48 protein-coding genes and 1 pseudogene (2 of these 49 running past the window's edge) are annotated in these 57,671 nt (G+C 65.5%); 35 read left to right on the top strand and 14 right to left on the bottom strand.

Features of this window, described 5'->3' with window-relative positions; genetic code table 11:
• The 4 genes from M3I53_RS05180 to M3I53_RS05165 form a co-directional block, all read left to right on the top strand.
• Positions 1 to 1,035: the 3' portion of an ABC transporter substrate-binding protein gene (locus tag M3I53_RS05180; RefSeq protein ID WP_254315102.1), read on the top strand. The gene continues 231 nt to the left of window position 1, outside the view; the window shows 1,035 of its 1,266 coding nt (coding positions 232-1,266); its start codon lies beyond the left edge, outside the window; the stop codon is at positions 1,033 to 1,035.
• A gap of 90 nt (positions 1,036 to 1,125) precedes the next feature.
• Positions 1,126 to 2,001, top strand: a complete 876-nt coding sequence (locus M3I53_RS05175; RefSeq protein ID WP_254314897.1) for a branched-chain amino acid ABC transporter permease — start codon at positions 1,126 to 1,128, stop codon at positions 1,999 to 2,001.
• Between the two features lie 23 nt (positions 2,002 to 2,024).
• Positions 2,025 to 2,951 (top strand): branched-chain amino acid ABC transporter permease, encoded by a 927-nt coding sequence (locus M3I53_RS05170; protein ID WP_254314896.1) that lies wholly within the window; start codon positions 2,025 to 2,027, stop codon positions 2,949 to 2,951.
• Positions 2,948 to 4,468, top strand: a complete 1,521-nt coding sequence (locus tag M3I53_RS05165; protein ID WP_254314895.1) for an ATP-binding cassette domain-containing protein — start codon at positions 2,948 to 2,950, stop codon at positions 4,466 to 4,468. Before M3I53_RS05170 ends, M3I53_RS05165 begins: the two co-directional genes overlap by 4 nt.
• Before the next feature lie 31 nt (positions 4,469 to 4,499).
• Here the strand turns inward: M3I53_RS05165 and M3I53_RS05160 are convergent, their stop codons facing one another.
• Positions 4,500 to 6,242 carry a Na/Pi cotransporter family protein gene (locus M3I53_RS05160; RefSeq protein WP_254314894.1) on the bottom strand — a complete coding sequence of 581 codons (1,743 nt, stop codon included), beginning with the start codon at positions 6,240 to 6,242 and terminating at the stop codon, positions 4,500 to 4,502.
• Positions 6,243 to 6,281: 39 nt separating this feature from the next.
• The gene (locus M3I53_RS05155; protein WP_254314893.1) at positions 6,282 to 9,056 is read right to left on the bottom strand and encodes an HAD-IC family P-type ATPase; all 2,775 of its coding nucleotides are present in this window, start codon (positions 9,054 to 9,056) and stop codon (positions 6,282 to 6,284) included.
• Between the two features lie 113 nt (positions 9,057 to 9,169).
• Between M3I53_RS05155 and M3I53_RS38560 the strand changes: the two are divergent.
• A pseudogene (locus M3I53_RS38560) lies at positions 9,170 to 9,641 on the top strand (amidohydrolase family protein); the annotation flags it as partial.
• A gap of 179 nt (positions 9,642 to 9,820) precedes the next feature.
• Here the strand turns inward: M3I53_RS38560 and M3I53_RS05140 are convergent.
• Positions 9,821 to 10,387 (bottom strand): XRE family transcriptional regulator, encoded by a 567-nt coding sequence (locus tag M3I53_RS05140; protein WP_254314891.1) that lies wholly within the window; start codon positions 10,385 to 10,387, stop codon positions 9,821 to 9,823.
• Positions 10,388 to 10,620: 233 nt separating this feature from the next.
• Between M3I53_RS05140 and M3I53_RS05135 the strand changes: the two genes are divergently transcribed.
• The 13 genes from M3I53_RS05135 (at position 10,621) to M3I53_RS05075 (ending at position 24,853) form a co-directional block, all read left to right on the top strand.
• A complete protein-coding gene (locus M3I53_RS05135) occupies positions 10,621 to 11,994 on the top strand; it encodes an LLM class flavin-dependent oxidoreductase (RefSeq protein ID WP_254314890.1) in 1,374 nt (457 codons plus the stop codon).
• Between the two features lie 64 nt (positions 11,995 to 12,058).
• Positions 12,059 to 12,574, top strand: coding sequence for a flavin reductase (locus tag M3I53_RS05130; RefSeq protein ID WP_254314889.1), 516 nt, complete (start codon positions 12,059 to 12,061; stop codon positions 12,572 to 12,574).
• A 2-nt stretch (positions 12,575 to 12,576) separates the two neighbouring features.
• Complete coding sequence (locus M3I53_RS05125) at positions 12,577 to 13,857, top strand: MFS transporter (RefSeq protein WP_254314887.1); 1,281 nt, start codon at positions 12,577 to 12,579, stop codon at positions 13,855 to 13,857.
• A 175-nt stretch (positions 13,858 to 14,032) separates the two neighbouring features.
• A complete protein-coding gene (locus M3I53_RS05120; RefSeq protein WP_254314885.1) occupies positions 14,033 to 14,752 on the top strand; it encodes a GNAT family N-acetyltransferase in 720 nt (239 codons plus the stop codon).
• Positions 14,753 to 14,980 (top strand): hypothetical protein, encoded by a 228-nt coding sequence (locus tag M3I53_RS05115; RefSeq protein WP_254314883.1) that lies wholly within the window; start codon positions 14,753 to 14,755, stop codon positions 14,978 to 14,980. It abuts the gene before it with no gap.
• A gap of 104 nt (positions 14,981 to 15,084) precedes the next feature.
• A complete protein-coding gene (gene deoC, locus M3I53_RS05110) occupies positions 15,085 to 16,098 on the top strand; it encodes a deoxyribose-phosphate aldolase (protein ID WP_254314881.1) in 1,014 nt (337 codons plus the stop codon).
• A gap of 13 nt (positions 16,099 to 16,111) precedes the next feature.
• Complete coding sequence (locus tag M3I53_RS05105) at positions 16,112 to 18,493, top strand: aldehyde dehydrogenase family protein (protein WP_254314880.1); 2,382 nt, start codon at positions 16,112 to 16,114, stop codon at positions 18,491 to 18,493.
• 91 nt (positions 18,494 to 18,584) lie between these two features.
• Positions 18,585 to 19,064, top strand: coding sequence for an RbsD/FucU family protein (locus M3I53_RS05100; protein WP_254314879.1), 480 nt, complete (start codon positions 18,585 to 18,587; stop codon positions 19,062 to 19,064).
• On the top strand, positions 19,061 to 20,002 hold the full coding sequence (gene rbsK / locus M3I53_RS05095) for a ribokinase (protein WP_254314878.1): 942 nt from the start codon (positions 19,061 to 19,063) through the stop codon (positions 20,000 to 20,002). The genes M3I53_RS05100 and rbsK overlap by 4 nt, the downstream gene beginning before the upstream one ends.
• Before the next feature lie 39 nt (positions 20,003 to 20,041).
• A complete protein-coding gene (locus M3I53_RS05090; RefSeq protein ID WP_254314877.1) occupies positions 20,042 to 21,079 on the top strand; it encodes an ABC transporter permease in 1,038 nt (345 codons plus the stop codon).
• 102 nt (positions 21,080 to 21,181) lie between these two features.
• A complete protein-coding gene (locus M3I53_RS05085; RefSeq protein ID WP_254314876.1) occupies positions 21,182 to 22,186 on the top strand; it encodes an autoinducer 2 ABC transporter substrate-binding protein in 1,005 nt (334 codons plus the stop codon).
• A 73-nt stretch (positions 22,187 to 22,259) separates the two neighbouring features.
• Complete coding sequence (locus M3I53_RS05080; RefSeq protein WP_254314875.1) at positions 22,260 to 23,780, top strand: sugar ABC transporter ATP-binding protein; 1,521 nt, start codon at positions 22,260 to 22,262, stop codon at positions 23,778 to 23,780.
• Between the two features lie 29 nt (positions 23,781 to 23,809).
• Entirely contained in the window at positions 23,810 to 24,853 is a 1,044-nt protein-coding gene (locus M3I53_RS05075; RefSeq protein WP_254314874.1) for an ABC transporter permease, read from the top strand.
• A 46-nt stretch (positions 24,854 to 24,899) separates the two neighbouring features.
• Here M3I53_RS05075 and M3I53_RS05070 read toward each other — a convergent pair whose 3' ends face one another.
• Entirely contained in the window at positions 24,900 to 25,628 is a 729-nt protein-coding gene (locus tag M3I53_RS05070) for a DeoR/GlpR family DNA-binding transcription regulator (RefSeq protein ID WP_254314873.1), read from the bottom strand.
• Positions 25,629 to 25,878: 250 nt separating this feature from the next.
• On the opposite strand from M3I53_RS05070, the gene aldA reads away from it, so the two are divergent.
• The 4 genes from aldA to M3I53_RS05050 all read left to right on the top strand — a co-directional run bounded on the left by aldA (position 25,879) and on the right by M3I53_RS05050 (position 31,661).
• Entirely contained in the window at positions 25,879 to 27,300 is a 1,422-nt protein-coding gene (aldA, locus tag M3I53_RS05065) for an aldehyde dehydrogenase (RefSeq protein WP_254314872.1), read from the top strand.
• Positions 27,301 to 27,446: 146 nt separating this feature from the next.
• The gene (locus M3I53_RS05060) at positions 27,447 to 28,736 is read left to right on the top strand and encodes a nitrate/nitrite transporter (RefSeq protein ID WP_254315101.1); all 1,290 of its coding nucleotides are present in this window, start codon (positions 27,447 to 27,449) and stop codon (positions 28,734 to 28,736) included.
• 13 nt (positions 28,737 to 28,749) lie between these two features.
• Positions 28,750 to 29,967, top strand: a complete 1,218-nt coding sequence (locus M3I53_RS05055) for a mandelate racemase/muconate lactonizing enzyme family protein (RefSeq protein ID WP_254314870.1) — start codon at positions 28,750 to 28,752, stop codon at positions 29,965 to 29,967.
• 17 nt (positions 29,968 to 29,984) lie between these two features.
• A complete protein-coding gene (locus M3I53_RS05050) occupies positions 29,985 to 31,661 on the top strand; it encodes a GMC family oxidoreductase (protein WP_254314869.1) in 1,677 nt (558 codons plus the stop codon).
• Here M3I53_RS05050 and M3I53_RS05045 read toward each other — a convergent pair.
• The 5 genes from M3I53_RS05045 to M3I53_RS05025 form a co-directional block, all read right to left on the bottom strand.
• The gene (locus M3I53_RS05045; protein WP_254315100.1) at positions 31,634 to 32,512 is read right to left on the bottom strand and encodes a LysR substrate-binding domain-containing protein; all 879 of its coding nucleotides are present in this window, start codon (positions 32,510 to 32,512) and stop codon (positions 31,634 to 31,636) included. The two genes, M3I53_RS05050 and M3I53_RS05045, sit on opposite strands and share 28 nt — an antisense overlap.
• Before the next feature lie 90 nt (positions 32,513 to 32,602).
• Positions 32,603 to 33,775 (bottom strand): MFS transporter, encoded by a 1,173-nt coding sequence (locus M3I53_RS05040; protein WP_254314868.1) that lies wholly within the window; start codon positions 33,773 to 33,775, stop codon positions 32,603 to 32,605.
• Between the two features lie 10 nt (positions 33,776 to 33,785).
• On the bottom strand, positions 33,786 to 34,508 hold the full coding sequence (locus M3I53_RS05035) for a betaine/proline/choline family ABC transporter ATP-binding protein (RefSeq protein ID WP_254314866.1): 723 nt from the start codon (positions 34,506 to 34,508) through the stop codon (positions 33,786 to 33,788).
• A 189-nt stretch (positions 34,509 to 34,697) separates the two neighbouring features.
• Positions 34,698 to 35,663 carry a proline/glycine betaine ABC transporter permease gene (locus tag M3I53_RS05030; protein ID WP_254314865.1) on the bottom strand — a complete coding sequence of 322 codons (966 nt, stop codon included), beginning with the start codon at positions 35,661 to 35,663 and terminating at the stop codon, positions 34,698 to 34,700.
• A gap of 60 nt (positions 35,664 to 35,723) precedes the next feature.
• Positions 35,724 to 36,761, bottom strand: a complete 1,038-nt coding sequence (locus M3I53_RS05025) for an ABC transporter substrate-binding protein (RefSeq protein WP_254314864.1) — start codon at positions 36,759 to 36,761, stop codon at positions 35,724 to 35,726.
• Between the two features lie 285 nt (positions 36,762 to 37,046).
• Between M3I53_RS05025 and fae the strand changes: the two genes are divergently transcribed.
• From fae to M3I53_RS05010, 3 genes are read left to right on the top strand one after another with little or no spacing between them, the layout of a single operon-like run.
• Positions 37,047 to 37,568 carry a formaldehyde-activating enzyme gene (fae, locus tag M3I53_RS05020; RefSeq protein ID WP_254314863.1) on the top strand — a complete coding sequence of 174 codons (522 nt, stop codon included), beginning with the start codon at positions 37,047 to 37,049 and terminating at the stop codon, positions 37,566 to 37,568.
• Between the two features lie 29 nt (positions 37,569 to 37,597).
• On the top strand, positions 37,598 to 38,617 hold the full coding sequence (locus tag M3I53_RS05015; protein WP_254314862.1) for an aldo/keto reductase: 1,020 nt from the start codon (positions 37,598 to 37,600) through the stop codon (positions 38,615 to 38,617).
• Positions 38,614 to 40,068, top strand: a complete 1,455-nt coding sequence (locus tag M3I53_RS05010; RefSeq protein ID WP_254314860.1) for an NAD-dependent succinate-semialdehyde dehydrogenase — start codon at positions 38,614 to 38,616, stop codon at positions 40,066 to 40,068. Before M3I53_RS05015 ends, M3I53_RS05010 begins: the two co-directional genes overlap by 4 nt.
• A gap of 107 nt (positions 40,069 to 40,175) precedes the next feature.
• On the opposite strand, the gene M3I53_RS05005 is transcribed toward M3I53_RS05010, so the two are convergent.
• The 3 genes from M3I53_RS05005 to M3I53_RS04995 form a co-directional block, all read right to left on the bottom strand.
• On the bottom strand, positions 40,176 to 40,646 hold the full coding sequence (locus M3I53_RS05005; protein WP_254314858.1) for a GFA family protein: 471 nt from the start codon (positions 40,644 to 40,646) through the stop codon (positions 40,176 to 40,178).
• Positions 40,647 to 40,652: 6 nt separating this feature from the next.
• Positions 40,653 to 41,546 carry an alpha/beta fold hydrolase gene (locus M3I53_RS05000; RefSeq protein ID WP_254314857.1) on the bottom strand — a complete coding sequence of 298 codons (894 nt, stop codon included), beginning with the start codon at positions 41,544 to 41,546 and terminating at the stop codon, positions 40,653 to 40,655.
• Positions 41,547 to 41,635: 89 nt separating this feature from the next.
• A complete protein-coding gene (locus tag M3I53_RS04995; RefSeq protein WP_254314855.1) occupies positions 41,636 to 42,478 on the bottom strand; it encodes an EamA family transporter in 843 nt (280 codons plus the stop codon).
• A gap of 108 nt (positions 42,479 to 42,586) precedes the next feature.
• Here M3I53_RS04995 and gcvA point away from each other — a divergent pair, with 108 nt between their 5' ends.
• From gcvA to M3I53_RS04960, 7 genes are all read left to right on the top strand, one after another.
• Positions 42,587 to 43,477, top strand: coding sequence for a transcriptional regulator GcvA (gene gcvA / locus M3I53_RS04990; RefSeq protein WP_254315099.1), 891 nt, complete (start codon positions 42,587 to 42,589; stop codon positions 43,475 to 43,477).
• 471 nt (positions 43,478 to 43,948) lie between these two features.
• A complete protein-coding gene (locus tag M3I53_RS04985) occupies positions 43,949 to 44,323 on the top strand; it encodes a BON domain-containing protein (protein ID WP_254314854.1) in 375 nt (124 codons plus the stop codon).
• A 384-nt stretch (positions 44,324 to 44,707) separates the two neighbouring features.
• Positions 44,708 to 45,973, top strand: coding sequence for an MFS transporter (locus M3I53_RS04980; RefSeq protein WP_254314853.1), 1,266 nt, complete (start codon positions 44,708 to 44,710; stop codon positions 45,971 to 45,973).
• 468 nt (positions 45,974 to 46,441) lie between these two features.
• A complete protein-coding gene (locus M3I53_RS04975) occupies positions 46,442 to 46,732 on the top strand; it encodes a hypothetical protein (RefSeq protein ID WP_254314852.1) in 291 nt (96 codons plus the stop codon).
• Between the two features lie 178 nt (positions 46,733 to 46,910).
• Complete coding sequence (locus tag M3I53_RS04970; RefSeq protein ID WP_254314851.1) at positions 46,911 to 48,020, top strand: GGDEF domain-containing protein; 1,110 nt, start codon at positions 46,911 to 46,913, stop codon at positions 48,018 to 48,020.
• 148 nt (positions 48,021 to 48,168) lie between these two features.
• Positions 48,169 to 50,001 (top strand): SLC13 family permease, encoded by a 1,833-nt coding sequence (locus tag M3I53_RS04965; protein ID WP_254314850.1) that lies wholly within the window; start codon positions 48,169 to 48,171, stop codon positions 49,999 to 50,001.
• Between the two features lie 44 nt (positions 50,002 to 50,045).
• Complete coding sequence (locus tag M3I53_RS04960; protein WP_254314849.1) at positions 50,046 to 51,518, top strand: carboxylesterase; 1,473 nt, start codon at positions 50,046 to 50,048, stop codon at positions 51,516 to 51,518.
• Between the two features lie 42 nt (positions 51,519 to 51,560).
• Here M3I53_RS04960 and M3I53_RS04955 read toward each other — a convergent pair whose 3' ends face one another.
• Entirely contained in the window at positions 51,561 to 52,646 is a 1,086-nt protein-coding gene (locus M3I53_RS04955; RefSeq protein ID WP_375542466.1) for a S1C family serine protease, read from the bottom strand.
• A 310-nt stretch (positions 52,647 to 52,956) separates the two neighbouring features.
• Between M3I53_RS04955 and M3I53_RS04950 the strand changes: the two genes are divergently transcribed.
• From M3I53_RS04950 to M3I53_RS04940, 3 genes are all read left to right on the top strand, one after another.
• Positions 52,957 to 54,006 carry an AI-2E family transporter gene (locus M3I53_RS04950; protein WP_254314847.1) on the top strand — a complete coding sequence of 350 codons (1,050 nt, stop codon included), beginning with the start codon at positions 52,957 to 52,959 and terminating at the stop codon, positions 54,004 to 54,006.
• A 29-nt stretch (positions 54,007 to 54,035) separates the two neighbouring features.
• Complete coding sequence (locus tag M3I53_RS04945) at positions 54,036 to 55,505, top strand: amidohydrolase family protein (protein WP_254314846.1); 1,470 nt, start codon at positions 54,036 to 54,038, stop codon at positions 55,503 to 55,505.
• Positions 55,506 to 56,071: 566 nt separating this feature from the next.
• A complete protein-coding gene (locus M3I53_RS04940) occupies positions 56,072 to 57,223 on the top strand; it encodes a hypothetical protein (RefSeq protein ID WP_254314845.1) in 1,152 nt (383 codons plus the stop codon).
• A 50-nt stretch (positions 57,224 to 57,273) separates the two neighbouring features.
• On the opposite strand, the gene M3I53_RS04935 is transcribed toward M3I53_RS04940, so the two are convergent.
• Positions 57,274 to 57,671, bottom strand: the end of a protein-coding gene (locus M3I53_RS04935; protein ID WP_254314843.1) for a LysR substrate-binding domain-containing protein. Its footprint extends 523 nt past the window's final position; the window shows 398 of its 921 coding nt (coding positions 524-921); its start codon lies beyond the right edge, outside the window; the stop codon is at positions 57,274 to 57,276.

Here is a 57,671-nt window from a genome sequence, read left to right as displayed (position 1 = left end):
GCGTATGACGACCACTCGTCGGCCTCGGACGGCGTGCGCGCGTTCCAGCGCGCCGCGACCCAGGACAAGGTGGTCGCCGTGATCGGCAGCTATATCAGCGAAGTGGCGCTCGCCATGGAACCGTGGTCGGCGCGCCTGAAAATGCCGTTTGTTACGCCGGGCGCCGCGAGCAACGATATTTCGAAGCACGTACACGACGACTACGACCACTACAAGTACACGTTCCACGGCTGGATGACGTCGGCGTTCATCGCGCAGTCGATCTGCGATTTCTCGCACGATATCCTCGTCGGCCAGTTCAAGATGAAGTCGACGGTCGTGATGAGCGAGGACGCGGCATGGACCAAGCCGCTCGACGAGCGCTTCATGGAATGCCTGCCCAAGGCCGGTCTCAAGGTGCTGGATCACATCCGTTTCAATCCGGATACTTCGGACTTCACACCAATTTTCAATCAGATCGAGGCCAGGCACCCCGATACGATCACCACGGGCATCAGCCACGTGGGCGTGCAGCCGACGGTGCAATGGCACGATCAGCAGGTGCCGATCCCGATGTCGGGCCAAAGCTCGCAGGCCACGACCACGAGTTTCTGGAAGGACACGAACGGCGCGACGGAAGGCGTGATCACGGCTTCCGCAGCGGCGCCCGGCGTGGCGATCACGCCGAAGACGGTGCCCTTCGCGGATGCGTACCAGAAGAAGTTCGGTGTGTCGCCTGCGTATTGCGGCTTCTCGACCTATGACCTCGTGTACATCCTCGCGGATGCGATCAAGCGCAACAAGGGCTCGACCGATCCGGACCAGATGGTCGCCGCGCTCGAGAAGACGGATTACGTAGGCACGATCGGGCGTTGGCAGTTCTATGGCAAGGATGACCAGTTCACGCACGCGCTCAAGTACGGCCCCGGCTATATCACCGGCATCAACCTGCAGTGGCAGGACGGCAAGCAGATCGCGATCTGGCCAAAGTCCGTTGCGAACGGCAAGGTCAAGTTCCCGACCTTCATCAAGCTCCAGCAGGCTAGCGCGAACTAGCTTCACAGTGCGTCGCGCCGTGCGGCCCCTCGCCTTTGATGGGGCGCACGGCGCATGTTGCAACACGCCGATCCACACGAAAGGCCGGACATGCTGCTCCTGCAGATCCTCATCGACGGCTTTGCCATCAGCTCGCTCTACGCGCTCGGCGCCATCGGCTTCACGCTGATTTTCGGCGTCTCCGGCATATTGAATCTCGCGCACGGCGGCGTGATGCTCGTCGCGGCGCTGATGGGCTGGATGCTCGCGGGCGAAGCGGGCCTCGGCACCTACCTCGGCACGCTGCTTGGCGTGGTCGCCGGTCTCGTCACGGCTTATGTCACCTATCTGATGGTGGTGCGGCCTATCCAGCGTTCCGCCGCGATTCCGGGCGAAGAAAAGGAAATCTTCGTGCTCACCGGCACCTTGCTGTGGGGCATCATGATCCAGCAGGGCATGGCCTGGCTCTTCACCGACAACCCCGTGACGATGCGCCCGCTCATCAGCGGAGTGGCGATGATCGGCAGCGTGCGCGTGCCGTTCAACGAGATCATGATCGCCGTGGTCTGCTGGGCCGTGATCGGCCTCCTGTGGCTGTTCGTGAATCGCACGCGCGCGGGCAAGGCGCTGCTAGCGGCCTCGATGAATCCGCGCGGCCTCACGCTGCTCGGCTTCGAACTCTCTCGCATCTATCTGCTCGCGTGGACCATCTACGGCGTGCTGGCGGGCATTGCGGGCGTGCTGCTGGCGTCGTTCCTCGGCGTGAGTACGAACAACGCCGGGCAACTCACGGCGAGCGCGTTCTCCGTCGTCGTGCTGGGCGGGCTTGGCAGCGTTTCCGGGTCGTTGATGGCCGCGTATGTGGTCGGCTATCTGGAGACCGTCACCGCATATCTCGTTGCGCCGACGCTGCGGCCGCTTCCGGCGCTGCTGTTGCTGGTGCTCGTCGTGTATGTGCGGCCCCAGGGCTTCCTGGGCCGTCGCTAACCGAGCGAAGGGAGCACATCGACATGTCCGGTCTTCTTCGTTCGCGTGGGCTATGGGTGGCCGTGTTGCTCGCCGTCGGCGCGGCCACGCTGCCTTGGTGGATGTCGGGGTATATCCTCGGCGTGCTCACGGTCGCGTATTACTTCGGCGTATTCGCGATGTCGTGGGATCTACTGTTCGGCTTTGCCGGCGAGGTCAATTTCGGCCCGACCTTCCTGATCGGCCTCGGCGCCTATTCGGCGGCGATCATCGACGCCCATTGGGGTCTGCCGATTGCCGTCTGCGTGATCGCGGGCGGCCTCTTCGCGCTGGTGGGCGGCCTGCTGCTCGCGGTGCCCGCGCTGCGGCTGCGCGGCCCGTACTTCGGCCTCGTCACGCTCGTGGCCGTGCTGCTGCTGCAGAACGCCATCGTGATTTTCGCGGGCGTGACGGGCGGCGAGATCGGCATGATGGTGCCCGACGTGATGTCCATCGACGCCAACCATAACTACTGGATCGCGCTGGCTTTTCTGGTGGTTTGCGCAATCCTGCTGTTCGGCCTCTCGCGCTCGGCGATCGGCCTCATCTTGCAGGCCAGCGGCCAGGATGCCACCGGCGCGCAGGCGCTCGGCTTCAACGTCACGCGGCACAAGCTCGTGGCCTTTTGCATCAGCGCCGTGTTTTCGGGCGTGGCGGGGGCGATGCTGGTGTTCTATCAAGGCACTGCATCCGTGAGTACGGTGGTGGACCTGAGCGTCGGCGTGCAGATCATCATCGCGGCCGTGCTCGGCGGCCGCCGCACGATACTCGGCGCCGTGCTCGGATCGATCTTCCTGATCGTGGCCGGCGAGTTCCTGCGCCCGCTCGGCCAGCTCAACACGTTCGTCGTCGCAGCGGTGGCGCTCGCGGCGGTGCTGTTCTTTCCGGACGGCCTGCTCGGCAACTTGCTGCGTACGAGGGCCCGCCAATGAACGACACGCCGCTGCTCTCCGTTCGCGGGCTGACCAAGCGCTTTGGCGGTCTCGTCGCGGTGAAGGACATTGGCTTCGACATCCGGCCTGGCGAGATACTCGGCCTGATCGGCCCCAACGGATCCGGCAAGTCGACCGTGATGAAGCTCATTATGGGCATCGAGCGGCCCAACGCGGGCTCGGTCAAGGTGAGCGGCGTGGAGATGGCAGGCTGGGCGCCGCATCGCATTGCGCGCGCTGGCGTGGGTATCGTGTTCCAGCATTCGCGCCCGCTGCATCGGCAAACGGTGCTGGAGCACATCAAGCTCGCGCTGCTGCCGGACTCGCTCGTCAAGCTCGCGGCAGAGCCGCATGTGCATCAGCGCGCGCAGGAAATCGCCGCGCGCGTGGGCCTGGCCGCCGTCATGCATCGGCATCCCGCCACACTGCCGTTCGCGGACCTGCGCCGTATGGAAATGGCGAAGGCGATTGCGCGCGACCCGAAGGTCGTGCTCGTCGATGAGCCCTTCGCAGGACTAACGGTTGCGGAATCGGAGGCATTCTCCGAGCTGATTCGCGGTTTTCGCGCGGAGGGCCGCGCGGTGCTGCTGGTCGATCACAACGTCAAGAGCCTTTCGGCGCTCGCCGACCGCGTGCTCGCCATGTACCTCGGCGAGCACGTTGCCGAAGGCACGGCTGAAGAGGTGATGCAAAACGAAACGGTGCGCCGCGTGTATCTGGGCGGCAAGCTGGAACTGCGTCAGCGCTCTGGCGTCGCGGGCGAGGCGAAGCGCGCCATCCTCGAGGTTTCGGACTTGCGCGTGCTGTACGGCAAGGCATGCGCGCTCGACGGCGTGAGCCTCAGCGTGCGCGAGGGCGAGTTCGTTTCGGTGGTCGGCCTCAACGGCGCCGGCAAGACCACGCTCTTCAACGCGCTCTCGGGCCTCCTGCCGTACAGGGGGACGATCCGCTTCGACCGGCGCGATCTGAAGGGCATGAGCGGGGCGGCCGTCTCTCGCGCGGGCCTTGTGCAATGCCCGGAAACGCGCGAACTGTTCGGCGACATGACGGTGCGCGAGAATCTCGAACTCGGCGGCTATCGTCTATCGGACGAGGTGCGCAAGCAGCAGCTCACGTGGCTCTTCGACCTCTTTCCCATCCTCAAGTCGCGCCAGCGCCAAACCGCGCGCACGCTCTCAGGCGGCGAGCAGCAAATGCTGGCCATCGCGCGTGCACTCATGCCGCAGCCCCGGCTGCTGATCCTCGACGAGCCGACGCTCGGGCTCGCGCCCGTGATCCTCGAACAGCTTTCGAAGGCGCTGGATGCGCTGCAGCAGTCCACGCCCATTACCGTGCTGCTGGGCGAGCAGAACGTTCGCTTCGCCCTGCCGCACGCGGACCGCGTCTACGTGCTGGAACATGCGCGCATCGTCTGGGAGGGGAGTGCCTCCCGTTTCGAGGCGGAGATGGGGCGCGGCTTTCTCGAAGCGGTGCCCACGAGCGCTCCTCATGCGCAGACCTCGGGCGCTGCGCGTTGAAGGCAACGCGCACGGTGTGCGTGCCGTGCCTTCACGCCTGAGCGTGTGCCTCGGTCTCGGCCACTGCCTCCGCGTTTTGAGGCTCCAGCACTTTCACATCGTGCAGCCACCGTGTGGCCTTGGCGATGGCGCGGGAAAGACGCGCCACCTCGTTCAACTGCTCGATCACGTCGTTGCCGAAGCGGAAAATGAACGCCGCGCCCTCGTTGCGCAACTGCAGCGCGGACATGATGTGCTGCCGTGCCGAGTCGGACTGCGCTTCGATTTCCGGCTTGGCATTGACGATGCCCGTCACGACGTCGGCCTCCGGGTGCGCGATCATCTGTACGGCAAGCGTGAAGCGCTCGATCACGGACGTCGCGAATTGCACCAGCTCGGGGTTGTTCGCCAGCACGGTCACGTCCGCGCTTTGCGCGGCGCGCCTCTGGCTCAGCGCGAGCATGCTCGTGGTGGCCACTTCGCGAATCGCGTCGAGGCAGGTCGCAATTCGCGCGAGATCCACCAGTTGCCGGCCTTCGTCGTCGCTTTGCACAGCATCCGAGAGCTTGCCGATATAGGTGAGTATGGCAGTGCTCAGCGAGTCTGCCGCCTTGTCTTCGTTCGACACCGTGGAAAGCGCCTGCGTGGAGCTTTCGACCAGCAGCGTGGCGCTATGCTCGACGAGAATCTGCACGAGCTTGCCGAGCGAAGCCAGTTCGAGTTGCACGCGGGCAATGGCGAGCGCCGGCATTTCGACCAGCGTTTCATCGAGGTAGCGCGGCACGCCGGGGTCTTGCCACCCTTCTCGGCGCGCCGGGGCCAGGCGTTCGGCGAGCTTCGCTATCGGCCCGGTGAACCAGATCAGCACCAGGGTACTGAACACACTGAACACCGTGTGTGCATTGGCGGCCTGGCGCGGCGTTTCCGCCGCGAGGCGCGCTGCACCGCTCAGTTCGGGCGCGGAAGGCGAGATCATGCGTACGAAATCGGCGAACTGGGGAATGACGAAGGCGAAGAACAGCACGCCAAGCACGTTGAAGATCAAGTGGACGATACCGACTTGCGCCGCCTCCGCCGACTTGCCGATTGAAGCGAGCAACGCCGTGCCGCAGGTACCCACATTGGCGCCGAGTATCAGCGCAATGCCCGATTCGAGCGGAATCAGCCCCTGGCTGCCTAGCGCGATCACAATCGCGAGCGTGGCCGCCGAGCTTTGCACGATGGCCGTGAACACTGCGCCGATCACGATGCCGATGAGCGGATTGCGCATGTTTTGCATCGCGTCGATGAACGGCTGGTAATCGCGCAGCGGACGGGTCGCGTTGCCCATCATCTCGATGCCAAGAAACAGCAGGCCGAGGCCGAGCAGCGCGCCGCCCAGTTCGCGCAGCGTTTCGCGCTTCGCGAAGCCATAGAGCAGGAAGCCGCCGCCGAGCATGAACGGCGTGAGCGCGGAGATATTGAACGCGATGATCTGTGCGGTGAGCGTCGAGCCGATATTGGCGCCCATGATCATCGGAATGGACTGCATCAGCGTCATGAGCCGCGCGGAAACGAAGCCCACCAGCAGCACCGTGGTGATGGTCGACGAATTCAGCAGCGCCGTGATGCCGGCGCCCGCAAGCACGCCGCGAAACCGGTTGGCAGTGAGCGAGCCCAGCAGCGATTGCAGGCGCGCGCCGGCAATCGTTTTGAGCGCGCCCGTCATCAGATCCAGCCCGAACAGGAACAGGGCGAGGCCGCCCACCAGCAATCCGGTCACCTCGACCAGGTTCAGGTTCGCACCAGGCAGCATGGCATTGGGCCCTCGCTCTTGAGACGGGACGAAACGATTCTACGCGTCATGGTACTGCCTTGTTGGCGCGCCGCGCGGTTGCGGGCTCACGGACTTCTTCAGCGCCGGTATCGAACGAATGACGAGCTTCTCCAGCTCCACCACGAGGAAGAACAGGATCGCACCCGCTACGAGCCAGAGCCAGGTCGAGAGCGGCAGGGACTCGGTATTGAACACCGCGTGAAAGGGCAGCGTATAGGTGAAAAGAATCTGCAGCACGATGACAGCACCGATGCCGTACCAGAGATACGGGTTGCCCATGTGCGCCCGCACCGATAGCGCTGAATTGAGCAGCGAACGGCTATTGAGCAGATAGAAGACTTGTCCCAGCGTAATGGCGTTGACGGCGGCCGTGCGCGCCATCGAATCCGCCACGCCCTGCGACTTCATCCAGAAGAATGCCGCGAGCGTATAGAGCACGAGCGTGGCGCCGACAAAGAGAATGCGCCACACGCCGAATGGTGTGACGATAGGACGGTCGATCGAGCGCGGCGGGCGCTGCATCACGTCGTTTTCGTGAGGCTCGAAGGAAATGACGAGGCCGAGCGCGACGGACGTCACCATGTTCACCCACAGCACCTGCGGCGCGGTGATCGGCAGCACGAAGCCGAACAGGATCGCGATGGCAATCACGGCGCCTTGGGCGATATTGGTGGGCAGCATGAAAAGCATGGCCTTTTCGATGTTGTTGTAGACCGTGCGCCCCTCCTTCACCGCCGCCGAGATCGAGGCGAAATTGTCGTCGGCGAGGATCATGCCCGCGGCTTCCTTCGTGACTTCCGTGCCCTTGATGCCCATCGCCACGCCGATGTCGGCCTTCTTGAGCGCGGGTGCATCGTTCACGCCGTCGCCCGTCATGGCGACCACCTGCCGGTTGGCCTGGATCGCCTTCACGAGCCGCAGCTTGTGCTCGGGGCTCGCGCGCGCGAACACATCCACGTCGCGCACGCATTCCTGCAGCGCGGCGTCGTTCATCGCCTCGATCTCGGTGCCCGCCACGGCCGTCTTGCCGTCGCCGATGCCGAGCATGCCCGCGATCGCGGCGGCCGTGACCTTGTGGTCGCCCGTGATCATCGTCACGCGGATACCGCCGCCGTGGCATTCGCGCACCGCGTCGATCGCCTCCTTGCGCGGCGGGTCCATGAGGCCCACGAGACCTAGCAGCACGAGTGTCTTCGGCAGGTCCTCGGGGCCGAGGTTGCCCACTTCGAGGCCGGGGTCGGGCAGCCAGGCGAGCGCGAGCACGCGTTCGCCCTGCGAGGCGAGCCGCTCGCCTTCGCGCGCAAAGCGTTCGCGGTCGAGCGGCGCGGGGCCGCTCGCCGTTTGCTGGCGGTCGCAATTTTCGATGATTACTTCCGGCGCGCCTTTCACGAGCAGCATCTCGCCTTGCGCCGAGCGGTTCAGCGTGGCCATGAACTTGTGTTCGGACTCGAACGGAATGCCGTCGATGCGCGGCGCGGCGGCGGCTTCCGCAGCGCGGTCCATGCCGAGCTTGCCGGCGAACGGGTAGAGCGCGCCCTCGGTCGGGTCGCCTTCCACTTTCCATTTGCCGTCTTCTTCGAAGAGGCCGGCGTCGTTGCACAGCATGGATACGCGGCCCATGAGCGTGAGCACCTCCGGCCGGGCGACGCCGAGCGGCTTGCCGCCCGCGCGGACTTCGCCTTCGGGTGCGTAGCCGTCGCCGGTCACTTCATAGGGCCCGTCGGCCGTCACGACCGAGGTCACCATCATCTCCATGAGGGTGAGCGTGCCGGTCTTGTCCGAGCAGATGCGCGAGACGGACCCCAGCGTTTCGACCGCGGGCAGGCGGCGGATGATGGCGTTGCGCTTCGCCATGCGCTGCACGCCAATGGCGAGCGTGATGGTGATGAGCGCCGGCAGGCCTTCCGGGATCACCGAAACCGCGATGCCCACCACGGCCTGGAACAACTGGATGAAGGTCATGTGGCCGAGCCAGTGGCCCCATGCGAAGAGCAGCACGCTGATGATGCCGATGGCGATCGTAATGACGTATCCAAACTTCTTGATCTGGCGTAGCAGCGGCGTTTCCAGCGCGCTGACCTCGGCCAGCATCTGGTTGATGCGGCCAAGCTCCGTCTGGCTGCCCGTCGCCACGACAATCCCGGTTGCGCGGCCCGAGAGGACCATCGTGCCGGAAAAGGCCATATTCTCGCGGTCGCCCACGGTGGCATGTGCCGGCACCGCGCCGGTGTTCTTCTCCGCGGGCACGGATTCGCCCGTGAGCGCCGCCTCTTCCGTGCGCAGGTTCCGCGCCTCGACGAGGCGGATGTCCGCGGGGATCTTGTCGCCCGATTCCAGCAGCACGATGTCGCCGGGCACGACCTCTTCCGCGGGGACGAGGCGCACCTCGCCGGCGCGCAGCACGCGCGCTTCGGCGGAGAGCATGTTGCGAATCGAGTCGAGCGCTTTTTCGGCGCGCCCTTCCTGCAGGAAGCCCAGCAGCGAGTTGAGGATGACCACCGCGAAAATGATGGAGGCATCGAGCCACAGGCTCAACATCAGCTTTATGAAGCCCGCCGCGAGCAGAACGTAGATGAGCACGTTGTTGAACTGGGCAAGGAACCGCACGAACGGGCCACTTTTCTTGCCCTGCGGCAGGACGTTGCGCCCATGGGTGCCGAGGCGCTGCGCGGCGTCCGCCGCATCGAGCCCTTGCGACGGATTCACGTTGAGCTGGCGCTCGATCTCGGCGGCGGGCATGGCGTGCCACTGCACCGCGCCCGCACCTGTTGCCGCATTCTCGGCAGAACTCATCTTCGCCCCCTTGGTTGCGCAGAGATTCAACGCAATAGTAAGTTTTTTTCGCGGCAGGCACGCGCAACCTGGTGCGCGTGCAGCTTTTGTCCGAGGCTGATGCCGTGAGATGTATGGCAACATCTCCTTGCCGCGACCTGCCCGAGCCATTCCATGCGCATCACGCCTGCGCCTCCGCTGCCCTGTCTCGTCGCGTTCGAAGCCGCCGTGCGTCCCCCAGCTTCACGCGTGCGGCTGCCGAACTGCACCTCACGCAAAGCGCGATGAGCCGCCAGATCCTACTCGAACCCTGCTCGTGCTGCTTTCGCACGGGGGCGATCGCACGCGTGGTGGATGGTGTGGATGCGGTGCGTCTCGCCGTGCACTAGGAGATCCAGAAGGGCGCCACGCAGATCAAGATCATGGCCTCGGGCGGTGTGGCCTCGCCGACGGACCCCATCAACAATACGCAGTACTCCGAAGATGAAATTCGCGCCATCGTGGCGGAGGCCGAAGCCGCAAACACACGCCTATACGGGCCGCGCAGTCGCACGCGCGGTGCGCTGCGGCGTGCGCTCGATCGAGCACGGCAATCCGCTCGACGACATCGGCGTGGTGGCCGGTGAGGGCGAGCGGAGCGAATACGTGCTTTACCGAGGGAAGATCGTGAAGGCGCGGGTGGAGGGCTGATCGCGCACCCTCTGTCAGTTGTCGAACTTGCCGCGATATTCGGGAGCGGCGTCCACGCGATGAAGGAGCGCCGCTGCGGCGGCGCGGACTCGCATTCAGCGGCGCACGAGCGCCACGACGTACACGCACGGGCCCTTGCCCGGATTGAAGAACGCGCAGTCGGCAGGCGGCCCGAGCTGCAGGCAGTCGCCGGCTTCGAGCGTATGCACCTGCTCGCCTTCCTCGAAAACCAGCGTGCCGCTGCGCACCCAGATCTGCTGATGCTGGAACGTGAACGCCGACGCCGGATACGCAACGCGAACCCCGCCCGGCAACGCGATCTCCACGAGCTCGAGCATGCCGCCGTTGCGCGGCGAGACGGCCCGGCGCGTGTAGCCGGTTTCGGGGTCTTGCCAGATCTGCTGATCCGCGGCGCGGATCAATCGCTCGCCGGTTCGCTCGGCGAGCGCGAGCAGCATGGAGAGCTGCAGGCCGAAGGCACCCGAAAGCCGACCGAGCACGGTAGCGGTAGGGCTCGCTTCGCCGCGTTCGATCTTGCTGATCATCGCCTTGGATACGCCCGAGCGCTCGGCCATGTCCGCGAGCGACCAGCCGCGCGATTCGCGCTCGATGCGCACGCGCGTGGAAATGGCGGAGGTGGGGTCGGTGAGCGATCGGTTCATGAGTCGATTATACGGGCCCGCTTGTGGCGTATCGCTTTGGATTCTCGCTGCCATACGCCACCCGGTCGAGCGGGACGAATGACGATCCGTGATGGGTGGCATCACATTCAGTGAATGCGGCAAGGGACGCTCGCCTGAGCCTTTCGCGGCAATACCGGATCAATCCCAGGTTTCAATAGTATCCGCTCGTCTACTATAGTAGATGGCATCGAGCGCGCCCAAAAGGAGCCGGCATGCCACGTGAAATCCGTCTGAACGCTTTCGACATGAACTGCGTGGGCCACATTCAGCAAGGCTTGTGGACGCATCCGCGCGACCAGTCGAGCCGCTATACGGAACTCCGGTACTGGACCGACTACGCGAAGAAGCTCGAACGGGGCCTCTTCGACGGCATTTTCTTCGCGGATGTCGTCGGCGTGTACGACGTCTACGGCGGCAATGCCGAGGCCGCACTGCGCGGCGCAGTGCAGGTTCCCGTGAACGACCCCACGCTCGTCATTCCCGCCATGGCTGCTGTTACGCAGCATCTGGGCTTTGGCGTGACGGCCAATCTCACGTATGAACAGCCGTTTCTGTTCGCGCGGCGCATGTCCACGCTCGACCATCTCACGGGCGGGCGCATCGGCTGGAACATCGTGACGGGCTATCTCGACAGCGCGGCCCGCGCCATCGGCATGGACGGCCAGAACGCTCACGACGACCGCTACGATCTGGCAGACGAATACATGGCGCTCGTGTACAAGCTCTGGGAAGGGAGCTGGGACGACGACGCCCTCGTCAACGACCGCGCCGGCGGCATCTACGCCGACCCCGCGCGCGTGCGGATGATTCATCATCGCGGGCCGCAATACACGGTGGATGCGATGCATCTATGCGCGCCGTCGCCGCAGCGCACGCCGGTGCTGTACCAGGCGGGGTCGTCCGCGCGCGGCAGGCGTTTTGCCGCGACGCACGCCGAATGCGTGTTCATCAATGGTCAGAAGATGGAAGGCGTGAAGGAGATCGTCGGGGACATTCGGCGCCAGGCCGTGCAGCTCGGGCGCGCGGCCGACGACGTGAAGGTCTTTCTGGGCGCAACGCTGATCGTCGGACGCACGGATAGCGAAGCGCGCGAGAAGTTCGACGACTACCGGCGCTACGTAAGTTCGGAAGCGGCTCTTGCGCACGCGGCGGCGTCGCTCGGCATCGACTTCGCGCGTTACGACCTCGACGAGCCCATCGAGACGGGCAAGAGCCAGGCGGTCGTGTCCAACGTCGAAGCCATGACGCGCAGCGCCGGGCCGCAATGGACGCGCCGCAAGCTGCTCGAGCAGATGGTGCTCGGCAGCCGCCAGGCGCCTTGGGTGGGGTCGGCTGAGCGCATCGCGCGAACGTTGATCGAGTGGAGCGAGACGGCGGGCGTGGATGGCTTCAATCTCTCGCGCACGGTGGTGCCGGAATGCTTCGACGACGTGGTCGAACTGCTGGTGCCCGAACTGCAAACTCGCGGCGCGTATAAAAGCGCGTATCGTGAGGGCACCCTGCGCGAAAAGCTCTCCGGCCGCGCGCGCCTGCCGGCCTCTCACGCGGCAGCGCAGTATCGCGGCGCTCGCGTGAACGAGGCATGAGCGACGCATGAAAATCGGGCACTGAATTCCCGCTACGAGGAGACCGCGGCAAGCGGGCAAGAATATGGTAGACAAACCCCTCTTTCGCGACGCCATGTCCGGTCTTGGCGCCGCCGTGAACATCGTCACCACCGACGGCGCCGCCGGGCGCGCCGGCTGTACGGCGTCCGCCGTGTGCGGCGTAACGGACGAGCCGCCCACGCTGCTCGTCTGCATCAATCGCACGAGCCGCAACAACGCGATCCTGCGCGTGAACGGGAGGCTCTGCGTGAACGTGCTGGCGGCCGACCAGCACGAGGTGGCCACGCGCTTCGCCACGAAAGACATCGACATGGCCGAACGTTTCGCGCTCGCCGAGTGGTATCGGCTCGAAACGGGCGCGCCCGCGCTGCGCGGCGCGGTGAGCTCGTTCGATTGCCACATTGCGCGCACGACCGAAGTCGGCACGCACACGGTGTTCTTCTGTGAGATCAAGGCGGCGCGCATGGTAGGCGGGCGCGACGGGCTGATCTGGTTCGGCCGCGCGTTTCATCGCGTACTAGCGCAGGCGCACGCGGCAGCGGCGGCAGCGGCGGCCTGAGCGTGGCGCGCACGCCGTCCCAAGGCGCTGCCGGTTCGCATTCGTCGGACGAAACGGGGCCGCCAGGGCTTGGCGCGGCGCAACGCGGCAAGGCCGCTTCCCTCGCGTTGCTACTCCTCGCACAGGTGGCGGCGATGGGCGTGTGGTTTTCGTCGAGCACCGTAGTGGTCCTCATCAAGCAGTCGCATGCCATTGCTGCATTCGACGAAGCCTTGCTCACGAGCGCCGTGCAGTGCGGCTTCGTGGCCGGCACCATCACGTCCGCGTTGCTTTCGCTGCCGGACCGCTACGATCTGCGCCGGCTGCTCGCGGTTTCCGCGCTCGTGGCGGCCGGGGCCACGGCCTCGCTCTCGTTCCTGCCGCCGGTCGGCGGCGCGGTTGTTGCGCTGCGGTTCGTCACCGGCATGTGCATGGCGGGCGTGTATCCCGTCGGCATGCGGCTCGCGGCCACCTGGGCGCGAGGCGATCTCGGTCTGCTCGTCGGCCTGCTCGTGGGCGCGCTCACGCTCGGCTCGGCAAGCCCTCATCTGCTCGCGGCCACGGGCGGCCTCGGCTGGCGCACGATCTATGGCGTCGCCGCGGCTTGCGCGGCGTGCGCCGCGGTGCTGATCGGCTTCGCGGGCATCGGGCCGAATATCCGGCGCGCCACGCGCATCGACGTTGCGAAAGTCGCGCAGACGTGGCGGCGGCCCGCCCTGCGGCTCGCCAATCTCGGCTACCTCGGCCACATGTGGGAGCTTTACGCGATGTGGGCGTGGCTCGCGCTGTTCCTGCAGCAAACGTTCGTCGCGCGCGGCATGGCCAATGCCAGCACGCGCGCGGAATGGATGACCTTCAGCGTGATCGCGATCGGTGCGGCGGGCGCGTGGCTCGGCGGCGTGCTGGCGGACCGTTTGGGGCGCACGGCCGTCACGGTCGGCGCGATGGCGACGAGCGCAACGTGCGCCGCGCTGATGGGCTGGCTCGCTCACGCGCCGCTCATCGTGATGGGCGCGGTCGCGCTCGTGTGGGGCGTCTCGGTGATCGCCGATTCCGCGCAGTTTTCGGCGAGCGTGGCCGAACTTGCGGACACGGACTCGGTTGGCACGCTGCTGACCGCGCAGACCTGCGCGGGGTTTCTGCTCACGCTCGTGAGCATTCATCTCGTGCCGTACGTGGTGGCGTGGCTGGGATGGCGGGGCGGCTTCGGCATGCTGGCCGTGGGGCCGGCGCTCGGTTGTGTCGCGATGCTGCGGTTGCGGCGGCATCCGGATTCGGTGAGGCTCGCGGGCGGGCGTCGGTGATCCGCGATGGCGCACGCGGGTGCAAAAGAGAAAAGAAGAGGAAAGCTGAACAATCGAAGTGCGGACTGCGTGGTTCCACATACCCTGCCGTTCGTGGACCTTTCCACAGAACCACGACATGCGGTACCTTAACGCGGATATTGGTTACGTCCCGCGCAAGAGGAGCTTGTCACGCATGTCCGCAAGACTGAACGAATTCCAGCAGCCCATTGGCGACCCTGTCACCGGCTGGCAGCCGCGCGAACGGCCTGCGCGCGTGACGATCGAGGGCCAGTTCTGCCGCATCGAGCCGATCGACCTCGACCGTCACGCCGCCGATCTCTTCGAAGCCTACGGCACCGCGGCCGACGGCCGTGACTGGACCTACCTGTTCTCCGAACCCTTCACCGACTTCGCCGCGTTTCGCCAGTACCTTGCGAAAGCGGCTGCATCGAGCGACCCGTTCCATTACGCCGTGATCGACCGCGCGAGCGGGAAGGCCGTGGGTACGTTCGCGCTCATGCGCATCGAGCCGGTGCATGGCGTGATCGAAGTGGGCAGCGTGACGTTTTCGCCGCGCCGGAAGCAAACGCCGATTTCCACCGAGGCGCAGTACCTGCTGATGCGCTACGTGTTCGACGACCTCGGCTACCGGCGCTACGAATGGAAATGCGACAGCCTCAACGCGCCTTCGCGCAAAACGGCGCTGCGTCTGGGCTTCCAGTTCGAGGGCATTTTCCGCCAGGCGATCGTGTACAAGGGCCGCAACCGCGACACCGCGTGGTTTGCGATCATCGACCGGGACTGGCCGCTTGCGAAAGCCGCATTCGAGCAGTGGCTCTCGAAAGAGAACTTCGACGCGCAAGGCCAGCAGCGTGCGTCGCTTGCCAGCTTGAGAGAAGCGGCCGCGGCCTGAATGTCCGCGGCGATCCGCATCCGCGACGTCGCGCTCGCCGACCGCGACGCGTGGTTCGGTTTTTGGGCGGGCTACCACGCGTTCGACCGGACGACCGTCGCGCCAAACATCAGCGAGCGCACCTGGCAGCGCATGCTCGATTCGAACGCGCCGGTGTTCGCGCGCGTCGCTGGTCTCGGGCGAAAGCCGGGCCAGCGCGTCGGCGTTCCCATGTCCCGAGCCCGATAGATAGGATTGTAACGAGTATTGTCACGATCATTTCATCGGTATAGGATGAGGGCGAATAAACCACCACGGTTTGATGTGCATTGCACAAATTCGCCTCCCAGCCTATGTCAGAAGCTTCAACGAACTCGCTCGTCGTGCTGCGCGGCGCGCCCGCCCCGCATGCAGCGCATGTCGGGCGCAACGCCGGCGTAGCGTTCGACGCGGCGTGGCTCGACGCCTTGCGCGTCAACCAGTCAGCCGTCGAGCGGCGCACCGCCACGCTCGGCACGCGCCGCGCGGTCAAGAAGGACGCGCAGGCCGCGTGGCTGCTGAAGGCCATCACCTGCATCGATCTCACCACGCTCAACGGCGACGACACCGAAGGCCGCGTGCGCCGTCTATGCACGAAGGCGCGCCACCCCGTGCGCGCCGACCTGCTCGCGGCGCTCGGCTTCGCACCCGATGCCATCACGACAGGCGCGGTGTGCGTGTACCACCGCTTCGTCGCGGCCGCCGTGGACGCGCTGGCGGGCAGCGGTATTCCCGTCGCGGCCGTCTCTACCGGCTTCCCGGCTGGCCTGAACCCGCACGCGCTCAAGCTCAAGGAAATCGAGGCCTCCGTTAAAGATGGCGCCGAGGAAATCGACATCGTCGTCACGCGCGAGCACGTGCTCACGGGCAACTGGCGCGCGCTCTACGAGGAAGTGCGCGAGTTTCGCGCGGCCTGCGGCGAGGCGCATCTGAAGGCGATTCTCGCCACGGGCGACATTCGCGTGCTGTCGAACATCGCCCGCGCGTCGATGGTCTGCATGATGGCGGGCGCGGACTTTATCAAGACGTCCACGGGCAAGGAAGGGACCAACGCCACGCTCGACGTCTCGCTGGTGATGGTGCGCATGATCCGCGAGTACCGCGAGCGTACTGGCGCGCTGGTGGGGTTCAAGCCCGCGGGCGGCGTATCGAACGCCAAAACCGCGCTCGCGTACCAGATCCTCATGAAGGAAGAGCTGGGGCGGTCCTGGTTGGAGCCCGAGCTGTTCCGCTTCGGGGCTTCGAGCCTGCTCGCCGACATCGAGCGCCAACTCGAACACCATGTGAGCGGCCGCTATTCCGCCTTCCACCGCCACCCCGTAGCCTGAGCAGACCATACCGATGAGCGTAGCCGAGTATTTCCGAACGATGGATTACGGTCCCGCCCCCGAGGACGATCAGCCCGTGCGCGCGTGGCTCGCGCAGCACGAGGCCGCGTTTGGGCATTTCATTGACGGCGCGTGGCGCGAAAGTGCCGATGGCGCGCGCTTCGAAGTGCGCGCGCCCGCCACGGGCGAGGCGCTCGCCGCCGTGGCGCAAGGCGGTGCGGCGGACGTAGCGGCGGCCGTCGCGGCAGCGCGCGCGGCGCAGCCCGAGTGGTACGCCATGGGCGGCGCGGCGCGCGCGCGGCATCTCTACGCGCTCTCGCGCATGGTGCAGCGCCACAGCCGCCTCTTCGCCGTGCTCGAAGCGCTCGACAACGGCAAGCCGATTCGCGAGGCGCGCGATATCGACGTGCCGCTCGTGGCGCGCCATTTCCTCCATCACGCGGGCTGGGCGCAGCTTCAGGAGAGCGAGCTGGAAGGCTGGTCGCCGCTTGGTGTGATCGGCCAGATCGTGCCGTGGAATTTCCCGCTGCTGATGCTCGCGTGGAAAGTGGCGCCCGCCATCGCACTCGGCAACTGCGTGGTGCTCAAGCCCGCCGAATACACGCCGCTCACCGCGCTGCTGTTCGCCGAACTGGCCCATCGCGCCGGCCTGCCCAAGGGCGTGCTCAACGTGGTGACGGGCGACGGCAGCACGGGCGCGGCGCTCGTCGAGCATTCCGGCGTCGACAAGATAGCCTTCACCGGCTCGACTGAAGTGGGCCGCCTCATCCGCACCGCCACGGCCGGCACGGGCAAGTCGCTCACGCTCGAACTGGGCGGCAAGTCGCCGTTCATCGTGTTCGACGACGCCGACCTCGACGGCGCCGTCGAAGGCGTCGTGGACGCCATCTGGTTCAACCAGGGCCAGGTATGCTGCGCGGGCTCCCGGCTGCTGGTGCAGGAGGGCGTCGAAGCGCGCTTTATCGAGAAGCTCAAGCGCCGCATGGCGACGCTGCGCGTCGGGCCCTCGCTCGACAAGGGCATCGACATTGGCGCGATCGTCGATCCGGTACAGCTCGAACGCATCGAGTCGCTCGTCGAAGCGGGGCGGCGCGAAGGCTGCGACGTGTGGCAGCCGCGCGAAGTCGAACTGCCGTCGGGCGGCTGCTTCTATCCGCCGACGCTCGTGACGGGCATCGGACCCGCCTCGACGCTCGCGCAGGAAGAAATCTTCGGGCCGGTGCTCGCGGCCATGAGCTTTCGCACGCCGGAAGAGGCCGTGGCGCTCGCCAACAATTCGCGCTATGGCCTCGCCGCGAGCGTGTGGAGCGAGACCATCGGGCGCGCACTCGACATCGCGCCGCGCCTGCAATGCGGCGTGGTGTGGATCAACGCGACGAACCTGTTCGACGCGAGCGTGGGCTTCGGCGGCTACCGCGAATCGGGCTTCGGCCGCGAGGGCGGCCGCGAAGGCGTGTTCGAATATCTGAAGCCGGCCGCATGGAGCAAGCTGCCGATGCGCGCGCAACGCGCGGCGCGCCCGCCGGCACCAGACTTTGCGCACGCGGGCAGCGGTCTCGATCGCACTGCGAAGCTTTTTATCGGCGGCAAACAGGTGCGGCCCGATAGCGGCTATTCACACGCCGTCTACGCACCAAACGGCGAATGGGTGGGCGAAGTCGGCGCGGGCAGCCGCAAGGACGTGCGCGATGCGGTTGCCGCCGCGCGCAGCGCGGGCAAGTGGACGCAGATGAGCACGCACGCCCGCGCCCAGGTGCTGTACTACCTCGCGGAAAACCTGAGCGCGCGAGCCGAAGAATTCGCGCGGCAGCTCACGTGTCGCGCGGGGCACGACGCGCGCGCGGCCGGGCGTGAAGTGGAGATGGCGATCGACCGGCTCTTCAGCTACGCGGCGTGGGCCGACAAGTTCGATGGCGCGGTGCATACCCCGCCGTTGCGCGGTGTCGCGCTCGCCATGCACGAGGCGCTTGGCGTGGTCGGCATCGCCTGCCCTGACGAAGCGCCGCTGCTCGGCTTCGTTTCGCTGATCGCACCGGCGCTCGCGATGGGCAATCGCGTCGTGGCGCTCGCGAGCGAGGCTTGCCCGCTGGCGGCAACGGACTTCTATCAGGTCGTCGAAACCTCGGATGTGCCCGCGGGCGCGCTCAACATCCTGACCGGCGAGCGCGCCGCGCTACTGCCGGCCCTCGCGAAGCACGACGACGTGGACGCGCTCTGGTGCTTCGGCACGGCGGCGGATTCGTCCCTCGTAGAGCGCGAGTCGGTTGGCAACCTGAAGCGGACCTTCGTCGATCATGGCCGCGAGGTTGACTGGTTCGACCGGACGAGCGCAGGATTGCCGTTCCTGCGCCATGCCGTGCAGGTAAAGAACATCTGGATACCGTACGGCGACTGAGCGTTTCGAACAAGAAAGCGCCACGTATTAGCTTTGCATGGGGCCGCACTAAGCGCTAAAGCGCCAAGTGCGGCCGACAGGAGACAAAAGCATGCTGAAGAATCTCGACCCGCTTCTGAACGCCGACGTCCTGCAAGCGCTGCGCGCGATGGGTCACGGCGACGAGCTCGTCGTTTGCGACGCCAACTTTCCCGCCGACTCCGTTGCGCGCGCCACGGTGCTCGGCAAGCTCCTGCGCATCGACGGCGCCGATGCGCCCCGCGCCGTGCGCGCGATCCTCTCCGTGCTGCCGCTCGACACCTTCGTCGAAGCCCCGGCCATGCGCATGGAAGTGGTCGGCGAACCCAACACGATTCCCACCGTGCAGCACGAAGCGCAGGCCGAGGTCGACGCCGCGGAAGGCCGCGCGGTGCCGTTCGCGCCCATCGAGCGTCATGCGTTCTATGCGCGCGCCCGCAAGGCCTACTGCGTGATCGCCACGGGCGAAACGCGGGGATACGGGTGCTTCGTGTTCACCAAAGGCGTGCTGCTCGCACCCGACGCACCGCGCGCGAAGGAGTACGGCCAATGAGCGGACGCGTCGTCATCCTCGGCATCTACGTGACCGATCTCGCGTTCCGCGCGAGCCGCATGCCGATGATCGGCGAGACGCTCGCCGGATCGGCATTCGCGATGGGACCGGGCGGCAAGGGCTCGAATCAGGCCGTGGCCGCCGCGCGCGCGGGCGCGCAAGTGGTGTTCTGCACGCGTGTGGGCAACGACGCGTTCGGCGACATCGCGCGGGCGACCTGGGCCGCCGAAGGCATCACGGCGCGCACCCAGGCCGTGGACGGACTGGCCACGGGCGCGGCGCACATCTTCGTGGACGACACGACCGGCATGAACGCGATCATCGTCGCAGCGGGCGCAGCGGCCACGATGGAGCCCGGCGACGCCGAAGCGATCGAAGCCGATATTGCGGCCTCCCAGGTATTCGTCACGCAGCTGGAGCAGCCGCTCGCGGCAGCGCGGCGCGGCCTCGAACTCGCGCGCCGGCATGGCGTGAAGACGGTGTTCAATCCGGCCCCCGCCATGGCGCTGCCCGACGACATCTTCCCGCTTTGCGACTACATCACGCCCAATGAGACCGAGGCGCAGGCGCTCACGGGCATCGAGATCCGCAACGCCGACGACGCGCGCCGCGCCGCCGACGTGCTGCTCGCCAAGGGCGCGGGCGCGGTCATCGTGACGCTGGGCGAAGCCGGCGCGCTGCTCCACACGCGCGATGCTTCGGTCTTGCTACCCGCCTTCAATTGCGGGCCGGTAGTGGAGACGGCGGGTGCGGGCGACGGCTTTACGGGCGGCTTCGCGGCGGCGCTCGCGCGCGGCGACGACGCGCTCACGGCCACACGCTTTGGCTGCGCGCTGGCAGGCATTTCCGTGACGCGCCCCGGCACCGCGCCCTCCATGCCGCGCAAGGAAGAAGTCGACGCCATGCTCGCGCGCACGGCGAGCGCCAGCGCGCATTGAACGTTGCCAGGTGAAAACACACCGCAAAGGATGAGCTCCATGAAGTCTGCACTCTTTGCCAAATGGTTCGGCGACCGGCAGTTGAACTTCCTGCTGGCGGTGAACCTGCTGGTCGTGCTGGTCGCGGTCTGGGTGTCGCGCGGGCAGTTCGTCGGCATCGATAACCTGCAGTCGATGGGCGCGCAACTGCCCGAAGTCGCGCTGCTCGCGCTCGGCATCATGCTCTCCATGCTGTCGGGCAACGGCGGCATCGACCTCTCCGGCGTGGGGCTCGCGAATCTCTCGGGCATGATCGCCGCGCTGATCGTGCCGCGCCTCGTGAGCGGCGACGACTCGCCCGCGCTGTATACGGCGCTCTTCATCGTGATCGTATTGTGCATGGGGCTCATTGGCGGCCTGCTGAACGGTGTGGTGATTGCGCGCCTCGGGCTCACGCCCATTCTCTGCACGCTGGGCACACAGTTGCTTTTCACGGGCTTCGCGGTGGCGCTGAGCAACGGCGCCTCCGTGCACGTGGATTACGTCGAACCGCTCGCCGATATCAGCAACGGCACGTTCTTCCAGATACCGATTTCGTTCCTGCTATTCGTGGCCGTGGTCGTGCTGCTGGGCTGGCTGCTCAGGCGCACGCCTTTCGGGCTGCGCCTCTACCTCATGGGCACGAACCAGCGCGCGGCGTTCTATGCCGGCATTCCGCGCGCGCGCATGCTGATCATGACCTACGCGATGTGCGGCGTGCTCGCCTCGCTCGCGGGGCTCGTGAGCGTTTCGCACACGCTTAGCGCGAAGTGGGACTACGGCAATTCCTATCTGCTCATCGCCATTCTCATTGCGGTGATGGGCGGCGTGAATCCGGCGGGCGGCTACGGACGCATCATCTGCGTGTTCTTCGCCGCAACGGTGCTGCAATTCCTTTCGAGCCTCTTCAATCTGATGGGCGTTTCGCAGTTTTTCGGCGACTGCGCCTGGGGCTTCCTGCTGTTGCTCTCGCTCGCGTTCGCGGGCGGCGAGCGGGTGCGCGCGATTTTCGGTTTCGGCGGCTCCCCGTCTGCTGGCAAAGGGCGGACTTCGGGCTGAGCAGCCGAACTGTGTAGCAGGCGGGCCTCGTGCCTCGGAGGTCCGCCGCCATCTCTTTCGGGGCGACGGTTAATCGGCTAATAAAAAACGGAGACATCGAACATGAAGATCAAGCGACTCAGTGTGGCAATCACGGCGTGTGCACTTGCTGCTGGCATGGCGGCCGTGGCGTACGCGGCGGAAAACCCGACCATCGTCACGGTGGTGAAGGTGACCGGCATCAGCTGGTTCAATCGGATGGACGACGGCGTCAAGGAATTCGGCAAGGACAACCCGAGCGTTTCGGTCTACCAGACGGGGCCTGGCCGCGCGGACGCCGCGCAGCAACTGAAGATCATCGACGACCTGATCGCCAAGAAAGTGAGCGCGATCGCGGTCGTGCCGTATGACCCGCCCACGCTCGAACCGGCGCTCAAGAAGGCGATGGACCGCGGCATCAAGGTCGTCACGCACGAAGCCGACAACGAAAAGAACACCATGGTCGACGTCGAGGCGTTCGACAACTCCGCCTACGGCGCCGCGCTCAACGACCGCCTCGCCTCGTGCATGCACAACGAAGGCAAGTGGGCGACGATGGTCGGCTCGCTCGGCAGCCGCTCGCAGGTGCAGTGGGCCAATGGCGGCATCGACAACGCGAAGAAGAAGTTCGCGAAGATGCAGCTGGTCGAAACGAACCTCGAAACCAACAACGACGGCGAGCACGCGTATGAAGTGGCCAAGGAAGTGCTGCGCAAGCATCCGGACATCAAGGGCTTCCAGGGCTCGTCGTCGCTCGACGTGATCGGCATTGGCCGCGCCGTCGAGGAAGCGGGCCTGCAGGGCAAGATCTGCGTGTACGGCACCGGCCTGCCGACCGAGGCCGGCAAGTACCTCGAAAGCGGCGCGATCAATGGCATTGCGTTCTGGGACCCGAAGCTGGCGGGCATCGCCATGAACAAGATCGCGATGATGCTGATCGACGGCAAGACCGTCGAGAACGGCGCGAACCTCGGCCTGCCGGGATACGAGAAGGTCACGGTGTCGAAGGGTCCGGGCAAGGGCATCATCGTACGCGGCCAGGGATGGGTGAGCGTCGACAAGTCGAACTACAAGCAATACAACTTCTGATCGGGAGAAGGTGGCGCGCGCAGCGGGCTTGCAGCCCGGCGCGCGCTTCGTCGCAACGTAGCGAAGAGACGACATGGCTTCAGAACCGCTATTGCAGGTGCTCGGCGTGCACAAGCGCTTCACGGGCGTGCACGCCCTGCGCGGCGTGACGCTCGCGTTCGAGCGCGGGCAGATCTATCACCTGCTCGGCGAGAACGGGTGCGGCAAGAGCACGCTCATCAAGATCATCTCCGGGGCGCAGCCGCCCGACGAAGGCGAGCTGGTGATCGACGGCGCACGCCACGCGCGGCTCACGCCGCTCGAATCGCTCGCGGCGGGTATCGAGACTGTGTATCAGGATCTTTCGCTGCTGCCCAACATGAGCGTGGCCGAAAACATCGGACTCACGACGGAACTCGCTGAGCATGCTGGGCGTCTCGCGCGCACGTTCGACCGCCGCGAACTCGCCCGCACGGCCGAGCGCGCCTTGAAGGCCGTGGGCCTGCCGGGCGACGCCGACTTTCAGGCGACGCTCATCGAGCAACTGCCGCTCGCCACGCGCCAGCTCGTGGCGATCGCGCGCGCCATTGCGAGCGAAGCGAAGTTCGTCATCATGGACGAGCCCACGACCTCGCTCACGCAAAAGGAAGTGACCAATCTCATTGCCGTGCTCGGCCAGTTGCGCGCGCAGGGCGTGACCGTGCTGTTCGTGAGCCACAAGCTCGACGAGTGCTATGCGATCGGCGGCGAAGTGATCGTGCTGCGCGATGGCCAGAAAGTGACGCAAGGCCCGATCACGAACTACACCAAGGCGCAGTTGAGCGAACTGATGACGGGGCGCGAGCTTTCCACCGCACGCTACCGCAACGTCGCGGCCGAAGCCGAGGTGCTGCTCGACGTTCGCGGCCTCGGCCGCACGGGCCTCTTCAGCGACGTGTCGTTCACGCTGCATCGCGGCGAGATTCTCGGCGTGACGGGCCTGCTCGATTCCGGTCGCAACGAACTCGCGCGTGCGCTTGCGGGCGTGGCGCCCGCCGATGCGGGCGAGATCGTGCTCGAAGGCCGCGCGATCAAGCTTTCGACGCCCGGCGACGCGAGGCGCGCGCGCATTGGCTATGTGCCGGAAGACCGCCTGAATGAAGGCCTTTTCCTCGACAAGCCGATTCGCGACAACGTGATCACGGCGATGATCGCGAGCCTGCGCGACCGCTTCGGCCAGATCGATCGCACGCGCGCACGCGCGCTGGCCGAAAACACCGTGAAGGAACTGCAGATCGCCACGCCCGATGTGGACAAGGCCGTGCAGTCGCTCTCGGGCGGCAACCAGCAGCGCGTGCTGATTGGCCGTTGGCTCGCCATCGACCCGCACGTGCTGATCCTCCACGGGCCGACCGTGGGCGTGGACGTCGGTTCGAAGGACATCATCTATCGCATCATGCAGCGGCTCTCGCAGCGTGGCATCGGCATTCTGCTCGTCAGCGACGACCTGCCCGAGCTGCTGCAGAACTGCGACCGCGTGCTGATGATGCGTAAAGGCCGCCTCGCCGAAGAGCACCACGCCGATGGCCTGACCGAGGCCGATCTGTACCGCGCGCTGCTTGCAGAGGCAGCCTGAATTTTGCGTAACGTTTTGCCGGACACCGCATGAGCACGAATCAGACAATGAGCACGTCGTCCAACACCGTCGAAGTCGCGCGCCAGAGCGTGCCGCTCAACTGGCGCGCGAAGCTCGCCCGCAATCCCGAGTGGTTCACGGCCACGCTGATCGTCATTACCTGCGTGATCGTCGCCTCCATCAATCCGCGCTTTTTCCAGTGGGCTACGCTGTTCGACCTGCTGCATTCGGCCACGATCACGTCGCTGTTCGCGCTCGGCACGCTCGTCGTGCTGGCGTCGGGCGGCATCGACGTCTCGTTCACGGCGATAGGCGCGCTCACCATGTACTCGATCACGAAAGCCGTGTTCGCGTGGTGGCCCGATGCGCCGTTCGCGCTCATTCTGCTCACGGGGGCGGTGGGCGGCATCGTGCTCGGCGTCATAAACGGCATGCTCGTCCACCGGCTGCAGGCGCCTTCGCTGATCGTGACGATCGGCACGCAATACCTCTATCGCGGGCTGCTGCTCACCTTCGTGGGCACGACGTTTTTCATGAACATCCCGCACAGCATGGACCACTTCGGGCGCATTCCGCTCATCGCCTACAAGACCGCCGACGGGCTCAACGCGGTGCTGCCGGTTTCCGCGATAGCACTCGTGGCAGGCGCGCTCCTCACGTGGTGGCTGCTCAACCGCACGATGATGGGGCGCGGCGTCTACGCCATGGGCGGCAGCACGGCGATTGCGGAGCGCCTTGGCTTCAACCTGCGCGCGATCCGCTTGTTCGTGTTCGGGTATACGGGGTTTCTCGCCGGCGTGGCAGGCATTTTGCACGTGGCGAACAACCGGCTCGCCAATCCGTTCGATCTGGTGGGCTCGGAACTCGACGTGATTGCGGCGGTGATTCTCGGCGGCGCTCGCATTACGGGCGGCAGCGGCACGGTTGTGGGCACGCTGCTCGGCGTGGCGCTCGTCACGCTCATCAACAACGTGCTGATTCTCGTGGGCGTGCCGAGCACGTGGCAGAAGGTGATTGTCGGCGCGTTCATTCTGGTGGCCGGTACGCTGTTCGCGCTGCGCCGGCGCGGCTGAGTCGGCAGGTTGTTGGCGCGACCGGCGCCGTACGGCCGGTCGGCGCTTATGCGCTGTGCTCGCGCAGCGTCTGGCCTTTCTCGGTGATGACGGAATTGAAGTCGTCCAGCTGCGAAAAGCGCCACGCCTTCACGATGCCATACTTGCTGGCATCTACAACGAGATGGCTTTCCACGGCGCTGGCCATGGCGGCTTGCTTGAGCGCCACTTCGTGAAAGTTCCAGCACGTCACGCCGCGCGCGGCGTCCACGCCGCCCGCTGAAATAAACGCCTTGTTGATGCCCATGCGGCGCAGCGTTTCAAGGCTCTCCTCGCCGGAAAACGAGTCCGACGACGGCACATACACGCCTCCCAGCAAGATCATCCGCACATTGGGCATGCGCCGCAGAATCTCGGCCACGTTGAGCGAATAGCACACCGCCGTGATTTGCAGCTGCGAAGGGATGAGGCGCGCGAGCGCGGCAAGCGTCGTGCCGCAGTCGATGAACACGGTGTCGTTCTGCGCGATGAGTCGCGCCGCGTGCGCGGACGCTTGCGCCTTGGCTTGCGCGAAGTGGTCCTTCTCGTGTTCGAGCGAGTAGCCGGCAGTATTGGGCACGTCCTGCGCGCTCACGATATAGCCGCCCAGATACGTGAAACGCTCGGGGTTCGCGGCGATGTCGCGCCGCACGGTCATTTCGGAGACACCAAGCACGCTGGCTGCATCGCGCAGATGCATGACGTTGTGTTTTGCGAGCGCGTCGGCAAGGGCGCGCAGCCGGTCGGTTTTGGCCATGGAGTGGGTGCTGCGCCGGACTGTGCTGCGTCCGGCGAACGTTAGATTTGTTTCGTACGCTTGAGCGAATTATAACAAGCAAGGCGTGCGATAGCCACGCGCTTTAGCTCCTGCTGCCCCGGCGCCGGCTTCGGCAAGCATGCGTTTTTCGCATGCTCCGCTCGACAATTAATCGTTTGTGGCGTCCCGATGCCGCACGGATACTGCCCTTTCTCACGAAGCGGCGGCGACGCCAAACCGGCAGCAATCCATGCGATCAGACCTCAATTTCATCAATGGGCAGTTCGTCGGCGCCGAAGGGCCGCAGATCGCTGTCCATAACCCCGCAACCGGCGACGCGATCGGTCATGTGAGCGCCGCGAGCGCCGCTGACGCGGTTCGCGCGGTCGTGGCGGCCAAGGCCGCGCAGCGCGCCTGGCGCAAGTTGCCCGCCGCTGAACGCGGCGCGATCCTGAACCGTTTCGCGGACGCGATCGTGGCGCGCGCGCCGAAGATCGGCGCGGCGCTTGCCGCCGAGTCGGGCAAGAGCGTCGCGGACGCAACCGCCGAAGCCCAGTACGCCGCCGAAATCCTGCGCTACCACGCGCAGTGGGCGCGCCGCATCGAAGGCGAGGTGATTCCGAGCGACAGCGCGAACGAAAACCTCATTCTCATGCGCGAGCCGATCGGCGTGGCCGCGTGCCTGATTCCGTTCAACTTCCCCGTGTACACGCTGCTGCGCAAGGTCGCGCCGGCGCTCATCACGGGTAATGCGGTGGTCGTGCGCCCGAGCAACAACACGCCGTGCTCGGCGTTCGAAGTGGCGCGCGCGGCGCAGGAAGCAGAATTGCCGGCGGGCATTTTCAACGTGCTCGCCATGGACCACGACACCGCTGCCGTGCTCTGCACGCACGCGGACGTCGGCATGATCACGCTCACGGGCAGCGTGAGCGCTGGCCGCAAGGTGCTCGATTACTGCAAGGAAAACATCGCCAAGCCCTCGCTGGAACTGGGCGGCAAGACGCCAGCGATCATCGAGGACGACGCCGATCTCGAAGCGGCCGCAACGGCCATCGTGCGCTCGAAAACCACGCACTGCGGCCAGCTTTGCACGGCGATCGAACGCGTGTACGTGCACGCTTCGGTGCATGACCGCTTCGTCGCGCTGCTGCGCGAGAAGATGAGCGCCGTGCGCTTCGGCGACCGCGCCGAAGACGCGACCCGCATGGGTCCGCTCGTGAGCGCGAGCGCACGCACAGCGATCCACGCGATGGTCGAGCGCGCGCTGGCCGAAGGCGCGAAGCTCGAAACGGGCGGTTACGTGCCCGAAGGCAAGGGCCACTTCTATCCGCCTACATTGCTCACGCATTGCCGCCAGGACATGGAGATCGTGCAGGAAGAGATCTTCGGCCCGGTGCTGCCGGTGCTTGCGTACGAGACGCTCGACGACGCGCTGCGCATGGCCAACGACCACCAGTTCGGCCTTTCGTCGGTGCTCTTTACGGAGCGCTACCGCTCGACCCTGCGTGTCGCGAACGAGATCGAAGCCGGCGAACTGTACGTGAACCGCACGCCTGCGGACCCGTATCAGGGCTATCACGCCGGCTGGAAGCGCTCGGGCCTCGGCGGCGACGACGGCAAGCACGGGATGCTCGAATTCACGCAGACACGCCTCGTCGTGATGCCGTTCTGATCGTTCGAGATACTGATTAATCGTTGTAACGGCGCCCTCGAACCGGGCGCCGCAGATAAAGAAAAGACGCCTCGCGCGGGCAACCGCCCGCGTGCCGGCAGGAGACAATCTTGCAGAAGTTCCTCGGAAAGCCCAATGCGCCGGCGATGCCGCGCGCCGAAACCGCATCGCTCACGCCCGCCGCAGCGGGCTCCATGCAGCGCTACGTGCAGCTGCTGCTGCTCGTGCTCGCCGCGGGCGGCATCTATCCGCTGCTGTATCTGCGTCAGGTCTACCAGACCACGATGCTCGATGTCCTGCATATCGACAACGCCCAACTCGGCTATCTCTACTCGGTGCTCGGCATCGTATTCTTCGTTTCCTATCTGCCGAGCGGCTGGCTCGCCGACCGCGTCGCGCCGCGCCTGTTGATCTGCTTTTCGCTCATCGGCACCGGGGCGCTAGGCCTCTGGTACTCCACCGCGCCCTCGTTCCATGCGCTGCTCGTGATCTTCTGCCTTTGGGGCGTCACGACCGGCCTCACGTTCTGGGCGTCCGTGCTCAAACGCGTGCGCATGATCGCGGGGGCGAACGAACAAGGCCGCTTCTTCGGGCTGCTCGACGGCGGACGCGGGCTCGTCGAAGCGCTGCTCGCCACCGCCGCGCTCGCGCTCTTCGCTGCCGCAACCGGCGCGGGACGCGGCGAAGCGGCGGCCCTGCGCCACGTGATCTATATGTATTCCTTCACGTGTATCGCGCTCGGTGCGTTGATGAGCTTCTTCAAGGACCCCGCGCCCGCGCAGGCCGAACGCAAGCCGGTCGAGGCGAATGCGAACGGTTCGCTGTGGCGCGATCTCGCGACGCTCGCCGCGATTCCCCAGCTCTGGCTGATGGCGGCCGTGGTGTTCTGCGGCTATCAGATCTTCTGGGCGACCTACAGCTTCTCCGCGTATCTCCAGCAGGGCGAGATGCATATGACCGTCGTGGCGGCCGGCATGGTCACCACCGCGAAGCTCTGGATGCGTCCTATCGGGGGCATTGGCGGCGGCTTTCTCGGCGACCGCCTGTCGAACCTGCGCGTGCTGATCTGGGCGCTGTTCCTGGCCGTCGCGGGCCTGATCGGTCTGATCCTGCTGCCCGCGCTGCGCAACATGGCGCTGCTCGGCGCGGTGGTGCTGTTCATCGGTCTCATGACCTACGCGATTCGCGGCCTCTACTGGACGCTGCTCGACTACTGCGCGATCCCCATGCGCATCACTGGCCTCGCCATCGGGCTCGTTTCGCTGATCGGCTATTCGTCGGACATCTTCCTGCCCCTCGTGAACGGCTATATCACCGAGCACTACGCGGGCATGCTCGGCTACCAGATCTATTTCGCCTATGTCGCCGCCATTGGCACGCTCGGCGGTATCGCCGCGCTCGTGCTCAAGCGCATGACCCACTCCAAACCTGCCTGAAACAGCCTGAACCATGAAAGTCGTTGCAATTGAAACGAACGTCGTCGCGGTGCCGCCTCCGCACCTCGGCGGCATGTACTGGATCTTCGTTACGCTGAAAACCGATTGCGGCATCGAAGGCGTGGGCGAAATCTACGCCGCCACGTTCCATCCCGACGTGATGGTGAGCGCGATCGAAGACGTCTTCACGCGCTATCTGCTGGACCACGATCCGCACCGCGTCGAGCGCCTGTTCCGCGAGGCCTATTCGAGCGGCTTTACACAGCGCCCGGACCTCACGATGATGGGCATCGTGAGCGGCCTCGAAATGGCATGCTGGGACATCATCGGCAAGGCGGCGGACAAGCCCGTATACGAACTGCTCGGGGGCATGGTGAACGAGCGGCTTCGTTCGTACACCTACCTGTACCCGAAGAACGCGCAAGGCGAATACGATTACGACGACCCCGATCTCGCCGCCGAATGCGCTGCCGAGAACGTGAAGCGCGGGTTTACCGCGGTCAAGTTCGACCCCGCGGGCCCGTACACGGCCTGGTCGGGGCATCAGCTCTCGCTCGAAGTGCTCGACCGTTGCGAAACGTTCTGCCGCAAGGTGCGTGAAGCGGTGGGAAGCAAGGCTGATCTGCTGTTCGGCACACATGGCCAGATGGTGCCGTCTTCGGCCATCCGGCTTGCGAAGCGGCTCGAGAAATACGACCCGCTTTGGTTCGAGGAGCCGGTGCCGCCTGGCCAGGAAGAGGCCATCGCCAATGTCGCGAAGCACACGTCAATTCCCATTGCCACGGGCGAGCGCCTCACCACCAAATACGAATTTCACAAGCTGCTGCAGGCGGGCGGCGCGTCGATCCTGCAACTGAACGTAGCGCGCGTGGGCGGCCTGCTCGAAGCGAAGAAGATCGCGACGCTCGCCGAAGTGCACTACGCGCAGATCGCGCCGCATCTCTACAACGGGCCGATTGGCGCGGCGGCGAGCATTCAGCTTGCGGCCTGCACGCCGAACTTCCTGATTCAGGAAAGCATCGGCACGTGGGATGGTTTCCACGCGCAGGTGCTCAAGCAGCCGATTCAGTGGGAAGACGGCTACATCATTCCCTCGAAGGCACCGGGCCTTGGCGTCGAACTCGACATGGACGTCGTGCGCGCGCACTCGCCTTATACGGGCAAGCGTCTGCATCTGCAGATGGCGAGCCAGCCCGCCGACGTCCGCGATACCTCGCCCGCACGCGGCTGACCTGACGGAGCACGCAGATGAACTACGACTACATCATCGCCGGCGCCGGTTCGGCGGGCTGCATTCTCGCGGAACGGCTCTCCGCTTCCGGACGTCATTCGGTGCTGCTGCTCGAAGCGGGCGGACCCGACGATTCGCTCTGGTTCAAGATCCCGATAGGGTTCGCCAAGCTGTACTACAACAAGCAGTACAACTGGATGTACTACAGCGAGCCGGAGCCTGAGCTTGCCGGCCGGCAGATCTACGCGCCGCGCGGGAAGGTGCAGGGCGGCTCGGGCGCGATCAACGCCATGATCTACGTGCGCGGCGCCGCGCGCGACTACGACGACTGGGCCGCGGCGGGCAATGCGGGCTGGTCGTACCAGGAAGTGCTGCCGTACTTCCGCAAGCTCGAATCGCATCCGCTCGGCGACACGCCCTGGCACGGCGCGAACGGCCCGGTGCGCATCACGCCGATGAAGGAGGGCGCGCATCCGGTTTGCCGCACCTTCGTCGAAGGCTGCACGCAGCTCGGCTACGAGCGCAACGACGACTTCAACGGCGCGCGGCTCGAAGGCGTGGGCATCTACGATGTGAATACGCGCGACGGCAAGCGCGATTCGAGCAGCGTGGCCTACCTGCATCGCGCGGGGCAGCGCTCGAACCTGAAGATCGAGCATCATGCGCGCGCCACGCGTGTGCTGTTCGACGAGGCTCAAAAACGCGCCATCGGCGTTGAGATCGTGCAGCAAGGCGTAAAGCGCACGTTTCAGGCGAACCGCGAGGTCATCGTCGCGGCCGGCGCGGTCGATTCGCCCAAGCTCTTGCAGCTATCGGGCGTGGGCCCGCGCGAACTCCTCGCGAAGCACGGCATCGACGTGGTGCATGAACTGCCTGCGGTGGGCCAGAACCTGCAGGACCATCTGTGCGTGAGCTTCTACTATCGCTCGCGCGTGAAGACGCTCAACGATTCATTCAGTAGCTGGATGGGCAAGCTGAAGTTCGGACTGCAATACGTACTTCAGCGCAAGGGCCCGTTCTCGATGAGCGTAAACCAGTCGGGCGGTTTCTTCCGCACGAGCCAGGACGAGGCGCACCCGAACATGCAGGTGTACTTCAATCCGCTTTCGTATCGGATTCCGAAGTCGGATCGGGCGCAGCTCACGCCGGAGCCGTACTCGGGCTTTCTCGTCTGCTTCAATCCTTGCCGGCCCACGAGCCGCGGCTCGGTGGAGATCGCTTCGGCGAACGTCGAAGACGCGCCAAAAATTCGCGGCAACTATCTCTCGACCCAGAAAGACCGCGACGAGGCGATTGCGGGCAGCCGCCTCGTGCGCAAGCTGATGACGGCGCGCGCATTGCAGGGCATCACCGAAGCCGAGGTGACGCCCGCCGGCGAAGTGACCGACGACGCGAGCATGCTCAAGTTCTTCCGCGAGCAAAGCGGTTCGATCTATCACCTGTGCGGTACTTGCGCGATGGGGCCGGACGCGCGCACCTCAGTGGTGGATGCGCGCCTGCGCGTGCATGGCATCGAAGGCCTGCGCGTGGTGGATGCGTCGATCTTCCCGAATATCACATCGGGCAATACCAATGCGCCGACGATGATGGTCGCAGAAAAGGGCGCGGACATGATTCTGGAAGACGCCGATCACGCCATCGCCGCAAAGGCCATCGAGCAGAGCCGTCAGCGCATGGCCGCAACTTCGTCCTGAAGCCATTGCCGGAAAAGCCGGAGCGGCTTCGAAGCCTTCTGTTCGGGCCGCACCACGAACCAGTATGACTGGCGGCCGTCCACGTGGATGTCACGCACGGGCGCGAGCAGGCCCTGGGCCAACTCGTGCTCGATCATGTGGCGGTCGGCCATCGTCACGCCGAGCCCTTCGATGGCCGCGCGGATCGCATGATCGAGCAAGTCGAATTCGTAGCCGCCCGAGGTGTCCACGTCTTCGATGCGCGCCGCGTCGAGCCAGTGCCGCCAGGTGAGATAGCGCTGGTTGTCGCCCGCGAGCACGTGCAGCAAAGTGTGCCGCGTGAGATCGATGGGCCCTTGCGCGAGCAGCGCGGGCGCGCACACTGCGATGTGCGATTCGTGCATCAGCAGCGAGCTGTCGAGGCCTTCCCATTCGCCGTCGCCAAAGCGGATCGCGCAGTCTAGCGCCGTCGAATCGGCGAGACTGTCCTGCAGATGCGTGGTGAGGCTCAGTTCGAGTTCGGGATGGCGCGCCTGCAGGCGCGTGAGGCGCGGCACGAGCCAGCGGCTCGCGAAGGTGGGCGGCGCGTTCACGCGCAGGCGGTTGAGGTCGCTCTTCTGCTGGATCGTGCGCACCGTCACTTCGATGCGGTCGAACGACTGCTGGAGCGTGCGCAGCAGCGCACGCCCGGCGTCGGTCAGTTCGAGCCGGTGGTGATGGCGCTCGAGCAGCGCCTCGCCGAGCTGTTCTTCGAGCTGGCGCACCTGGCGGCTCACCCCGCTCTGCGTCACGTTCAGCTGCTCGGCGGCGCGGGTGAAGCTGCCGCTCGTGCCTGCCGCCTCGAACGCCTTCAGGGCGTTCAGCGCCGGCATCTTTCGCTTCAAGGTCGTCTCCTCGCTCCGGGCGCCATGTCAAAACGACGCCTCCTGCAAACGACGCAGTATACCGGCCCGCACCGCCATTCAGACAGCCCGCGAGCGTGAGAGCGCGGCGAGTGCGAGCGTGACGACGAGCGCGAACACATAGAGCCCGCCCGCCCCCAGAAGACGCATGAACAGCGAAGCGACGGTGGGTCCGGCCGCGCCGCCGAGCGAGAAGACGAGCAGCAGCGTCGCGCTGGTCTGCACGCGCCGCGCCTGATCGACTCGGTCGTTCACGTCGGAGACGATCACGCCGTAGAGCGTGAAGGTGAGCGCGACATAGAGAAAAAGGATCGCATCGACGAGAACCGGTGCGCGCAGGATCGCAAGCGCCGCGGCCGCGCACGCGGAGACGAGCGAGATCAGGCCGAGCGTAGTGCGCCGTCCGAGGCGGTCGGAGAGCCGCCCCACGGGCCATTGCGAAAGCAGCGCGCCGATCAGCACGACGCCCATGGCGCGCGAAATCCCGCTAGCCGGATAACCGATGCGCGCGAGATACACCGGCGTGAGCGCATAGAACGCGCTGGAGAGCAGCCCCGCGCCGATGCATGCCGGCACGCTGCGCGGCGCGACGCGGTGCAGTTCGCGCAGGCCGTCGAGCAGCAGCGTGGGGCGCTTCGGCGTGGCGAGCGCGGAAGCCGGCGCCGTGGCCGCAGGCGCGGGCGGCGCGGCTCCGGCCGACTGCCACTCGCCGATCAACGCCACCGGGATGAGCGCGGTCACGAACAAGCCGTTCACGAGCGCATGCTCGAAGATGCCGCCGGGCGCGCCCACACCGAGCAGGAATTGGCCGGCGCTCACGCCGAGATACGTGAGCACGAGATAAAACGCGAACGCGCGCCCGCGCCGTTCGTTCGGCACGGCGCTGTTTACGCCGCTTTCTATCGAGGTGAACACGCCGACCATGCTGAAACCGGTGATGAGCCGCAGCACGGCCCAAATGTCAGGGGAATCGAAGGAGAGATAGCCGAGCGCCGCGAGCGCGGCGAGCGCGCCAAAGCCGATGAAGGCGCGCTGCGGCCCGATGCGCCCGACGATCGGGCCGAGTCCCAGCGCGCCGACGATAAAGCCGACGTAATAGCACGATTGCACGAGGCCGACGTCGAGCGCGGTGCGCTCGCCTTGCAGCATGCGCAGCGAGATCAGCGTCGTGAGGAGGCTGTTCCCGCAAACGAGGATCGTATAGCCGCCCAGCAGGCCGAAGAGCGCCCGCATGTACGGCGGCTTAGTGCGTCGTCCCGGCGCGGCGCTCGACGAAGCGCCGCACGTAGTCGTCGGCGGGGCGGTGCAGGATGTCGTCGGGCGTGCCGCACTGGATGAGCCGGCCGTCGCGCAGGATCGCGATCTGATTGCCGATGCGCAGCGCCTCGTCGAGGTCGTGCGTGATGAACACGATGGTCTTCTTGAGCGTGGCCTGGAGTTCGAGCAGCTGGTCCTGCATCTCGGTGCGGATGAGCGGGTCGAGCGCGGAGAACGCTTCGTCCATCAGCAGCACGTCGGTGTTCGCGGCCAGCGCGCGGGCGAGGCCCACGCGCTGGCGCATGCCGCCCGAAAGCTCGTCGGGATAGTGGTCCGCATAACCCGCGAGGCCCACTTTGCCGAGCCATTCGCGCGCGCTCGCGTGCGCCGCCGCTTTCTTTTCGCCGCGCGTGGCCAGCGCATAGGCAGCATTGTTGAGCACCGTCTGGTGAGGCAGGAGTCCGAAGCTCTGGAACACCATGCTCACGCCGTAGCGGCGCAGATCGCGCAGCCCGTTGTCGGAGAGCTTGAGCACGTCCTTGCCGTCGATGAGGATCTCGCCTACGGTCGGCTCGATGAGCCGGTTGAAGTGGCGCACCAGCGTGGACTTGCCCGATCCCGACAGGCCCATGATCACGAAGATCTGGCCCGAGCCGATCGACAGGCTCACGTCGTTCAGGCCTACGTTGCAGCGCGTCTTCTCGAGCACCTCGGCCTTGCCGGCGCCGCCGCGCAGCAGTTCGAGCGCGCGTTGGCTGCTTCCGCGTGCCGAAGATCTTGTAGACGTTCTTGACTTCGATGCCGCTCATGATCGTTACCTCATTCCATGCTCATTGCGTATGCTGGATGCGCCGGCCGGGTCTCCACCATTGTGCCGGCGCTTTTGCGTTCCCGTTCGTTACTTGGCCGGTTGGCTCGTCAGGTCGCTGCTGCCGGCCGCGTCGGCGCTTGTGCTTTCCTGTTCGCGAACACGGCGAAACGGAATGCGCGAGGGCTGCTTCGATTTGCGCGCGAGGCCGCGTGTGCGCCGCCCCTGGCCGTAGCCCTGGCTGATGCGGTCGATCACGATCGCGAGAATCACGATGGCGACGCCCGCTTGCGTGCCCTTGCCCACGTCGAGCGTCTGAATGCCTGCGAGCACGTCTTCGCCAAGACCGCGCGAGCCGATCATCGAGGCGATCACGACCATCGAAAGCGCCATCATCGTGGTCTGGTTGATACCGGCCATGATGCTCGGCCGCGCGAGCGGCAACTGCACGCCAAACAGCAGTTGCATGCGCGTGGTGCCGAACGCGCGCGCGGCTTCGACGATTTCCGCATCCACGTGGCGGATGCCGAGGTCGGTCAGACGAATGAGCGGCGGCAGCGCATAGACGACCGTGGCGAGAATGGCGGGCACCTTGCCGAGGCCGAACAGCATGAGCACCGGAATCAGGTACACGAAGCTCGGCAGCGTCTGCATGATGTCGAGCACCGGCAGCAGCACGCGGCGCAGCCCGCTGCTCGAAGCCGCGAGAATGCCGAGCGGCACGCCGAGCACGACCGAAATGAGCGTGGCGACGACCATCAGCGCGAAGGTCTGCATGAGCTTGTCCCACAGCCCGAAGCAGCCGATCAGCCAGAGCAGCACGACGAACAGCAGCGCCACGCGGATGCGCCGCGAGGCATGCCAGCCGAGCAGGCCCACGGCGGCGAGCACGACGACGGGCGGCGTGGCCCGCAGCAGGCTTTCGAGCGGCACGAGCAGGTCGCGCAGCATGAGCACGCTGAAGTTGTGGAACGCGTCGCCGTAGCGCTGCACGAACGCGGCGACCTGATCGTTGACCCAGTCGGCGATCGAGAGGTGAAGAAAGGGAGATCCCATGGTGAGCCTCATTCTGCGTGTGTCATGTGATGCGTACCGTCGTGCGGACAGTGCCGTTGCTTATGTGTGCAGGCCGGCCTGTACGCGCGCCGCGACTTCCGGCGTGACCCATCGCTTCCAGATTTCCGGATGCTGCTCGAAGAACGTGTGCGCGACCGTGGAGGCGTCGAGCTTCTTGTCGTGCATCTGCTGGACCAGTTGTTCGTCGAGCGTGAGCGGCAAGCTCACCTTGCCGAAGAACGCGACGGCGTCGGGCTCGGCGTCATAGAACGGCGTGGCGACCGCGACCTTCAGATGCGAGACCTTGAACGCGGAGGCGCACGGCGCGCCCTTCGGATCGGCGACGGTGTCCCAGCAGGCGTCGGAGTACGGCGCGCCCTCGAGCTGCACGAAGTGGTACTTCGCCATCAGGCCGGCGGGCTGCCAGTAGTAGAACAGAATGGGCTTGCCGCGCTCGTAGGCCGAGGCGATCGCCGCGTCGAGCGCGCCGCCGGTGCCGGGGCGGAAGTTCGTGTAGTCGTCGCCGAGCTTGTAGGCCGTGAGCAGGCGGTTGTTGAAACGCTCGCAATCCCAGCCGGCGGGGCAGTTGTAGAAGCGGCCTTTACCCGGTTCTTCGTCGTCCGTGAAGAGGGATTTGTACTGCGGCAGTTGCGCGACGGAGCGAAGTTGCGGCGCCATGGGTTTGATGCCGCGCTTCGCGTCGCCGTTTATTACATAGTCGGGGACGTACCAGCCTTCCTTGTCGCCGCCGGGAATCAGTTCGCCCACGAGCTTCACGCTGCCGTCTTTCAAGCCGCGCGCGACGATGGGGCTGCGGCCCGTCCAGTGCTCGGCCCACACCTGCAGGTCGTTTTTCGTGAGCGCCGTTTCGGTGGCGGCCGTGGCGCCGGGCACGACTTCGGTCTTGCAGCCGTAACCCTTCTCTAGCACCGTGCGCACCATTTCGGTCATCAGCGCGCCGCTTTCCCAGGTGATTTGTGCGAGCTTCACCGTTTTGCCCGCCTGGCACCAGCCGGGGGCTGCAAAGCTGCTCGTGGCCGCGCAGGTCAGCGCGAGGGCGGCGGCAATACGCACGCCTGCCAGCGTGATACGTCTCATGTCGTCTCCAGTGATTGGAATTGTATGCGCGGGCCAGCGTGGGGCCGTCGCTTTTCGAATCAGTCCGACCAGAGTCTAGCCGTGGCATTTCGGGTTGCGAAGCAACGAATAGTCATCGATGCATTACCTGATCTCATGCCACTTTCATCACGCGAATGACGCACGCGAGAGCGATGACTGCGCGTCATGCCCCCATGAGATTTCATAGCTTTTGGGTGGTTGCGGCGTGTGCTGGAATGCGTCTGGCCAAATTCGAACTCATGTACACAGGAGACGGAGTCAAACATGAAAGACCTGCAAGTCTATATCGGCGAAGGTTTCGCTGGACCAGGCGTAAACGCTGCCCACATCAACGTCATGATCGGCCCGCGCAACGGCCCGGTGGGGCAGGCGTTTACGAACAGCCTGTCCTCGCCTTCGCAAGGGCACGTGCCGTTCATGGTGGTGGCGCAGCCCAACGTGCCGGTCAAGCCCGCCACGCTCTACGTGAACAAGGCCGACATTCGCGGCGACCTGCACGGCAACGCCACGTGGGGCGCCTCGCAGGCGGCCATCGCGAAGGCGGTGACGGAAGCGATGCTCGACGGCACGCTGCCGCCGCAAGCGGAGAACGAATGGTGCATCGTCACGGCGAACTGGGTGAACTGGTCGTGCGACGACCTCGACGCCGTGTACGAGAACAATTACATGGCCTGTAAAACGGCCATTCGCGCCGCGATCAACGGGCTGCCGTTGCTCGACGACATCGCGAAGATCAAGGATCAGATCAGCAATCCGTTCTATACGCCGAAGGCCAAGGCGGCCTGAGCCGCGCCCAATCGTTACAGGTGACTACGATGCAATACGTGCAACTTGGCCGCTCCGGCCTGAAGGTGTCGCGCCTGTGCCTCGGCACGATGAACATGGGCACGCCGGAATGGAAGCCCTGGATCTACAACGAAGAGCAGAGCGAGCCAATCGTGCGCCGCGCGCTCGAAGCGGGCGTGAACTTCATCGACCTCGCCGACTTTTATTCGACCGGCGTGGGCGAGGAAGTGGTGGGGCGCATCGTGCGGCGGCTTGCGAAGCGCGACGAACTCGTGCTCACGACCAAGGTCGGCTATCCGATCGGCAATGGCGCGAACAACCAGGGCCACTCGCGCAAGCACATCATGGAAGGCATCGACGGCTCGCTGCGCCGGCTGCAAACCGATTACGTCGATGTTTACATGCTGCACTACTTCGACGTGAATACGCCGGTGGAAGAAACCATGGACGCGCTCAACGACATCGTGCGCGCGGGCAAGGCGCGCTATATCGGCGTGTCGACGATGTTCACGTGGCAGTTCGCCAAGATTCTGCAGGCGTGCGAGCGCTATAACTTCGCACGACCGATCAATATGCAGCTGCAGCTGAACTGCGCGTATCGCGAGGAAGAGCGCGAGATGATTCCGTTCTGCCAGGATCAGGGCGTGGGCGTATCGGTGTTCAGCCCGCTCGCGCGCGGCCTCCTTTCCGGCGATGCGAAGTCGGTGCGCAATCAGACCGACTTCTTCACCGTGCAGATGTACGACGACGAAGCCTCGCGCGATATCGCGCGTTCGGTGGCCGAAGTCGCGGGGGCGCGCGGCGTGTCGTCCGCGCAGATCGCGCAGGCCTGGGTGCTGGGGCGCGCGGGCATCTCGTCGATGCTCGTGGGCGCGGACACCGTCGCGCAGTTCGAAAGCGCACTCGCCGCGCTCGACACGCAACTGAGCGGGGACGAGCTTTACGAACTCGAGCGCAACTACACGCCGTGCGACGTCATCAACGACTACGTGAGCGCGCGCATTCCGCGCGTGCCGCGCGCGGCGCGCCGCCTGGAGATAGCAGCATGATCGACGGAATCAAGGAAGCGCGCCTGTGGCGCACCTCGAGCTTCATCGACGGCGAATGGGTGGCGAGCGAAGCGACCTACCCGATCATCGACCCGGCCACCGGCGCGCCGCTCGCGCAAGTGGCCCGCGCCGGTGCGCGCGAGGCGCTGCAGGCCGTGGCGGCGGCCTCGCACGCATTCTCCGCATGGCGCGACGCCACGGCGGCGGAGCGCAGCGCGAAGGTGCGCCGCTGGGGCGAGCTGATGCACCTGCATCGCGAAGACCTCGCGCGCATCATGACGGCCGAGCAGGGGAAGCCGTACGCAGAATCGCTGGGCGAAGTGGCGTACGCGGCGAGCTTTCTCACGTGGTTCGCGGAGGAAGCGCGACGCGCCTACGGCGACGTGATCCCAGCGCCGAAGAAGGGCGCGCGCATTGTCGTGACGAAGGAGCCCGTGGGCGTGGTCGGTGCGATCACGCCGTGGAATTTCCCGCTCGCCATGGTCACCCGCAAGGCCGGCCCGGCGCTCGCAGCGGGTTGCACGATGGTGCTCAAGCCTTCGGAAGAGACGCCGCTTTCGGCGCTCGCGCTCGCCGAACTGGCGGTCGAGGCGGGCATTGCGCGCGGCGTGTTCAACGTCGTTTCGGGCGATGCTCCGGCGATCGGCGATACGCTCATGGCCTCGAAGGCCGTGCGCAAGATCTCGTTCACGGGTTCGACGCGCGTGGGCAAGCTGCTCATGCGCGCTGCCGCCGATACGGTGAAGAAGGTGTCGCTCGAACTGGGCGGCAACGCGCCCTTCATCGTGTTCGACGACGCCGATCTCGATGCCGCCGTGGAAGGCGCGATGGCCTCGAAATTCCGCAACACGGGGCAGACCTGCGTGTGCGTGAACCGCTTCTACGTACAGGCCGGCGTACACGACGCCTTCGTCGAGAAGCTGGTGGCGGCCGTGCGCGCGTTGCGCGTGTCGGGCGGCATGGAGCCGGGCGCCACGCAAGGGCCGCTCATCAACGGCGCGGCGTTACGCAAGGTCGAGGCGCATGTGAGCGATGCCCTCGAGAAGGGCGGCGCCCTTGCGTGCGGCGGCCACGCGCATGCGCTGGGCGGCACGTTTTACGAGCCCACGGTCATCACGGGCGCGCACGGCGGCATGATGCTCGCGCACGAGGAGACGTTCGGCCCCGTCGCCGCGGTGTTCCGCTTCGAGACCGAGGAAGAAGCGATCCAGGCGGCGAACGATACCGACTTCGGCCTGTCCGCCTACTTCTACGCACGCGACATTGGCCGCGTGTGGCGCGTGGCGGGCGCGCTGGAAAGTGGCATGGTCGGCATCAACGAGGGCATTATCTCGACGGAAGTCGCGCCTTTTGGCGGCGTGAAGGAGTCGGGGCTCGGTCGCGAAGGCTCGAAGTACGGGCTCGACGAGTACCTCGAAACGAAGTACCTGATGATGGGCGGGCTTGGCTGAATTTCCTTGCTGTTGCCACGCCTGCCACCTTGTGGCGAAAGCCGCCGCGCGAAAGTGCGGCGGCTTTTTTTGAGCCTTCACGTGAACGAGCGAAGGGGTTTGCGGCCTCAGTCTGCCGCGATGAAGCGCAATGTGCCTGCCAGGCGCGCCTGCCCGCCGGTGTCGTTCGGATGATTCACGCCGTCCATGACAGGGACCTCGGCGAAATCGAACGGGCCGACTCCGTCGAGGCAAGCCACGTTCACGCCATACAGGTTCGGGTTCGAGCGCCGTTGAAGATGGGTGGCGATGCCGCAGCGAGAACAGAAGAAGTGCTGCGCCGCGCCGGTGTTGAAGCGGTAGCTCGTTAGCATCTCCTCGCCCTGCAGGAATTCGATCCCACCCATTTCGGCCGCGACGATGACCGCGCCTCGCATGCGGCAGTAAGAGCAGTTGCAGCGGCGGATCGAGTTGAAGCCGTCGCTGAGCGTCGCCACGAAACGCACTGCGCCGCAATGGCACTGGCCTGCCCGTTGATTCGTATCGCCCACCATGTCGTCGGTTTCTCCTGTGCGGATAAAAGCGTTTTGCGCAATCATGCGACGTCACCCGGCCCACGCGTTGATGTCGAGAACCGCTGCGGCGAATATTGCTGGCGCCTCCTGCGGAAGGTTGTGGCCTGCATTCGGCACGATGCGGTTCTCATGGCGTCCGCTGAAACGCTTCGAACCGGTTTCTCGTGCGCCGGGCGGCTGAACGCCGTCGGCGTCTCCGTCGAGCGTGATCGTGGGCACGATGATCGCCGGCGTGGCGGCGAGGCGGCGCTCGATGTCGTCGAAGCGGGGATCGCCTTCGACCAGTCCGAAGCGGTGACGGTAAGAGTGGACCACCACGTCGACGAAATCGGGATTGTCGAACGACGCGGCCGTGCGCGCGTAGAGGTCGTCGTCGAAGCGCCAGGTCGGCGACCAGAGCGACCACAGGAGACGGCAGAACGCGCGCCGTTTTTCAGTCAACCCAGCGCGACCGCGCTCGCCATGCAGGTAGTACTGGTACCACATGCGGTGTTCCTTTTCGGGGTCGGCCGGCTGTGCGGCAGCGGCGATATCCTGGATGTTGTAGCCGTTGACCGATACCAGACCCCTGGCTCTCGACGGGTAGAGCGCCGCCACGATACATGCCGCCCGGCCGCCCCAGTCGTATCCGCCGAGGATGGCGCGCTCGATCCGCAGGGCATCGAGCAGCGCGAGCAGGTCCGCGCCGAGCGCCGCCTGCTGGCCCGAGCGCAGTGTCGTGGGCGAAAGAAAGCGCGTTGGGCCGTATCCACGCAGGTAGGGGACGATGACACGGGCGCCCTCTGATATGAGGCGTGGCGTCACCTCGTCGTACGCGCGGATGTCATAGGGAAAGCCGTGCAGCAAGACGACCGGCCACCCGTTCGCATCGCCCTGTTCGTCATAGGCGATGTCGAGCAGTTCGGTTTCGATATGGTTAAGCATGGGGCGCTCCTTCGAACTCAAGTTGCGTGCTCAGTTGCGTGATGCTGCACGGGTAGTAACGGGTAGTAAACGGCGTGCGTGAAATCATCTCAGAGCCCGAGACAAACCGCACCGGCCGCGACGACCACGCAGGCGAGCCAGCGCGTTCCACTCACTGCTTCCCGCAAAAACATCCGCCCGATCAGCACCGCGAACACCACGCTAGTCTCGCGCAACGCCGATATTGCGCCCATCGCGCCCGCCTGCAGCGCCCAGATCACGATGCCATACGCCCCGATCGACACGAGGCCGCCGGCCACCGATGAGCCGATCGACAGCGGCTCGGCGCGCACCGGCGTCCATAGCGCCGCGGAGCCGCGCCGCGCGACGAACAGCACCGGCATCGTCCAATACGACAGGAACATCCATGCGGTGTAGCTGAGCGGCTGACCGTCGGACAGGCGCACGCCGATGCCGTCGATCACGGTATAGAGCGCGATCGTTGCACCGGTCGTCAACGCGGCCAGCGCACCCGCGCGCGACACGTGACGCCCCTGCAGCGCGATCGCGATGATGCCTCCCGAAATCATCACGATCCCGAGACCGTGCAACGGGCCGATCGCTTCATGCGCGAACAGTGCCGCGCCGAGCGTGACGAGCAGCGGCGACGAGCCTCGTGCGATCGGGTACGCGAGCGCCAGGTCGTTGCGGCGATACGACCGCACGAGACTCACGTTGTAGAAGACATGCACGAGACCCGACGCGGCGATGTAGGGCCACGAAGCGCGAGCCGGCGAGGGGACGGACACGATGACGAGCGTGGCGACCAGCCCGATGGTGATGCTCATCCACGCCATGGAGAAAAACCGGTCGCGGTTGCCGTGGAGCATCGCGTTCCAGCTCGCGTGGAGCAGCGCGGCGAACAGCACGATACCGCCGGTATAACTGAGCATGAGGGTGCGGGCAAGGGTGCATGAATGGTCTATCAAGAAGGATATCTATCTTGTGATGCGGCAACAAACCAGATAGATTGCGTGATCACGTTAGATAAACTCTTTCGAATGAAGCCGGTGTTGCCCCCACTCAATGCCCTGCGAGCCTTCGAGGCCGCGGGGCGGCTCGGCAGTTTCAAGGACGCCGCCACGGAGCTGCACGTGACACCCGGTGCAGTGAGCCAGCAAATGCGCTTGCTCGAGGAGTGGCTTGGCGCGTCGCTCTTCGAGCGGCACAACCGTCGCGTGGAGCTGACGCCGGCCGCGAAGAGCTATCTGGCGGAAATCGGCCCGTTGTTCGAACAGCTCTCGCAGGCCACCGCCAGATACGGCGCGCCACAAACGGTTTCCCGAACTCTGTCCGTCAATGCGCCCGCGACATTCACGCTGCGCTGGCTGGTGCCGAGGCTGGCTAAATTCCGCGCCGGGCATCCCGGCATCGACGTCAAGGTGGAAACGTCGAACGAGCCGCTGGAGAGTCTGAAGGACGACTATGATCTCGTCATCCGGGGCGGCCCGGACACCTTCTACGGCTATTCGATGCTGCCGTTCTTGCCCGAGGAACGGCTTCCGGTCTGTAGTCCTACGCTTTTAAAGCGCATGCCGCTGCGCTCGCCTGGCGACTTGCGAGAGTACACGCTGTTGCACACCTCGAGTCTTCCGCGGCTTTGGCCCGACTGGCTGGCGAGCGCGCAGATTCCCGAGCTGAGGCCGGCCGCCGCGTTGACCTTCGACCACTTCTTTCTGACCTTGCAGGCCGCCATCGACGGAATCGGCATTGCGATGGGGCCCACCGCGCTGGTCGCCGACGACCTTGCCGCCGGCCGGCTCGTCGCACCGTTCGCGGGTCCACGTCTGCCGTCGCGCAGCTATTGCACTTACGTGGCGGACGAGAAGTCCGGCGATGAACGGGTCGCGTTGTTCCGTTCGTGGCTCGAACGCGAGGGAGCAGGTTCGTGAACGCGGATGCGCTGCGCAATGCAAGAGGAAGCCGGTCATCGCGTTGATCCCACGGCAGAATCGGCGTCGTAATAATGCGACGCCCGGCAGAATATTGCCGCCCACGCGCGACCGTACACGCGCTCCATTTCTCTTCCAACCCGGAAAGCGCGCATCGAAGCCGTTCGATCGTTGACGGATGCAATTGGGGGAGCGGGCGATGTGACCACAAACCTCTGGTCACGAACGGTGCGCCTACTCCATGACGGGATCGATATCAAGCTAATGATTCGGCCGCATTTTCTCCGACCTGCGCCGTTCCTTTCATTCTTATAATTTGCCGCGCGCTCGCGCGAATGGATGCGATGTCGCCGAAAAATGCGGCATGGCGTCGAGCGCCGTTTTCGGCGCGCGAGTGCTTAGTCGTGAATGGTGTAGTGCACCGGCCCGCTCGTGGGCCCACAACAAGACTGTGACAACAGGAGAAATTCCATGAAGGCTATTCAGGTATTCAAGCTGGCCGCAGCGACGGCTCTCGTGGCCGCGTCTTTGCATGCCTATGCACAGGGCGACGCGGCTAGCGGCGCGACTGCCGCTGCGGAGCAACAGGCCGCGCCGTCTAAGGCGCAATCGAAGCAGGCCAAGGCCGCTAATCGCGCGCTCAGCCGCAAGGTCCGCACCGCTCTCGCCAAGGACAAGAAGATCGACGTTGCCAGGATCACCGTGCGCGCGCGTGACGGCGCCATCGTCCTTCAAGGCTCGGTGCCGGAGCAGTCGCAGATCGAACACGCCACCGAAGTCGCCACGGGCGTGCAAGGCGTCACATCGGTCAAGAACGCGCTGACCCTGCGTCCGAACGAGTCCTGATCCTCGCTTAACCCGGCCTTGCGCCCGGCCGGGCGCATGCGCCAAAGCCTGAAGACAGTTCCGCGGGATCATCCTGCGGGCTTTATCTGCGGTCGAGACGGCCTCGGCAATCCATTGTCCGGTGCCGGTGCGCAGCACGCGGCACGAGTCTCGACTCGTGCGCGAAAGCCGCCAGAGCGGCGTTCGTCCGGTTCGTTTTCCTATTTCGATACCAGTCGAAATATCCAAGGGGAGGATGCCAGGAGGTCGCTCGTCGGGACGCGAGAATTTCCCGGCAGCCGCAGCGGGCCTGCGGATTGCTGACGCTCCGCTCGCAGGTCCCTTGAACTCTGGCGTCGAATCCTCCAGCGGGCAGCGGAGATAGCCGACGCCACCCAACCAGCCATGCAATCTCTCCTCGCGCTCGAAGCACTGAGCTTCTTCATGGCTGACGTGCAGGCGGGCATCGGACCTTTTATCGGCGTGTTCCTGCTTGGCCTGGGCTGGCGCACCGACGAGATCGGCTCGGTCATGACGCTAGCCGGGCTCGCCGCGATGGTAGCCACGCCGCTGGCTGGCGCGTTCGTCGATTCGACGCGATCCAAGCGCGCATTGATCGTCGCGGCAACGGTCGCCACGGCGCTGGCGTCGCTCGCGCTCTTGTACACGCGCACCTATGTGGGCGTGGCGGTGTCGCAGATCGCGGCCGCCGTGGGCGGGTCGGTCCTGTTGCCGGCGCTTGCGGGCGTTACGCTCGGCATCGTGCGCGCGAGCGGGTTCGACCGGCAGTTCGGGCGCAACCAGGTGGCGAATCACGCAGGCAACGTTGTCGGCGCGGCACTGGCCGGGTGGTTTGGCTGGCGTTACGGATTCGCTGCAGTCTTCGCGCTGACCGGGCTCTTCGCCGCGCTTGCGGTCGTCTGCGTGCTGCTGATACCGGCGCATGCTATCGACTACGCCAGCGCGCGCGGGCTCGATAGCGAACGGGATGGTTCGCAGGGAAGCGAGCCATGCACAAGACCGGCAGTGGGCGGCGGGCGGGAGGGATCGGCGCCACCGGAGCCGGGCCGGCTGCGCTCGCTCTTCGCCAACCGGCCGATCGCGCTTCTCGGGGCTTCGCTCGCGCTCTTTCACCTCGGCAATGCGGCCATGCTGCCGCTCTATGGCATGGGCGTAGTGGCCGCACATCGCGGCAATCCCAGCGCCTTTACTGCGCAAACCATCGTTATCGCGCAATGCGTCATGGTCGGCGCAGCGTGGCTAGCGCCGCGGCTGATCCAGCAGTACGGCTACTGGTGGGTGTTGCTGGCTTCATGGTGCGCGTTGCCGGTGCGCGGCGTGCTGGCGGCGATGGTCATGAACGGAGCGGGCGTCTGGCCCGTCCAGATTCTCGACGGCGTCGGCGCCGGGCTGCAGAGCGTTGCCGTGCCGGCGCTCGTCGTTCGGCTCATGGAAGGCACGGGACGCGTCAATGTCTCGCAAGGCGCGGTCGCAACCGCGCAGGGCGTGGGCGCCGCGCTAAGTCCTCTGCTGGGCGGGACGCTCGCGCAGCAATTCGGCTATGCAGGCGCGTTTCTCGCGCTCGGCGCCGTCTCGGCGGGGTCTATCGCGCTTTGGTTTTGCTTTGCCGGCACGCTACGGGCCGCATGCCAACCTAGAGACGAATCATGACCTCGATGCGCATACAGCGAAAATCGCGCAGGCCGACTATTTGTGCCGCAATGAGGGCGACGAAGTTTATGGAATAGCGATGCAAAACGCAGTCTCGCAAAATGCGGTGTAAATCGCTGAGCCGGATTTTAATCACGGCGCCAAAAAGAGAGGCCTGCGAAAATGCCAGATCAAATCGGCGGACCGCATGTCGAACCGCGCAGCGTCCGGATTCGCGGCCGCGAAATCCATTACGTCATTACGGGTAATTGCCAAAAAACGAAATAAATCGTTGCGCACAATGCGCTTAATTATCCGCGCTCGCTTTCCTAAACTCGTTATCAACTGGCAGGGGTTTGCTTTATTTGTACCGCTGCGAACAGTTACGCGATTTTTGATCGTCGTGAGCCGCATATAACGACCGCCCAATGAGAAATATCGCGAGTCGTTTGTGCCGGAATTCCAGTCCAATCAATGGAGGAGCGTGTCATGAGCAAGACAACCAGCACATTCATCGCGGCCGTCGCCGCACTCATGCTGTCTGGCGGTGCGTATGCACAGAGCAACAATACGCTGGCGACCCCCGGCGTTGTGTCGCCCGCCGCTGCCAATAACAATGCAGGGAGCGGCTACGGCACGCCAGGCGCCGCCGGCACGGAGAGCGGCACGGGCGCCCCGTCGCCGAACTCGGGCGCGAACAATAGCGCAACGCCGGTCGCCCCCGCTTATGGTGGCAACAACACGCTGGCGACGCCGTCTACCGGGTCTCCGGCCAAATAACAGCAGGCTGTTCCCGTAAGCAGGACCGCTGCCCTGGCGGACAGCGGTCTTTTCTTTTATCCCGACCGCGCGGGAACAGGCCGCCGGAGCGCGGGTGTCGTCGTTCGACGCTCAAGTGACGCTCAAGTCTGTCCCCAAGCTGCCGTAATAGCAGGCTTCGGAATATTCTCGATGCATCGTGACACATCCCGGGACTCAGCCTTCACTGGATCTTGCTGCGCTAATCGAAACCGTCCAGCGGAACGAGCGCGCATCGAAGTCGTTCCAGGACGTGGAACTGCGCCTGATCGGTGCGCACGACTGGTGTGCCTTTCTTGAAGGGATATTCGTCTACCTGCCCGAGGTGTTCCGGCTGGCTTGCGCCGGCCTCTGGCTCGACGTGCGCACGCCGCTGCTGCGCGACCTGCTCGAAGCCGACTGCGGGCGCGCCGACCTTGAAGCGAACCTGCGCTCGGGGCTCCAGGGCGGCCTCGCGCTGGCGCGCCTGTGCGCGGGAAACCAGCCGTGGCTTGGCCGCGTGAGCGAACTGAGCGATCTCGAGCCCGCGGTGAGCGACACCTTCTTCGGCGCGCGGACCGCGATCGGCAGCGCGATCGTGTTGCCGCTCCTGAACCGCGCGCAACTACTCGGCTATCTGTGCCTCGCAAGCGATGATTCCGCGCGCTTCGACGCCAGTATGGGCACCGATCTGCTCGCGCGCTTCAGCCGCGTTGCGGCCGCGAGTCTCGACAACGTCGCTCACCGCGAGCATCTGCGCAAGACCGGCGTGACCGACCCGCTCACGGGTCTGTCGAACCGCCGCTATTTCGACGAGCGCCTGCATCACGAGATCCGGCGCGCGAGTTCGCACGCGGCGCCCATGTCGTGCCTCTTCATCGACATCGATCATTTCAAACAGATCAACGACACGCACGGCCACGCAACCGGCGACCTCGCACTGAGCGCCATCGGCACCTGCCTGAAGCAGCAGGTGCGCGTGGGGGACACCGTGTCGCGCTATGGCGGCGAAGAGTTCGTCGCGTTGCTGATGTGCGAGCTGCCCGACGCGCTGGCCGTCGCGGAGCGCATCCGGCATGCGGTCGAGGCGCTCGAAGTGCTCGACGACGAGGGCGAGCGCATTGCGCTCAGCGTGTCGATCGGCGTGGCGGCGTATCGGCTGAATAGCGCGACGAATGCCGGTGCCGCGAGTCCCGAAGCGCTGGCGCGCTCGCTGCTCGACCAAGCCGATCAGGCCATGTACCGGGCCAAGCACCAAGGGCGCAACCGCGTTTCGCTGCTGGAGGCGTGAAGGCCTCGACGTTCACAAACGTTGCATAAAAACGGCGTCGTCGCGGCCATGACGGTCCAAGGCCGCGCTGAAACGTAAGTTTTCAAAATCCGGCACTATTTGCGGTAGCAGTGGTTTCCGAGGCCCGTTGAGCAGGCAAAGCGAAATCGTGTCTACCGACCTTTTGATGACCGTTGCCTGTCTGGCCTGCGCGATCGCGATGTTCCTGATCGGCCGGCCCCGCTCGGACGCGGTGGCGCTCATCATGATCGTCGCGCTGTCGCTCTCGGGCATCGTGACGGTCAACGAGGCGCTGGCCGGCTTCTCGGACCCGAACATTGTCCTCATCGCGGCCCTCTTCGTGCTCGGCGACGCGCTTGCGCGCACGGGCATCGCCCAGCGCGTGGGCGACTATCTGATCGAGCGCGGCGGCTCCAACGAGCGCCGCCTCGTCGTGCTGATCATGGTCATCGTCGGCGTCATGGGCTCGGTCATGAGCTCGACGGCCGTCGTCGCGATCTTCATTCCCATCGTCATTCGCATCGCACGCCAGTCGGGCGTGTCGCGCGCACGCATGCTCATGCCGGTCGGCATGGCCGCGCTCACGAGCGGCATGCTGACGCTCGTCGCCACCACGCCGAATCTGGTCATCAACAGCGCGCTCGTCTATCGCGGCTACCGGCCCTTCAGTTTCTTCGCCATCACGCCGCTGGGCGTGCCGATTCTCGCCGCGAGCATCGGCTGGATGCTGTTCGCCAGGCGCTTTCTGACCGGCACGGGTGGCGCGGAGGCGACCACGCGTCCTTCGGTGAACGACTGGGTCGCGCGCTATTCGCTCGAAGGGCGTGCCTTTCGCCTGGAAGTCGGCGCGAATTCGCCGCTCCTGGGGCAGACGCTCGGCCACACTGGGCTCGACGACGACCCGGTGGCGCACGTCGTCGCGATCGAGCGGCGCACGCGCATGGGCGCGACGGTGCTGCCCGCGACCGCGGACAGCAGCATCGCGCCCGGCGACGTGCTGCTGCTCGACGTGGAGTCCGCGAGTTTCGACGTGCAGGCGTTTTGCGCGCGCCATGCGCTCGCGGTGCGCCGCATGTCGGGCGCATATTTCACCGACCAGACTCACGATGTGGGCATGGCCGAAGTCATCGTGCCGCCGGACTCGTCGCTCGTGGGCAATGTCGCGCGCAGTTCCGCCGCGTTGCGCCGGCACGGCGTGACGGTCGTCGGCCTGCGCCGCGCCGACGCCGCGCTCGAGCAGGATCTGCAGGCCACGCAGCTCAAGGTGGGCGACACGCTGCTGGTGGTGGGGCCGTGGATCGACATCTTCTCGATGCAGGCGGTTGAGCGCGACATCGTGTGTCTCGCCATGCCGGTCGAAAGCGACGCCTACGTGCCGGTGCCGCACAAGGCGCTGCACGCCCTCGCCATCATGGCGCTCGTCATCGCGATGATGCTCACGCCGCGCGTGCCGAACGTGCTCGCCGGCCTGATCGGGTGTCTGCTGATGGGCGCGTCCGGTTGCATGAGCCTCGACAGCGCGTATCGCGCGATTCACTGGCGCAGCCTCGTATTGATCGTGGGCATGCTGCCGTTTTCCATCGCGCTGCAGCGCACGGGCGGCATCGACATTGCCGCCGACGCCGTGCTGCGCGTGGCAGGCAACTGGGGGGCGCATGGCTTGCTGGGCGCCGTCTTCCTGCTGACACTCGTGATCGGCACCGTGATTTCCGGCACCGCGACGGCGGTGCTGATGGCGCCCGTGGTGCTCGCGATGGCGGCGCACCTGCATGCGTCGCCGTATCCGTTCGCGATGACGACGGCGGTTGCCGCGTCGGCGGCCTACATGTCGCCGATCTCGACGCCCGTGAATGCGCTCGTCAGCACGGCTGGCGGCTATCGGTTCCGGGAATTTTTCATGGTGGGCTCGCCGGCTGCCCTCGGGGCGCTCGTGATCTCCGTAATGCTGGTACCGCTCATCTGGCCGGTTTTTCCGCGTTAGCGCGGGGAAAGTGCGGCCACCCGTTCGCGAGGCATTGACCGGACATGGCGAATTTCTTGACGAGAGCGTGGCTCCTTCGCTGGATCAAGCGGGTTGCCCTTTTCGTGCTGATCGCATTCTTGTGCATCGCCGGCGTCCGGTTCTACGACGCGCAGCGCAAGGCGCCGTTGAGCCTGTGGCACACCTATGTGCCGGAAGACATGCACGCGCACGACATCGATCATGCGACGTGGGAGGAATACCTCGCCAACGAGAACCGCCTGTTCGACTCGGTGAAGAAGAACGTGACCGACAAGCTGCCGGCAGACGAACGCATTCCCGCCAATCGTTACTTCTCGGGCAGTCCGATTTATCCCGGGCACTTTCGCACCGACTGGAACCGCTCGTACACGCTCATGCCGCAAGGCGCGCCGCGCGGCGTGGCCGTGATGCTGCATGGGCTGACCGATTCTCCCTATAGCCTGCGGCACATCGCGCAGCGCTATCAGCAAGATGGCTTCGCGGTAGTGGCGGTGCGCTTGCCGGGGCACGGCACCGTGCCCTCGGGGCTGACCGAAGTGACGGCGGAAGACTGGGAGGCGGCGACGCGCCTTGCCGTGCGCGAAGCGCGGCGCCTCGTGCCGGCGCCTGCGCCGCTGCATATCGTGGGTTTTTCGAACGGCGGCGCGCTCGCACTGCAATACTCGCTCGAGGCGCTGGACGACCCGAGCCTGCCGAAAGCGGACCGCCTGATCCTGCTTTCGCCGATGATCGGCATTACGCGTTTCGCGCGCTTTGCGGGGCTCGCGGCGCTGCCTGCGATCCTGCCGGCGTTTGCGAAAGCCGCGTGGCTCGACATCGTGCCGGAATTCAACCCGTTCAAGTACAACTCGTTTCCGGTGAACGGCGCACGCCAGTCGTGGCGCGTCACGCGCAAGATCCAGCAGGAAGTGGCGGACGCGGCGCGCAACGGCAAACTGGCGGCGCTGCCGCCCACGCTCACGTTCCAGTCCGTGCTCGACTTCACGGTGAGCACGAGCGCGATCGTCAGTTCGCTGTACGCGCAACTGCCTGCCAACGGCAGCGAGCTCGTGCTGTTCGACATCAACCGCACGGCGCAATGGAGCCCGCTGCTGCGCGCTTCGATGCGTGACGCGTTGCGCCGAATTGCGCCCGTGCCGCCGCTGCGTTACCGCCTGACCGTGCTCACCAACGCCTCCGCGACATCGCCGCAAGTGGTCGAAGAAAGCACGGCGCCGAATGAGACAACGGCGAAAGTCGAACCCACAGGGCTCGACTATCCGCTCGATGTCTATTCGCTTTCACACGTGGCCTTGCCGTTTCCGGTGACCGATTCGCTGTACGGCCGCAACCCCGATCCCAGCGACGACCTGGGCATCCACCTGGGCGCCCAGTCCGTACGCGGCGAAACCGGGGCGCTGATCGTGGGGGCAGGGCTTCTCACACGGCTCTCGTGGAACCCCTTCTACGACTACATCGTCGAGCGTATCGACTACCTGGCGAGCCATGGGCCGTGAGCGCGTGATGAGCGCGCGCCAGGCCCGGGCCCGGCCAAGGCCTTATGCGCGCGGCGCGAGCTCGACCTGCGCGGTCATTTGCTCGCCGTCGCGGGCCACGACGATCGACACGTTGCTGCGCGCCCGCGCGATCATGCTTTGCAGCTGCTCGACGTTGTCCACCTCGATGCCGTTGACCGCGATGATCACGTCGCCGGCGCTGATGCCGGCCGCCTTTGCCGCACCGCCTGCCTTTACGACGAGCACGCCGCCGTCCACGCCGATCTGCTGCGCTTCGTCGCCGCTGAGCGCGCGCACGGCCACGCCCAGACGCGGGTGCGCATTGCGGGCCAGCGTGGTGCCATTGCCGTGGCCGCCGCCCTGCACGATCTGATCCTTCATGTGCATGGCTTCGTCGATCGGAATCGCGAACGAGAGGCCCTGGAAGCCGCCCGTGCGCGAATAGATCATCGAATTGATGCCGATGACTTCACCGTTCAGGTTGAAGAGCGGGCCGCCCGAATTGCCCGGGTTGACGGGCACGTCGGTCTGGATCAGGTGCGTCGGGCTATCTTCCGAGAGCTGGCGCGACTTCGCGCTGATGATGCCCGAGGTCACGGTGTTGTCGAGACCATAGGGCGAACCGATCGCGACGACCCAGTCGCCGACCTTGCTGTTCGCCGGATCGCCGATCTTCACCGTCGGGAAGCCCGTGCCGGAGATTTTCAGCACGGCCACGTCGCCGGCCTTGTCGGTGCCGATCACGCGTGCGGGGAACTTGCGGCCGTCGGTGAGCTTGACCGTCACGTCGTCGGCGCCTTCCACAACGTGATTGTTCGTCAGGATGTAGCCGTCCTGGCTCACGATGAAGCCCGAACCCAGCGCGCCCGAATGACCGTCTTCGGAGTCGGGGTTTTCCTTGACGACCTCGACGTGGACCACAGCCGGACCGTATTGCGCGACGATCGCCGAGAAGTTCGGCGCCGAGCCCCTGACTTCGTCTGCCTTCGACACGGGTGCCGACAACGTCGTTTTCGTGAGGCGGCTTTCGTCCGCGCTGGCGTGCTCGTGGCTGACGACCCAGGCGCCGGCAAGCGCCACCGCTACACCGGCGATCAGGCCCCGGCGCCGATATTTGATGGTACTCATTGCTATGGTCTTGGAAGAGATTGGTGAAGGTGCGCGTAAGGTACTTTTTGCTGCTTAAACGTGACTTAAATGCAGGGGAGATCTTTTGACCGCTCGAGGAGTCGATGTGCGCGCAACGAAAAGCCGCGGCGCGGTTGTTCGGATTCCTCGCCAGCCAGCGCGCACGTCTTTTTCAAAGCGGCTAGTCTTGCGAAGTGGCACCGATCGCGCCCCGAAGGCGTTTTATTGAGGGCCGGATAAACGCGGCGGGGCGTTGATGGCTTGCAAACGTCTCATCACCGTAACGTGGTTCGTCATCCAAAGCTTCTCCATGAAACAGGATCTCGTCACGTTCACCTGCGTGGTCGTCATCGCCGTCATCACGGGGTGGGTGCTGTATATCGGGCGCCCGGTGCTGGTGCCGATCGCATTCGCGATCATCACGTCGTATGTGATCTACGGGCTCGCGGAAATCCTGCGGCGCGTGCCGCACGTGGGCACGCGCATTCGCGCGGGCGTGCGCTACTGGAGCGCCGCCGCGCTCATACTCGCGGCCGCGTGGCTCGCGACCGAACTGCTGCTATCCGACACCGATCGCATGCTCGCCGTGGCGCCGAAATACGAAGCCACGCTGCTCGCGTTGCTCACGAAAATCGCTGCGCTGTTTCATCTGGAAACGGAGGCTTCGTGGACAGCGTTTCGCCGCGAGCTGCTCGCGACCGTCAACGTCCAGTCGCTGCTGACCTCGCTGCTCGGCTCGCTCTCTTCGCTCATGGCAACGACGCTCGTCGTTCTGCTGTACACGGCGTTTTTCATGGTCGAGATGGGGCGGTTCCGCCGCAAGCTCTCCGCGGTCATGCGCGGCAAGGCGGACATGGAGCCCGTGATCGACGCCATCAATTCGAAGATCGGCACGTATCTGGCGTTGAAAGCGCTGCTCGGCGTGGTGCTCGGCATTCTCAGCTGGGTCTGCATGCATCTGGTCGGGCTGGAGTTCGCGCCGCTGCTCGCCGTGCTCATCGTGCTGCTCAACTTCGTGCCGTATGCGGGGTCGCTCATTTCCGTGGCGCTTCCGGCCTTGCTCGCCGCACTGCAGTTCGGCCAGTGGAACGAATCGATCACGTTGCTCATTGCGCTTTCGGCGATCAACTTCGTGATGGGCAATGTGCTCGATCCGTGGCTGATGGCGGGATCGCTGAACCTGAGCCCCGCGGTCATCCTGATGAGCCTCGCCACATGGACGGCGCTCTGGGGCATACCCGGCGCTTTTCTCGCCGTGCCGGGAACCGTGGCGCTCACGATCATCTTCTCTGCGTTCAGCTCCACACGGCCGCTGGCGCTGCTGTTGACGAAGGACGATGTAGTCAGGCGTGCAGAATAAAGCGTGACATACACTTTCACAGGTGATCTATGGCTTCCAGAATCAACCGCCGCGGCAACGCAATCCGCCCAGTCACCGCCTGCCTGGGCGACAAGGCGCTCGCGGAGTTCGCCAGTCGCCGCATCAGCGCCGATCTGGCCCGGCGCGGCTTCCTGATCGGCATGGGCGCATCCCTGTTGGGCGCGGTGCTGCCCGAGTTCAGCAGCGCGCAGCAGCCCGGCCCCGCGGCCCCCGCCCCGTCCACCACATTCACGAATTTCCGCCTGTTCGACGGGAAGTCCGCGGCGCTGCAGGACGGCATGTACCTCGTCGTCGACGGCGGCCGCATCTCGCAGTTGCGGCGGGGCTCGCCTGACGCGCAGAACGCGTCGGGCGGGCGCGTGATCGACTGCGGCGGAAAAGTAATGATGCCGGGCCTCATCGACATGCACTGGCATTCGCTTCTTGCTGCGGTTCCGATCGCGACCATCCTCCAGTCCGACCTGAGTTTCGTCTACCTGGCCGCGGGCGCGGAGGCCCAGCGCACGCTCTTGCGCGGATTCACGACGATTCGCGACGTGGGCGGTCCCGCGTTCGCCCTGAAGCAGGCCATCGACGCCGGCATGCTGAGCGGCCCGCGCATTTACCCCTGCGGCGCGATGATCACCACGACGGGCGGCCACGGAGACTTTCGTCTGCTGACCGACGTGCCGCGCACGAGCAGCCAGATCAGCGAGATCGAACGCACCGGCGCTGCCGCCATTGCCGACTCGGCCGACGAAGTGCGCCTGCGTGTACGCGAACAGTTCATGATGGGCGCCACGCAGATCAAGCTTGTCGGCTGTGGCGGCGTCTCCACGCCGCGCAGTCCGCTCGACATGCTCACGTTCACCGAGCCGCAACTTAGAGCTGCGGTGGAAACGGCGTCCGACTGGGGCACCTATGTGGCCGTGCACGCCTATACGCCGGAATCGGTGAAGCGCTCGGTTGCTGCCGGCGTGCAATGCGTCGAGCATGGGCACCTCATCGACGACCGGACTGCCGAAGTCCTGGCGAAGAACGGCACATGGTTGAGCACGCAACCGTTTACCAGCGAAGAGGATGTGGCGCCGTTGGCGCCGTCGAGCCGCGAGAAGTTTCTCGAGGTGACAGCCGGGACCGACAACATGTACAAGCTCGCGCACAAGCATGGGCTCAAGGTGGCGTTCGGCACGGACCTGATTTTTTCGCAGGCGCTGGCCACCCGCCAGGGCACGATGCTCGGGCACATGACGCGCTGGTACTCGAATGCCGAGGCGTTGCGCATTGCCACTGCCACGAACGGGCAATTGCTCGCGCTGGCGGGCGAGCGCAATCCCTATCCGCACAAGCTCGGCGTGCTGGAAGAGGGCGCATACGCGGATCTGCTGGTCGTGGCGGGCGATCCGCTCCAGGACATGACGCTGCTGGCCAACCCCGATCAGAGCCTGAGCCTGATCATGAAGGATGGGCGCGTCTACAAGGATGCGTTGAAGGCGTGACGCTGCGGGGCGCGGGCTCGCGGCGGCGTCACCCATGCCCTGAAACAAAAAGGGCGTCGCGCTGCGATTTGGCACGCAAATCGATGGCCAAACAGCCCGCCCAGGCATTCCGACCGCTGCACTCATGGCGTATCAGCCACAGTCAGCCACACGATTTCTGTATCAAGATGTCACGGCGTGGGGACGCATCAATCGGGCCCATTTGCCTGCGCGGCGCAGCCATCATGGCACGCCCCTGGAACCTCCAGCGGGGGTCGAAATCCAGCCTGTCCATTTCCGCCATCTGGCCGATTCTGCCGGTTGATCTTCGCGCCGAAGTGGCCCATATTCAAAACGACTATTTGTTACAACCGCCCAACGATCCGCGAAATACAGTAGGGACTACAGCGAATACTTCGAATCCGAGCCGCCTGGCAGCCTCCGCTGCGACGCGCACCAGCCGCCGGTAGCAAACCCGAAACCATCCTGTCAAAGCCTCCATGCCTGCAATGTTCAACGAACCTGGCCGATCCAAGTCTGGTCCGTGGGGATGTCCATACTGCGGGACCGGTTTTAATGCGCCACTGATGATCTGCCCTCAGTGCGGCGCGAAGCAGCCTTCCTCCAGCCCGCGCATGTCGCCGGCTAGCGAAACCGCGGCGCCCGAATGGCACGATGGTTTCGCGCGCCATGCGCGCACGGAGTGGAACCCTTCTGCATTCAGTTTCAGTGGTGGCGTGCCGCGCGACAGCGATTACGAGCCGCGCGACGAGACGCCTCGGGCGCCACGCTCGTGGACGCCTTTCTATGCGATTGGCAGCGTCGTGTCGATCGCGTTCCTGCTGACCGCGTACATGATTTCGCACAGGACCGAGCGGGAGCCGACCCTGGGCGCACAGATCGTGGAGGGTGCGATCCTCGGCCCCAAGGCCACATCGACCGCGCACGACACGAAGCCGCACACGGCGCGCAGCGCGCCGCCCGCAGCCGTCGCGCAATTGCCGCCTCCGGTGGCCAGCGCGCCATCTGCTCCGGTTGCCAGTGCGCCGCCGCCTGCGGTCGCGAACGTGATGCCGCCTCCTGTTAATACAGCGCCGCCGCCCGTGGTGGCCCATGTCGCGCCGGCGCCGCAGCTGACACCCGCTCAAGCGCAGCCGCCGCGTACCGCGACGGTACGTGCGGAGACGGTACCGCCGAGCGTTGCCGCACGAAAGAGCGCCGCCGCGGATCGTGCTTTAGCTGCAGCGAAGGTCAAGGCAGATAAGGCTAATGCGGAGAAGGTCGCGGCCGCGAAGGCCAACGCAGAGAAGGTCGCCGCAGCGAAGACCGCCGCCGATTCACGGGCCGACGTCTCGAGAGATCTGGCGAGTGCGCGCGCGAGCCTCGACCGGAACAGCCTTGGGCCCGCGCGCAGCGCGATCAATTCCGCGCTCACGGCACAACCGGGCAACGGCTCCGCGCTGCAAATGCAGGCCGAATTGACGTCGCGCGAAGATCAGCGCGATTCGTTGCTCGGCTATGCGCGGCTTTGCGCACGCGATGGGCGGTGGGTGTGCGCCTGGCATAACGCGGGGCATGCACTGACCGTCGATTCGTCGAGCGGCGAAGCACGGGAGATCCTCTCGCGTTCGATCGCGGCTCAGGGGGCGCGCAACATGGCACAGGGCGCAGGACCGCCCGCTGCCACGATGAGGCAGGTGGACTCGGGACCGCCCGGACCGCCGATCGATCCCAACTGACGATGTCCAAAGCGCAGACGCGGGTGCGTGACGCCAGTCACGCACCCGCGCTAGCGCTGCTGGCTGTCCCGCTCGCTATGGTGCTCGACCAGCCAGTTGCTGAAGTTGCGCACGCGTAGTGTTTCCTGCACTTCGGGCCGCACGTCGAGCCAGTATCCCGAAGGCCCCATCACTTCCACCTCGCTCAACTGCACGAGCGTGCCGTTCTCCAGTTCGGGCGCGATCATGTGCCGGTCGGCAACGGCAATGCCCAGACCGGCCACTGCCGCGTGAATCACCTGATCGAGCGTGCTGAATTCCAGTTCTCCGCGCGGCGCCATCTGCACGTCGAGTGCCGCTGCTTCGAGCCACGCTTCCCAGACCAGCAGGCGGCGGTCGATGTCGAGGATATAGAGCCACGGGTGCTGCGCGAGTATCTCGCGCAGCGCGTCTCGGTCGGCGGCCGGTT

This window comes from Paraburkholderia sp. CNPSo 3272, from assembly GCF_024206495.1.
Lineage (GTDB): Bacteria > Pseudomonadota > Gammaproteobacteria > Burkholderiales > Burkholderiaceae > Paraburkholderia.
The sequence above is the reverse complement of the archived record's forward strand: the minus strand, read 5'-3'. Positions and strand labels throughout refer to the sequence as shown.

What these genes read in the sequence shown, in the direction of transcription:
- M3I53_RS04960 (WP_254314849.1), top strand. Translation starts at nt 50,046, where the DNA reads ATGGCGAATTTCTTGACGAGAGCGTGGCTCCTTCGCTGGATCAAGCGG.
- M3I53_RS05155 (WP_254314893.1), bottom strand. Translation starts at nt 9,056, where the DNA reads ATGAGTTCTGCCGAGAATGCGGCAACAGGTGCGGGCGCGGTGCAGTGG.
- deoC (WP_254314881.1), top strand. Translation starts at nt 15,085, where the DNA reads ATGTCAGAAGCTTCAACGAACTCGCTCGTCGTGCTGCGCGGCGCGCCC.
- M3I53_RS05070 (WP_254314873.1), bottom strand. Translation starts at nt 25,628, where the DNA reads ATGGCCAAAACCGACCGGCTGCGCGCCCTTGCCGACGCGCTCGCAAAA.
- M3I53_RS05085 (WP_254314876.1), top strand. Translation starts at nt 21,182, where the DNA reads ATGAAGATCAAGCGACTCAGTGTGGCAATCACGGCGTGTGCACTTGCT.
- M3I53_RS05170 (WP_254314896.1), top strand. Translation starts at nt 2,025, where the DNA reads ATGTCCGGTCTTCTTCGTTCGCGTGGGCTATGGGTGGCCGTGTTGCTC.
- M3I53_RS05165 (WP_254314895.1), top strand. Translation starts at nt 2,948, where the DNA reads ATGAACGACACGCCGCTGCTCTCCGTTCGCGGGCTGACCAAGCGCTTT.
- M3I53_RS05025 (WP_254314864.1), bottom strand. Translation starts at nt 36,761, where the DNA reads ATGAGACGTATCACGCTGGCAGGCGTGCGTATTGCCGCCGCCCTCGCG.
- M3I53_RS05005 (WP_254314858.1), bottom strand. Translation starts at nt 40,646, where the DNA reads ATGATTGCGCAAAACGCTTTTATCCGCACAGGAGAAACCGACGACATG.
- M3I53_RS04995 (WP_254314855.1), bottom strand. Translation starts at nt 42,478, where the DNA reads ATGCTCAGTTATACCGGCGGTATCGTGCTGTTCGCCGCGCTGCTCCAC.
- M3I53_RS04955 (WP_375542466.1), bottom strand. Translation starts at nt 52,646, where the DNA reads ATGAGTACCATCAAATATCGGCGCCGGGGCCTGATCGCCGGTGTAGCG.
- rbsK (WP_254314878.1), top strand. Translation starts at nt 19,061, where the DNA reads ATGAGCGGACGCGTCGTCATCCTCGGCATCTACGTGACCGATCTCGCG.
- M3I53_RS05175 (WP_254314897.1), top strand. Translation starts at nt 1,126, where the DNA reads ATGCTGCTCCTGCAGATCCTCATCGACGGCTTTGCCATCAGCTCGCTC.
- M3I53_RS05045 (WP_254315100.1), bottom strand. Translation starts at nt 32,512, where the DNA reads ATGCCGGCGCTGAACGCCCTGAAGGCGTTCGAGGCGGCAGGCACGAGC.
- aldA (WP_254314872.1), top strand. Translation starts at nt 25,879, where the DNA reads ATGCGATCAGACCTCAATTTCATCAATGGGCAGTTCGTCGGCGCCGAA.
- M3I53_RS05135 (WP_254314890.1), top strand. Translation starts at nt 10,621, where the DNA reads ATGCCACGTGAAATCCGTCTGAACGCTTTCGACATGAACTGCGTGGGC.
- M3I53_RS05050 (WP_254314869.1), top strand. Translation starts at nt 29,985, where the DNA reads ATGAACTACGACTACATCATCGCCGGCGCCGGTTCGGCGGGCTGCATT.
- M3I53_RS05105 (WP_254314880.1), top strand. Translation starts at nt 16,112, where the DNA reads ATGAGCGTAGCCGAGTATTTCCGAACGATGGATTACGGTCCCGCCCCC.
- M3I53_RS05010 (WP_254314860.1), top strand. Translation starts at nt 38,614, where the DNA reads ATGATCGACGGAATCAAGGAAGCGCGCCTGTGGCGCACCTCGAGCTTC.
- M3I53_RS05140 (WP_254314891.1), bottom strand. Translation starts at nt 10,387, where the DNA reads ATGAACCGATCGCTCACCGACCCCACCTCCGCCATTTCCACGCGCGTG.
- M3I53_RS05090 (WP_254314877.1), top strand. Translation starts at nt 20,042, where the DNA reads ATGAAGTCTGCACTCTTTGCCAAATGGTTCGGCGACCGGCAGTTGAAC.
- gcvA (WP_254315099.1), top strand. Translation starts at nt 42,587, where the DNA reads ATGAAGCCGGTGTTGCCCCCACTCAATGCCCTGCGAGCCTTCGAGGCC.
- M3I53_RS05000 (WP_254314857.1), bottom strand. Translation starts at nt 41,546, where the DNA reads ATGCTTAACCATATCGAAACCGAACTGCTCGACATCGCCTATGACGAA.
- M3I53_RS05120 (WP_254314885.1), top strand. Translation starts at nt 14,033, where the DNA reads ATGTCCGCAAGACTGAACGAATTCCAGCAGCCCATTGGCGACCCTGTC.
- fae (WP_254314863.1), top strand. Translation starts at nt 37,047, where the DNA reads ATGAAAGACCTGCAAGTCTATATCGGCGAAGGTTTCGCTGGACCAGGC.
- M3I53_RS04945 (WP_254314846.1), top strand. Translation starts at nt 54,036, where the DNA reads ATGGCTTCCAGAATCAACCGCCGCGGCAACGCAATCCGCCCAGTCACC.
- M3I53_RS05130 (WP_254314889.1), top strand. Translation starts at nt 12,059, where the DNA reads ATGGTAGACAAACCCCTCTTTCGCGACGCCATGTCCGGTCTTGGCGCC.
- M3I53_RS04940 (WP_254314845.1), top strand. Translation starts at nt 56,072, where the DNA reads ATGATCTGCCCTCAGTGCGGCGCGAAGCAGCCTTCCTCCAGCCCGCGC.
- M3I53_RS05060 (WP_254315101.1), top strand. Translation starts at nt 27,447, where the DNA reads ATGCCGCGCGCCGAAACCGCATCGCTCACGCCCGCCGCAGCGGGCTCC.
- M3I53_RS04975 (WP_254314852.1), top strand. Translation starts at nt 46,442, where the DNA reads ATGAGCAAGACAACCAGCACATTCATCGCGGCCGTCGCCGCACTCATG.
- M3I53_RS04950 (WP_254314847.1), top strand. Translation starts at nt 52,957, where the DNA reads ATGAAACAGGATCTCGTCACGTTCACCTGCGTGGTCGTCATCGCCGTC.
- M3I53_RS05080 (WP_254314875.1), top strand. Translation starts at nt 22,260, where the DNA reads ATGGCTTCAGAACCGCTATTGCAGGTGCTCGGCGTGCACAAGCGCTTC.
- M3I53_RS04980 (WP_254314853.1), top strand. Translation starts at nt 44,708, where the DNA reads ATGCAATCTCTCCTCGCGCTCGAAGCACTGAGCTTCTTCATGGCTGAC.
- M3I53_RS05040 (WP_254314868.1), bottom strand. Translation starts at nt 33,775, where the DNA reads ATGCGGGCGCTCTTCGGCCTGCTGGGCGGCTATACGATCCTCGTTTGC.
- M3I53_RS04985 (WP_254314854.1), top strand. Translation starts at nt 43,949, where the DNA reads ATGAAGGCTATTCAGGTATTCAAGCTGGCCGCAGCGACGGCTCTCGTG.
- M3I53_RS05115 (WP_254314883.1), top strand. Translation starts at nt 14,753, where the DNA reads ATGTCCGCGGCGATCCGCATCCGCGACGTCGCGCTCGCCGACCGCGAC.
- M3I53_RS05100 (WP_254314879.1), top strand. Translation starts at nt 18,585, where the DNA reads ATGCTGAAGAATCTCGACCCGCTTCTGAACGCCGACGTCCTGCAAGCG.
- M3I53_RS05015 (WP_254314862.1), top strand. Translation starts at nt 37,598, where the DNA reads ATGCAATACGTGCAACTTGGCCGCTCCGGCCTGAAGGTGTCGCGCCTG.
- M3I53_RS05030 (WP_254314865.1), bottom strand. Translation starts at nt 35,663, where the DNA reads ATGGGATCTCCCTTTCTTCACCTCTCGATCGCCGACTGGGTCAACGAT.
- M3I53_RS05160 (WP_254314894.1), bottom strand. Translation starts at nt 6,242, where the DNA reads ATGCTGCCTGGTGCGAACCTGAACCTGGTCGAGGTGACCGGATTGCTG.
- M3I53_RS05075 (WP_254314874.1), top strand. Translation starts at nt 23,810, where the DNA reads ATGAGCACGAATCAGACAATGAGCACGTCGTCCAACACCGTCGAAGTC.
- M3I53_RS05055 (WP_254314870.1), top strand. Translation starts at nt 28,750, where the DNA reads ATGAAAGTCGTTGCAATTGAAACGAACGTCGTCGCGGTGCCGCCTCCG.